48 protein-coding genes (2 of these 48 only partly in view) are annotated in these 57,671 nt (G+C 64.4%); 10 read left to right on the top strand and 38 right to left on the bottom strand.

From position 1 onward, the window contains the following. Nucleotides 1-1,248 carry the 5' portion of a hypothetical protein gene (locus E3374_RS12035; RefSeq protein ID WP_136689309.1) on the bottom strand. The gene continues 522 nt to the left of window position 1, outside the view, so 1,248 of the gene's 1,770 nt are visible here — the first part of the coding sequence; its start codon is at nt 1,246-1,248; the stop codon falls past the left edge of the window. Between the two features lie 139 nt (nt 1,249-1,387). On the opposite strand from E3374_RS12035, the gene E3374_RS12030 reads away from it, so the two are divergent. After that, nucleotides 1,388-2,551 carry a 3-dehydroquinate synthase II gene (locus E3374_RS12030; protein WP_136689308.1) on the top strand — a complete coding sequence of 388 codons (1,164 nt, stop codon included), beginning with the start codon at nt 1,388-1,390 and terminating at the stop codon, nt 2,549-2,551. A 111-nt stretch (nt 2,552-2,662) separates the two neighbouring features. Here the strand turns inward: E3374_RS12030 and E3374_RS12025 are convergent, their stop codons facing one another. The 7 genes from E3374_RS12025 to E3374_RS11995 form a co-directional block, all read right to left on the bottom strand. After that, complete coding sequence (locus E3374_RS12025; RefSeq protein ID WP_136689307.1) at nt 2,663-3,097, bottom strand: DUF7575 domain-containing protein; 435 nt, start codon at nt 3,095-3,097, stop codon at nt 2,663-2,665. Nucleotides 3,098-3,195: 98 nt separating this feature from the next. Next, the gene (locus E3374_RS12020) at nt 3,196-3,870 is read right to left on the bottom strand and encodes a type I 3-dehydroquinate dehydratase (RefSeq protein ID WP_136689306.1); all 675 of its coding nucleotides are present in this window, start codon (nt 3,868-3,870) and stop codon (nt 3,196-3,198) included. A gap of 109 nt (nt 3,871-3,979) precedes the next feature. Then, nucleotides 3,980-5,014, bottom strand: a complete 1,035-nt coding sequence (locus tag E3374_RS12015) for a DNA-methyltransferase (protein WP_136689305.1) — start codon at nt 5,012-5,014, stop codon at nt 3,980-3,982. A gap of 154 nt (nt 5,015-5,168) precedes the next feature. Then, nucleotides 5,169-6,053 carry a methyl-accepting chemotaxis protein gene (locus E3374_RS12010; protein ID WP_136689304.1) on the bottom strand — a complete coding sequence of 295 codons (885 nt, stop codon included), beginning with the start codon at nt 6,051-6,053 and terminating at the stop codon, nt 5,169-5,171. Nucleotides 6,054-6,155: 102 nt separating this feature from the next. Then, nucleotides 6,156-7,127, bottom strand: coding sequence for a transcription initiation factor IIB (locus E3374_RS12005; protein ID WP_136689303.1), 972 nt, complete (start codon nt 7,125-7,127; stop codon nt 6,156-6,158). Nucleotides 7,128-7,477: 350 nt separating this feature from the next. After that, nucleotides 7,478-9,295 carry a flippase-like domain-containing protein gene (locus E3374_RS12000; RefSeq protein WP_136689302.1) on the bottom strand — a complete coding sequence of 606 codons (1,818 nt, stop codon included), beginning with the start codon at nt 9,293-9,295 and terminating at the stop codon, nt 7,478-7,480. A 240-nt stretch (nt 9,296-9,535) separates the two neighbouring features. After that, nucleotides 9,536-11,308, bottom strand: coding sequence for a radical SAM protein (locus E3374_RS11995; RefSeq protein ID WP_136689301.1), 1,773 nt, complete (start codon nt 11,306-11,308; stop codon nt 9,536-9,538). A 107-nt stretch (nt 11,309-11,415) separates the two neighbouring features. Between E3374_RS11995 and E3374_RS17205 the strand changes: the two genes are divergently transcribed. Further along, entirely contained in the window at nt 11,416-11,571 is a 156-nt protein-coding gene (locus tag E3374_RS17205; RefSeq protein ID WP_169051843.1) for a DUF7559 family protein, read from the top strand. A 107-nt stretch (nt 11,572-11,678) separates the two neighbouring features. On the opposite strand, the gene E3374_RS11990 is transcribed toward E3374_RS17205, so the two are convergent. From E3374_RS11990 to E3374_RS11970, 5 genes are all read right to left on the bottom strand, one after another. After that, complete coding sequence (locus E3374_RS11990) at nt 11,679-12,509, bottom strand: energy-coupling factor transporter transmembrane component T family protein (protein WP_136689300.1); 831 nt, start codon at nt 12,507-12,509, stop codon at nt 11,679-11,681. After that, nucleotides 12,506-14,203 carry an ABC transporter ATP-binding protein gene (locus E3374_RS11985; protein WP_136689299.1) on the bottom strand — a complete coding sequence of 566 codons (1,698 nt, stop codon included), beginning with the start codon at nt 14,201-14,203 and terminating at the stop codon, nt 12,506-12,508. The genes E3374_RS11990 and E3374_RS11985 overlap by 4 nt, the downstream gene beginning before the upstream one ends. A 3-nt stretch (nt 14,204-14,206) precedes the next feature. Further along, the gene (locus tag E3374_RS11980; RefSeq protein ID WP_211194966.1) at nt 14,207-15,121 is read right to left on the bottom strand and encodes a hypothetical protein; all 915 of its coding nucleotides are present in this window, start codon (nt 15,119-15,121) and stop codon (nt 14,207-14,209) included. A gap of 196 nt (nt 15,122-15,317) precedes the next feature. Then, complete coding sequence (locus E3374_RS11975) at nt 15,318-16,094, bottom strand: inositol monophosphatase family protein (RefSeq protein WP_136689298.1); 777 nt, start codon at nt 16,092-16,094, stop codon at nt 15,318-15,320. Nucleotides 16,095-16,186: 92 nt separating this feature from the next. Then, the gene (locus E3374_RS11970) at nt 16,187-17,299 is read right to left on the bottom strand and encodes a CehA/McbA family metallohydrolase domain-containing protein (protein ID WP_136689297.1); all 1,113 of its coding nucleotides are present in this window, start codon (nt 17,297-17,299) and stop codon (nt 16,187-16,189) included. A gap of 323 nt (nt 17,300-17,622) precedes the next feature. On the opposite strand from E3374_RS11970, the gene E3374_RS11965 reads away from it, so the two are divergent. After that, complete coding sequence (locus E3374_RS11965; protein WP_136689296.1) at nt 17,623-18,066, top strand: Hsp20/alpha crystallin family protein; 444 nt, start codon at nt 17,623-17,625, stop codon at nt 18,064-18,066. A gap of 48 nt (nt 18,067-18,114) precedes the next feature. Here the strand turns inward: E3374_RS11965 and E3374_RS11960 are convergent, their stop codons facing one another. The 4 genes from E3374_RS11960 to E3374_RS11945 all read right to left on the bottom strand — a co-directional run bounded on the left by E3374_RS11960 (nt 18,115) and on the right by E3374_RS11945 (nt 21,675). Beyond that, nucleotides 18,115-18,705, bottom strand: coding sequence for an NUDIX hydrolase (locus E3374_RS11960; protein ID WP_136689295.1), 591 nt, complete (start codon nt 18,703-18,705; stop codon nt 18,115-18,117). A 42-nt stretch (nt 18,706-18,747) separates the two neighbouring features. Then, nucleotides 18,748-19,227, bottom strand: a complete 480-nt coding sequence (locus tag E3374_RS11955) for a DUF7109 family protein (RefSeq protein WP_136689294.1) — start codon at nt 19,225-19,227, stop codon at nt 18,748-18,750. 80 nt (nt 19,228-19,307) lie between these two features. Next, nucleotides 19,308-20,405: a glycosyltransferase family protein gene (locus E3374_RS11950; RefSeq protein WP_136689293.1), complete on the bottom strand. Its 1,098-nt coding sequence runs from the start codon at nt 20,403-20,405 to the stop codon at nt 19,308-19,310. Nucleotides 20,406-20,538: 133 nt separating this feature from the next. Next, nucleotides 20,539-21,675: an MFS transporter gene (locus E3374_RS11945; RefSeq protein WP_136689343.1), complete on the bottom strand. Its 1,137-nt coding sequence runs from the start codon at nt 21,673-21,675 to the stop codon at nt 20,539-20,541. Between the two features lie 116 nt (nt 21,676-21,791). Between E3374_RS11945 and E3374_RS17200 the strand changes: the two genes are divergently transcribed. Continuing rightward, nucleotides 21,792-21,962 (top strand): HVO_0758 family zinc finger protein, encoded by a 171-nt coding sequence (locus E3374_RS17200; RefSeq protein WP_169051842.1) that lies wholly within the window; start codon nt 21,792-21,794, stop codon nt 21,960-21,962. A 97-nt stretch (nt 21,963-22,059) separates the two neighbouring features. Here E3374_RS17200 and E3374_RS11940 read toward each other — a convergent pair whose 3' ends face one another. The 3 genes from E3374_RS11940 to E3374_RS11930 form a co-directional block, all read right to left on the bottom strand. After that, nucleotides 22,060-23,247, bottom strand: coding sequence for a DHH family phosphoesterase (locus E3374_RS11940; RefSeq protein WP_136689292.1), 1,188 nt, complete (start codon nt 23,245-23,247; stop codon nt 22,060-22,062). 64 nt (nt 23,248-23,311) lie between these two features. Further along, nucleotides 23,312-24,199: an SDR family oxidoreductase gene (locus E3374_RS11935; protein ID WP_394347458.1), complete on the bottom strand. Its 888-nt coding sequence runs from the start codon at nt 24,197-24,199 to the stop codon at nt 23,312-23,314. Next, a complete protein-coding gene (locus E3374_RS11930) occupies nt 24,196-24,612 on the bottom strand; it encodes a DUF5791 family protein (RefSeq protein ID WP_136689291.1) in 417 nt (138 codons plus the stop codon). The genes E3374_RS11935 and E3374_RS11930 overlap by 4 nt, the downstream gene beginning before the upstream one ends. Before the next feature lie 144 nt (nt 24,613-24,756). On the opposite strand from E3374_RS11930, the gene E3374_RS11925 reads away from it, so the two are divergent. Then, nucleotides 24,757-25,899, top strand: a complete 1,143-nt coding sequence (locus E3374_RS11925; RefSeq protein WP_136689290.1) for a CBS domain-containing protein — start codon at nt 24,757-24,759, stop codon at nt 25,897-25,899. A gap of 112 nt (nt 25,900-26,011) precedes the next feature. Further along, complete coding sequence (locus E3374_RS11920) at nt 26,012-28,333, top strand: PAS domain S-box protein (protein ID WP_136689289.1); 2,322 nt, start codon at nt 26,012-26,014, stop codon at nt 28,331-28,333. A gap of 171 nt (nt 28,334-28,504) precedes the next feature. Here the strand turns inward: E3374_RS11920 and E3374_RS11915 are convergent, their stop codons facing one another. The 3 genes from E3374_RS11915 to E3374_RS11905 form a co-directional block, all read right to left on the bottom strand. Continuing rightward, nucleotides 28,505-29,221, bottom strand: a complete 717-nt coding sequence (locus E3374_RS11915; protein ID WP_136689288.1) for a type 1 glutamine amidotransferase — start codon at nt 29,219-29,221, stop codon at nt 28,505-28,507. A 71-nt stretch (nt 29,222-29,292) separates the two neighbouring features. After that, entirely contained in the window at nt 29,293-30,456 is a 1,164-nt protein-coding gene (locus E3374_RS11910) for a glutamate-cysteine ligase family protein (RefSeq protein ID WP_136689287.1), read from the bottom strand. Nucleotides 30,457-31,050: 594 nt separating this feature from the next. Next, nucleotides 31,051-33,279, bottom strand: coding sequence for a CDC48 family AAA ATPase (locus tag E3374_RS11905; protein ID WP_136689286.1), 2,229 nt, complete (start codon nt 33,277-33,279; stop codon nt 31,051-31,053). 145 nt (nt 33,280-33,424) lie between these two features. Here E3374_RS11905 and larC point away from each other — a divergent pair, with 145 nt between their 5' ends. After that, nucleotides 33,425-34,888 carry a nickel pincer cofactor biosynthesis protein LarC gene (larC, locus tag E3374_RS11900; protein ID WP_136689285.1) on the top strand — a complete coding sequence of 488 codons (1,464 nt, stop codon included), beginning with the start codon at nt 33,425-33,427 and terminating at the stop codon, nt 34,886-34,888. Nucleotides 34,889-34,902: 14 nt separating this feature from the next. Here larC and E3374_RS11895 read toward each other — a convergent pair whose 3' ends face one another. The 4 genes from E3374_RS11895 to E3374_RS17890 all read right to left on the bottom strand — a co-directional run bounded on the left by E3374_RS11895 (nt 34,903) and on the right by E3374_RS17890 (nt 38,338). After that, nucleotides 34,903-36,513, bottom strand: coding sequence for a hypothetical protein (locus E3374_RS11895; protein ID WP_136689284.1), 1,611 nt, complete (start codon nt 36,511-36,513; stop codon nt 34,903-34,905). Continuing rightward, complete coding sequence (locus tag E3374_RS11890) at nt 36,510-37,262, bottom strand: ABC transporter ATP-binding protein (protein WP_136689283.1); 753 nt, start codon at nt 37,260-37,262, stop codon at nt 36,510-36,512. Before E3374_RS11890 ends, E3374_RS11895 begins: the two co-directional genes overlap by 4 nt. A gap of 84 nt (nt 37,263-37,346) precedes the next feature. Then, nucleotides 37,347-38,084: a hypothetical protein gene (locus tag E3374_RS11885; RefSeq protein WP_136689282.1), complete on the bottom strand. Its 738-nt coding sequence runs from the start codon at nt 38,082-38,084 to the stop codon at nt 37,347-37,349. 119 nt (nt 38,085-38,203) lie between these two features. Continuing rightward, nucleotides 38,204-38,338, bottom strand: coding sequence for a hypothetical protein (locus tag E3374_RS17890; RefSeq protein WP_282568468.1), 135 nt, complete (start codon nt 38,336-38,338; stop codon nt 38,204-38,206). Between the two features lie 779 nt (nt 38,339-39,117). Between E3374_RS17890 and E3374_RS11875 the strand changes: the two genes are divergently transcribed. Further along, nucleotides 39,118-39,963 (top strand): TrmB family transcriptional regulator, encoded by an 846-nt coding sequence (locus tag E3374_RS11875; RefSeq protein ID WP_136689280.1) that lies wholly within the window; start codon nt 39,118-39,120, stop codon nt 39,961-39,963. A gap of 20 nt (nt 39,964-39,983) precedes the next feature. On the opposite strand, the gene E3374_RS11870 is transcribed toward E3374_RS11875, so the two are convergent. From E3374_RS11870 to E3374_RS11840, 7 genes are all read right to left on the bottom strand, one after another. Next, nucleotides 39,984-40,982, bottom strand: a complete 999-nt coding sequence (locus E3374_RS11870; RefSeq protein WP_136689279.1) for an NAD-dependent epimerase/dehydratase family protein — start codon at nt 40,980-40,982, stop codon at nt 39,984-39,986. After that, nucleotides 40,979-41,926, bottom strand: coding sequence for an NAD-dependent epimerase/dehydratase family protein (locus E3374_RS11865; protein WP_136689278.1), 948 nt, complete (start codon nt 41,924-41,926; stop codon nt 40,979-40,981). Before E3374_RS11865 ends, E3374_RS11870 begins: the two co-directional genes overlap by 4 nt. 6 nt (nt 41,927-41,932) lie before the next feature. Beyond that, nucleotides 41,933-43,108, bottom strand: a complete 1,176-nt coding sequence (locus E3374_RS11860; protein WP_136689277.1) for an NAD-dependent epimerase/dehydratase family protein — start codon at nt 43,106-43,108, stop codon at nt 41,933-41,935. A gap of 206 nt (nt 43,109-43,314) precedes the next feature. Then, on the bottom strand, nt 43,315-45,120 hold the full coding sequence (glmS, locus tag E3374_RS11855) for a glutamine--fructose-6-phosphate transaminase (isomerizing) (RefSeq protein ID WP_136689276.1): 1,806 nt from the start codon (nt 45,118-45,120) through the stop codon (nt 43,315-43,317). Continuing rightward, nucleotides 45,120-46,313, bottom strand: coding sequence for a bifunctional sugar-1-phosphate nucleotidylyltransferase/acetyltransferase (gene glmU / locus E3374_RS11850; protein WP_136689275.1), 1,194 nt, complete (start codon nt 46,311-46,313; stop codon nt 45,120-45,122). Before glmU ends, glmS begins: the two co-directional genes overlap by 1 nt. Nucleotides 46,314-46,383: 70 nt before the next feature. Continuing rightward, nucleotides 46,384-47,250 carry a CheF family chemotaxis protein gene (locus E3374_RS11845; RefSeq protein WP_136689274.1) on the bottom strand — a complete coding sequence of 289 codons (867 nt, stop codon included), beginning with the start codon at nt 47,248-47,250 and terminating at the stop codon, nt 46,384-46,386. A 163-nt stretch (nt 47,251-47,413) separates the two neighbouring features. Next, nucleotides 47,414-49,792 (bottom strand): surface glycoprotein, encoded by a 2,379-nt coding sequence (locus tag E3374_RS11840; protein WP_136689273.1) that lies wholly within the window; start codon nt 49,790-49,792, stop codon nt 47,414-47,416. Between the two features lie 395 nt (nt 49,793-50,187). Here E3374_RS11840 and E3374_RS17450 point away from each other — a divergent pair, with 395 nt between their 5' ends. After that, the gene (locus E3374_RS17450) at nt 50,188-51,705 is read left to right on the top strand and encodes a DUF7827 domain-containing protein (RefSeq protein WP_211194965.1); all 1,518 of its coding nucleotides are present in this window, start codon (nt 50,188-50,190) and stop codon (nt 51,703-51,705) included. Here the strand turns inward: E3374_RS17450 and E3374_RS11830 are convergent. The 3 genes from E3374_RS11830 to E3374_RS11820 all read right to left on the bottom strand — a co-directional run bounded on the left by E3374_RS11830 (nt 51,675) and on the right by E3374_RS11820 (nt 56,539). After that, a complete protein-coding gene (locus tag E3374_RS11830) occupies nt 51,675-52,100 on the bottom strand; it encodes a DUF7475 family protein (RefSeq protein ID WP_136689272.1) in 426 nt (141 codons plus the stop codon). The genes E3374_RS17450 and E3374_RS11830 overlap by 31 nt on opposite strands. Nucleotides 52,101-52,387: 287 nt before the next feature. After that, on the bottom strand, nt 52,388-54,874 hold the full coding sequence (locus tag E3374_RS11825; protein WP_136689271.1) for an efflux RND transporter permease subunit: 2,487 nt from the start codon (nt 54,872-54,874) through the stop codon (nt 52,388-52,390). Continuing rightward, on the bottom strand, nt 54,875-56,539 hold the full coding sequence (locus E3374_RS11820) for a COG1361 S-layer family protein (RefSeq protein WP_136689270.1): 1,665 nt from the start codon (nt 56,537-56,539) through the stop codon (nt 54,875-54,877). 304 nt (nt 56,540-56,843) lie between these two features. Here E3374_RS11820 and E3374_RS11815 point away from each other — a divergent pair, with 304 nt between their 5' ends. Next, nucleotides 56,844-57,557: a helix-turn-helix domain-containing protein gene (locus E3374_RS11815; protein ID WP_136689269.1), complete on the top strand. Its 714-nt coding sequence runs from the start codon at nt 56,844-56,846 to the stop codon at nt 57,555-57,557. A 14-nt stretch (nt 57,558-57,571) separates the two neighbouring features. On the opposite strand, the gene E3374_RS11810 is transcribed toward E3374_RS11815, so the two are convergent. Continuing rightward, nucleotides 57,572-57,671 carry the final stretch of a CheF family chemotaxis protein gene (locus tag E3374_RS11810; RefSeq protein ID WP_136689268.1) on the bottom strand. The gene runs 761 nt beyond the window's last position, so 100 of the gene's 861 nt are visible here — the last part of the coding sequence; its start codon lies off the right edge, out of view; the stop codon is at nt 57,572-57,574.

Genomic DNA, 57,671 nt, shown 5'->3' with positions numbered 1-57,671 from the left:
CTCGAAGTCGCGTTCGGTCGCGACAGTCGCGGGATCGAGGTCGCCGTCGTTGAGTCGGCTACTGGCGACCAGGGCGGCCCCGGCGAACTCGGCTCCGTCCTCGACGGGAACGTCCTCGACGGCGTCGCTGACCAGACCACGGGCGAACAGCCGCAGGGACGCGTCGACCCCGAGGGTTTCCGCCAGCGCGTCGACCTCGCCCTGGACGGCGTCGATCGTCAGGTTCGCATCGAGTTCCTCCCGGTCGCCCGGGATCCAGGCGACGGTTTCGCCGGCTCGTCTGGCCGCTAGCTCGCCGTCGTCCGCGAGCGTCTCCAGTCGATTCCCGACGGGTTCCTCGGGTGCGTCGAGTGCCTCAGCGACGGTCGCCGTCGTCGGGAGTTCGTCCGGAAACATCTCGTGGACGGCGTCCATACACTCCCCAGCCGAGACAGCGGAATCAGCCTCGCCGTCACCGTTCGCCTCCGCGGCGTCGGAAGTGTCCGTTTCGGCCCCGTCAGTCGCGGTCGCGTCACCCGACTCGCCGTCCGCGTCGACGTCCGTGGCCGGCGGTTGCGCATCAGGTTCCCTGGCATCCGCGTCGGAGGTCGCCTCGACGGCAGCCGCCTGATACCGCTCAGCGTTCAGGGCCTCTTCGCCCAGCTCGTCCCGGAAGGCGTTGTACCGGTTCTTGATCGTGACGCCACCGGCCGCGCTGACGTCGGCGACGTCACTCGGACCGAACCCCTCGGCGCCGTTGGCCTCCGCCGCGAGGACGAGCGCCGCGCCGGCGGTCTCCCCCGGCGAAGAAGCCTCGGCGACGATCTTCGGCGCCTTCTGGAACGTGTCCCGGAGAATCCGTCCCGCGACCGTTCCGACTGCGTCGGGCATGTCCAGTGCGTCGGCGTAGCGCCCGACCAGGACATCGGGTCGCTCAGGGGGATGATCAATGTCCAGTCGGTCCGCGACTGCCTCGATCTGCTCCGGCAGGTGTCCGGGGTCGAGACCCGAATTCTCGGGATCCGCGAGCAGTGCTACCCACGGCTCGACGATGTCCCGATCGGTGATCGGGAGGCCGTCCTCCCGACAGGACAGCGCCAGGACCGCGGGCGCGATCCGATCGAGTTGGGCCGTGTCGACCTCCGACTCGCCACTGAGACGATCGAGGCGAACACGGGTGATCTGGAGTGTACTGTCCGGAATCTGTAACCGCTCGGCTACGTCGTAGAGGCGACTCTCGTAGGACTCGTTGGACTCTTTTCCTGCCATGCAGGGGAGTTCTACGTCCACGCTCTTAATTGTTGGATGAACGGAACGGAAAACCGACGGCACGGATCGTTGGTTCGGACGTGGTAACTCGATCGCGTGATCCGCCACGTTCAAGCCGGCCCCCCGCAAGTGTCGAGACATGACACGCTCCGTGTGGCTCAAGGCCGACGACGCCGTCGGCGACTGGGAGGCGCGCAAGCGACGAATCACCGCGGGACTAGAGGCCGGCGTCGACTGGGTGCTGGTCGACGAACGCGACGTCGAACGCGTCCGGGAGCTCGGCGAGGTCAACGTCGCCGCCTTCGTCGGCGACGACGTCCACGTCATGGAAGCCGAGGCCAACGACGCGCCGGCGGCCGATGCGATGATCGTCGGCAAGGACGGCGAGGGCGACGGCACGGTCGACCTGCCATCGGATTTCTCGGGTTCGGCTGATCTCTCGGCGCTCCGGAGCGACGGTGCCGACGGCGGATACGTCCGCATCTTCGATCAGTCCTACGAGGCCTTCGCCGAGGCGGTCGCCACAGAGGCCGAATACACGCTCGTGGTCGCCGAGGACTGGCAGATTATCCCTCTGGAGAACCTGATCGCTCGCGTCGGCGAGGAGACGACGCTGATCGCCGGGGTCCAGACGGCCGAAGACGCCCGCACGGCCTACGAAACCCTGGAAATCGGTGCTGACGCCGTTCTGCTGGACACTGACGACCCCGACGAGATCCGCGAGACGTGCGAAGTCAGAGATGCCGTAGGACGGGAGACCCTCGATCTGCAGTACGCCGAGATCACGGCGATCGAACAGACCGGCTCGGCCGACCGCGTCTGCGTCGACACGGGGTCGATCATGAACCACGACGAAGGGATGCTGGTAGGATCGATGGCCCGCGGTCTGTTCTTCGTCCACGCCGAGACCGCCGAGTCGCCGTACGTCGCCTCACGACCGTTCCGAGTCAACGCCGGCGCAGTCCACGCCTACGTCCGCACGCCCGGCGGCGAGACGAAGTACCTCTCGGAACTGGCGAGCGGCGACGAGGTTCAGGTCGTCGACACCGACGGCAACACTCGCGAGGCGATCGTCGGCCGCGCGAAGATCGAACAGCGACCCATGTTCCGAGTCCAGGCCGAGACAGAGGACGGGGATACGATCGAGACACTACTACAGAACGCCGAGACGATCAAGGTTGCCACACCCGACGGGCGGACGGCGGTGACAGATCTGGACGTCGGCGACGAGATCTTGATCTATCACGAAGCGACCGCCCGGCACTTCGGCGAGGCCGTCGAAGAGTCCATCATCGAGAAGTGATCCGTCGAACCGCTGCCGAGTACCCATCGGACCGCTGCTGAGCAACCCGTCGAACCGCTGCCGAGTATCCATCCGGACCGCTGCTGAGCAACCCATCGAACCGTCTCTTGCTCACAGTTCGAACCGGGGATCGTTCTCCTCGACGGTCGCGGCCTCAAGTTCGGCGGCACACCACGGACAGAAGGAGAGATCCGGATCTTGGAGTTCGTGTCCGCAGTTCGGGCACTGTCGGCCAGCGTCGACCGCCTCCTGATGTTGGGTCCGGCGGGCGACGATGTAGGCGTCGATGACGTTCAGCGTCCGGAGCGCGAGAATGAGAAGCGAGAGGTCCGTCGGCAAACTCCGGCTGGCTTCCATCACCGCGTCGAACGTGAGTTCCTGGGGAAGGATGTCCGGCGGGACCAGAAAAGAGACGGTCGCGAACATGAGCACGAGCCACGTCGCCATGCGGAGCCACTCTCGAAGGTAGGCGTGGCCAAGCCCCGGGAAGAGCACCGAAAGCGCAGCCGCAACCCACGGTCGTCGACTCTTGTGTGTCTCACTCACTGTCCGACTAGGCGCCGTCCGTGGACGTTAACCTTTCCAAGTCCTGCCAGACTCCCGGGCGGTCGATCCGGACCCACAATCGACCGTCTCGACTGCGATCAGGCGCCGTCCAGCTGTGTGAGGAGTTCGGCGAGAGTCGCGAGATCGTACTGCCCGGGTGCTGTCGCCTCGGCAGGATCGACTGGCGCGTAGCCGATCCGCGAGCCGTACAGCGGCGCGACCGCCCGGGAGTGCCGGCCAGCCTCGCCCATCGCCATCGTCGCGACAGTCTCACCCTCGACGGTCGCTGCCCGCGTCGCCACCAGGAGGTCCAGCACGTCGTCTGGCGTCTCGGCCGTGACAGCTAATTTTCCCACGTCACCGTACTGGGCGGCCGACCGCAGGGTTTCCTGTAGCTCGCCCATCGGCGGCGTCGCCTCGAAGTCGTGTGTGGAGACTATCACGCTGGCGTCGTGGTCGTGGGCCGTTTCGATCACGCCGTCGGCGTCACCGTCGCGTGCGCTAGGGAGTTCCACGTCGACGGCAGCGACGGCGTCGTCGGTGACAGCCGCTTCCAGAGCCGCCAACCGGCCGTCGTCGTCGGCCTCGCCGCCCTCCCAGCTCGGACGGTTGGTCACCAACAGCGGCAACTCGCCGTCGTAGGCCGACAGCTGGGAAAGCGGCTCCTCGGCCATATCCATCCGCAACTCGACCAGATCGGCGTGCTCGCGGGCCGCTGGCTCGTCATCCAGATCCGCCGTGGCGGCCACCAGTCGGAACGACTCGAAGTCCATACCGGCTCTGGGGGAGCGCGGGACAAAAGCGCCCCGCCGGCAGACGGCGGTTGGGGAACCGCACCCGTCCGGGACCGTCCCGACAGGCCCTCGACCGGAATGTACGCATTCACGAGAGGGTCTCGACCGGCGCGTGCGTCGCCGCGTAGCCCTCGTCGGTCTCCCGCACCGACTCGACGGCGTACAGCCGCAACTGTCGTTCCTGTTTCGTCCGAACCGGCGTCCCGTAGTGCTCGTTCTCGTAGGCCAGGTCTGGCCCATCGGCCGCCTGCTCTCTGACCCACTCGCGGTGGCGTTCCAGGCGGTCACGAGCCCGCTCACGGGAGCGTGCGGGCAGCCCCTCGAGACGGTCGTCGAACGTCGCCAGGAGATCCGAATCTCGTTCGTAGCCGACCGAGTTCCGCCCGGCCAGCATTGCGGCCAGCGAGGTCGTCCCAGTCCCCCAGAAAGGATCGATTACGGTGTCGCCGTGGACGGAGAACATCCGGATCAGTCGAAGCGGGATCTCGACCGGGAACGCCCCCGAGCGGTCGCGGACGCTCTCGGCGAGGTCCTGATCGGTGCCCCGAACGTCCCACAGGTCCGAGAACCAGCGGTTGCGTTCCTCCCAGAAGTACGCGCTCTCGTAGCGGGCCTCGTCGCCGGGCGGGAACGAGCGACGCCCTCCGTTGCGAAAAAGCAGGATCGACTCGTGTTCGAGCGTGGGATAGGCGTTCGGCGGAACCATGCCCGAGCCCATGAACTTCGCGGCGCTGTTGGCGGGTTTCCGCCAGATGATGTCCGGCAACACGTCGAACCCCTGGTTACGCATCCGACTCGTGATCTCGGCGGCGTTTGGGTACTGCCGGAAGCGATCCAGCGAGCGGGTGGCGTCGCCGACGTTGATCGCGGCGATACCGCCCTCGACGAGGACGCGTCGCAGTTCGGTCCAGACCGTTTCGAGAAGGTCGTGCATCAACTCGAAGGCCCGATCGCCGTCCTCGGCGGCGAGCGCGTCGCCGATCGCAGAGTCCTGGGCGGCGAAGGCGTCGTCCCACATCTCGATCATCGGATAGGGCGGGGACGTGACGACGAGTTCGACCGCATCCGACGGGAGGTCCAGATCGCGGGCGTCCCCCGTGACGACCGCGTGGGTGGATTCCATAGCCGGATGTCGTCCCGGGGAGTGACGTGGTTTGTGGTCCGAACCGACGGCGGGATCGACAGTGACTGGGATCGACGACAAGGTGACGTGATCGCACGGGGTCGAGTCCAGAAGAGAATGTAGTCAACGGGGTACGATCGGTAGATGGCGACGTTCACCGGTTCAGCATCGACTGCAGTTCGTTGACCTTGGCGGACTGTTGCTGGTTGGCGGCGGCGATCTCCTCGATCTCGTCGGCGACCTCCTCGGCGGTCTCGGCGGTCCGATCGACCATACTGGCGACCTCCTCGGTGGAAGCGGCCTGGTCGTCAGTGGCCTCGGCGACTTCCTGGGCCCCCTCGGCGGCTTCAGTGACGGCCTGGTCGATCTTCCGGAGGATGTCGACAGTCTCACCGACCTGATCGATGCCCGACTCGACCTGATCGTTGGCCTCCTGAATGCTCCCGACAGTGCTCTCGGTGTCGGCCTTGATGTCCGCAACCATCGCCTCGATCTCGGTGGCGTTCTGTTGGGACTCCTCGGCGAGACTCTTGACCTCGTCGGCGACGACGGCGAACCCCTCGCCGGCCTCCCCGGCGCGGGCGGCCTCGATCGAGGCGTTCAACGCCAGCATGTTCGTCTGGTCGGCGATGTCGTTGATCACCTCGACGATCTCGTCGATCTCGTCGATGCGCTCGCGGAGCTGCTCGACATCTGCCGAGACGTCCTCGTTGGCGTCGTCGACGGCTTCCATGGCGTCGATCGCGTCGTCGGCGACCTCCCGGCCCTGATCGGCCAACTGACTGGCCTGCTGGCTGACGGCCTTGACCTCGTTGGCGCTGGAAGCGACCTCCTCGACCGTCGCCGAGAGGTTCGACACCTCGCCGGCGACCTCCTGCATGTTCGAGGACTGTTCGTTCGCGAGTTCAGTGATCTGCTGGGAACTCCGCGAGACGTTCTCCGAGGTCCGCAACAGCTCGTCGATCGCGCTCCCCAGTTCCGAAGAGGAGGCCGCGACGCCGTCCATATCCACGCCCACGTTACCCGAGTCTGATGCCATATATCTAGTGGGGCTCGCGCGGGCGGATTAAACGTGACTCCCCGGTTATCAGGTCTGATAGGATCGTTCGGTGTCCGTCGGGCGGACGGTCGACGGCCGGGATCAGGCGGCAGGGATCGACTGCTCGGCTTCCAGGAGTTCGTGATAGCGGTTGCGGATGGTGACCTCGGAGATGTCAGCGACCTCGCTGACCGCGGCCTGCGTGGTCTTCTCGTTGGTCAAAAGCGAGGCAGCGTAGATGGCCGCTGCAGCGAGGCCGACGGGACTCTTTCCGGAGTGGACGCCCTCCTCTTTGGCGTTCTGGAGAAGCTCGCGGGCGCGACGCTCGGCCTCCTCGCTGAGTTCGAGATCAGAGGTAAACCGTGGGACGTAGCTCTCGGGGTCGGCGGGCTTGACCTCGAGGCCGAGTTCCCGGACCACGTACCGATACGTCCGGGCGATCTCGTCTTTCTCGACGCGGGAGACTTCGGTCAACTCGTCGAGACTCCGGGGGACGCCTGCCTGGCGGGCGGCAGCGTACACAGAGGCCGTCGAGACGCCCTCGATGGAGCGGCCGGGAAGGAGATCTTCGTCCAGCGCCCGGCGATAGATGACGGAGGCGGTTTCACGGACGCTCTCGGGGAGGCCCAAGGCGCTCGCCATGCGGTCGATCTCGCCCAACGCCTGCTTGAGGTTGCGTTCCTTGCTGTCGCGAGTGCGGAAGCGCTCGTTCCACTTCCGGAGACGCTGCATCTTCTCGCGCTGGCGGGCACCCAGGGAGTTGCCGTATGCGTCCTTGTCCCGCCAATCGATGTTGGTCGAGAGCCCCTTATCGTGCATCATGTTGGTGGTCGGGGCGCCGACGCGGGACTTCTGGTCTTTCTCCTTGGCGTCGAAGGCACGCCACTCCGGACCGGGGTCGATCTCGTCCTCTTCGACGACCAAGCCACAGTCGACACAGACGGTCTCGCCACGCTCGGTGTCAGAGACGAGGTTGCCATCACATTCCGGACAGGTCACGTCCGTCGATTCCTCTTCCTCTTCGGTCACTGCCGACGATTTGTCGAGTCGCGTTCGCGTGTTTGTTTCGCTCATGAGTGTGAAGACGAATGCTAACCGGGTGGGGCGACGGAAAACCCGGGCGTTCGATCGGTGAACAATAGGTTATTCCGAAAACTGTAAAAGTGTTTTGGTACCCCATGAAGTCCCGGCGTTCTGGCGCTCCTGCACACTGTTTGGCAACTATTAACACTCCCATTAAAGTGCGTGACAGTCCAACTGGTGAGCGACGAGAGCAGACGAACGTCACTTCAGATCGAGGAAGCATTCTTCCCCTTCTCGAACGGGAGTGCCGTCGAGCGTTCTACAGGAACGCGTCCTGCTCCGAGCTCGAAAACGGGACTGTCGAATAGAGTGCCGACGAGCGTTCAACAGGAACGGGAGATTCACTCCTGGACCGTGGCGGGCTCGACGTTCTCTTCGGCCTCGACGCTCTCCTCGACGGCGGTCGTCAGCGAGACGTTGAGCCAGGCCATCGAGGCGAGGCCGCCGGCGATCGTGACGGCGTTTTTCACCGCGTGGTCGACGATGGCGACGCCCAGCGCGACGGCTGCCCCAATGGGCGTGAGTCCAACGACAATGAGAGTGAACGCCCCTTCGTAGAGTCCGACGCCACCCGGCGACAGCGGGAGCACCTTCGCGAGATTACCGACGCTGACGGCGAAGAAACAGACGACGCCGAGCGTGACCAGCGACAGCGAGACGTTGAAGGCGGCGAAGACGACGATCGCCGTCAGTACGTCGATGGTCCAGATCAGGACGCTGGAGACCGCGACGCGGGCGAAGGCTCGCGAGTCGCTCGCGACCCGCTGGACATCCCCCGCGAAGCGCCCGACGACGCCCGCCACGTACTCGGCGTAGGCGTCGTCGCTGAGACGCGTGACGACCTCCCGAACGTAATTGCGCTCCGAACGCGCTGTCAGGACGATCAGGACGGTCACGCCGATAGCAGCCACGCCGACCGCCGCGGCGACCAACAGGGCTATTCGCCCACTCTCTCGGCCGTTGGTCAACTCGGCGCCCAATCCCGCCAGACGGGCGGGATCGCCGACGGCGAGTCCGACGAGGACGACGCCCGCGAGGATGGCGATCGTCAGCAGGTCGAAGACACGCTCGACCGCAAGAGAGGCGAACCCGGACGGATAGGGGACCGACCGACGAGCCTTCATCACGTACGCCCGGATGCCGTCGCCCAGCCTGGCCGGGAACACTAGATTGCCCGTCTGGCTGATGAAGATCGCTCCCGTCAGGAAGCCCACGTCCGTAGAAAACCCGAGTTCCTCGAAGATGTCCCGATACCGATACCCCCGAAGCGGCCAGGAGATCAGATAGACGAGTCCGGACAGCACGATCAACAGGGGATCGGCCTCACGCATCTCCTCGAGAACCGTCGAAGGATCGAGGTACAGCGTCATCAGCGCCAGCGCGACGAGGACCAGGGCCGTCCCCGCAGCCATGCTCCGGGTGCGCGTGATCCGCGAACTGACTGACAGTTGCCAGAACGTCCGCAGGATCTGGCTACCCATCCCGAAGACGTCCCGGACCAGGTCGACCTTCGAGTCTCCCTTGGGCGTCCATGAGACGGGAAACTCCGTGACGGCGAATCCGCGACGCTGGGCGCGCACGAGCAGTTCCGTGTCCCAGAACCAGTGATCGTCTTCGACCTCGTCGGCCAGCGCCTCGAAGGCTTCGCGGTCGATCGCCTTGAACCCGCACTGGTGGTCGGCCAGATCCGATCGGAGGAACACACGGACCAGGGTGTTGTATCCCAGACTGGGGATCCCACGCTTTTTCGGTCGGTCGGCGTCGCTGTCGGGCAGCCACCGCGAGCCTGTCGCCACGTCGTATCCCTCCGTGCGGACGCTCTCGATGAGTTCTTCGAGATGGGCCATGTCCGTGGCGAGGTCAGTGTCGAAGTAGACGAGTGTCTCGCCCTCGGCCCGGCGAAATGCGTACTCTAAGGCGGCACCACGGCCGAGACGTTCGTCGCTGTGGACGTGTCTGACGCGGTCGTCTTCCGCCGCAAGGCGGGAGGCGATCTCCGGCGTGCGATCCTCACAGCCGTCCTCGGCGACGATCACCTCGAAGCTTCCCGCAGGAAGGAACGTTTCGAGGCGTTCGAGCGTCTCGGCGACGGTCCGCTCGATGGTGTCCTCCTCGTTGTACGCCGGGAGGACGACGCTGACCGCGACGTCCGACTCCATCGATAGTTCGTCGGCCAGCACGGCCCAAGAACCTTCTGATACGATAGGTCGGCCAGCACTCCAATACCCCGGAACCGGTCGAGGATGTTCCCACCGGAGCATGACTGGCAATCCCTAACCCGATCACAGCTCCACCAACCGGCAAATGTGGTGCCGAGCGGGATGCTCGCAGTCGGCGTTCTTCGACGAGGAGTGTCTTCGCCACAGTCTTCGTGGCGTGAACGTGCTCGTTCGCTGCGCTCAACTTGGCGATTCCCGTTCGACTGTCGTGAACGCGTCGAGGTCGACGCCTTCGACGTTCGGCAGTGACTCGTAAGGTTGCTCGACGACAATGTTTCCCGCGGTCTGGGAGCCGATACCGGGAATAGCTTGCAGTTCGTCCATCGACGCCGCGTTGAGATCCAGCGGATACGGCACGCCCGTCACGGAGCGATAGCCGTGGTCGGTGATCGCCACGTCGATCGTCTTCCCGAGTGACCGTTCTCCCGGAATGCCCACGAGCAAGGGGTAGGTCCCCAGTTGTCGCCCGAAAGTCTTGCCGTCCTGGTGGTACTCCAGATGAACATCCGGCAGGATTGTCCCCGGCGGGGCGACGCGCTTTAACATCGGGTTGTCGATGGTCTCCCTGACCTCCCGCTTGTACTCCTTGAACTGCCGCTTGTGATCGTGGGCGATCTCCGCGCCAGTCTCGTCCATCTCGGTCCCGGGGAAGGCCATGACCTGGCGGATGTTCACCCGCCGGATCATCAGTCCCTCGTCGAGGATGCGTTGGAGGAACCGCTTGTTGTGCTCGAACGTCTCCGCGGTCTCGCCTTTCAGCCCGTGGACGAGATTGATCCCGGGCAAGAGCTTCGGCAGGCGACGGGCGGCGTCCTCGCCGAAATTCGGGGCGTTCTCCCTGTCTCCGCCTGGCTCGCGGCAATCGCCGCTCGCTCGTTTGGAGCCCGTCACTTCGCTCCGGGCCCCCGGACGGAATCCACCCTCCTCGTTGACGATCCGGACCGCCTCGATGGCCTCCTCGGCGGTGACGTTGAGGTTGTTATCGCTCTGGACGGCGGGGTCGGCCGACTCGACGCCGAAGGCGGCGGTGTCGCCGGGCGTGTTGTGCTCGGCGATGATCCGGATGCCCTCCCGGGCCTTTTCGGGCCACTTTACGACCGTGATCGGGTTCATATTGTCGAGGTGCAGCGTCTCCAGATCGGGCGCGACCTCGCGGATCCCGCCGTACAGTTCCCGGAGAGCAGCGGGGTTCGGGGCCTCGCCGTCCCCGCCGTAAGCGAGGATGTCGGCCTGTCGGCCCAGTCGGAAGTTGGCGACGCCATGGTCGGCCAGTGCGTCGACCTCGCCGACGACGGCCTCGGGTTCCCGGAACGAGGCATCGCCGTACAGCGGTTCGGTGCAAAAGGAACACCGGTAGGCACAGCCACGCCCGGTCTCGATCTCGCAGATGAGATACTCGGGGTGGTTGGGGTGCTGTTCGACGATGAACGCGCCCTCTCTGGCCCACCGTGAGGATTCTTCCATCGTGCGATAGCGGGGGTCGAATCCCTCCAGGCCGTTCTCGACGAGATCGAAAGTGGCGGCCTCGACGTCCGCGCCAGCCAGGAAGTCGAAGTCCAGATCGTCGCGTTCGGGTTCACTCGCACCCTCGTTCTCGTCGCCGACGCCGAAGCGGACGGGCCCGCCCATGAGGCTCGTGCCGTCGGCCGTCCAGGCGATGCGCCGGACTTCGTCGGGTTCGGCCGGGGTCCCGCCGACGTAGTTGCCGGGGACGGTCATCCCGCCGACGTAGATCGTCAGATCGGCGTCCTCGACCACTTGCCAGCGGCGCTTCTCCTCGCGAAGGCTGTCGATCGTGTGGTACGTGATCGCGTCGTGAGGGACACCCGCGTCGACCAGTGCCCCGGCGACGTACCGGGGGTACGTAGAGATGTAGGGGGGGACCCCGAAGTGGGCCGGCTCGTCGACGTACCCGTCGACGATCGTCACCGAGAGATCCGCAGGGTGAGTCATCAGAATCAGATAGTCGCCCGAGGCCTAAAACCGTGTCTCCACGCGTTCGCCGCCGTTCAGATCCCGGCGGCGTAACCGGTATCCGTCGCCCGCGCCAACGGTCGACCATGCCCGCGACCGAAGAAGTCCGCTGCACGGCCGATGAGTGTTTCCTCGACATGTTCGAAGTCCACTACACCTACGATCTACCCGACGATCACGGCGTCGAGGACCTCCAATGTCCGGTCTGTGGCGGGTCGGCGCTGGAAGCGATCGAGTTGTAGTCCCCTCGCAACTCGCCCAGTCCGAGCAGGTCGACCGCTCTCCAGTTCGCTCGATATCCGTCTACAGCACTCATCGGATACAACAACGGCGAGAATTTCCGCCCAGCTCAGCGTAGACCCGGGAGAAATGTCGTGGCTCGGAGCCAGAAGAGACCGAGCAGGAAGACAGCCGAAAGACCGAGGAACGCCCAGTCCCGCGTTCCTGTCCCGAGCGTCTCGAAACGGAGTCGACGACTCGACGGATCTCCCAGCGAACGGGAGAATCCTCTCGTCTCCATCGCTTCGACGGTCACCCGACTCCGTTTTGCGACGTCAAAGATGAGCGGGTAGAACGCTCGCACACCGATCCAAAGGAGATGCCACCAGTGGCGCCACCGCAACACGCCATCGCGGGCGGGGCCACGGCTGCGGAGTCGGATCGCGTGAACGATGTCCCGGTATTCCTCTAAGAGCACCGGTAGCATGCGATACCCGTACGCGAGTGAGAACGTGAATTTACGGGGCACACCGAGGCTCAACAGCCCTTTACTCAGACGCGAGGGGGTCATCGTGGTGAAGACAGCGACACTTGCCAGCGAGATACTCGCGAGTTTGAGGTTGTAGGGCACCAGGGCCCGGACGGCACCGACCGCGTCGCCGCCCGTCGCCCAGACGACGACGCCGAAGAACGCGAGGTTCGAGACCATGCCGAAGACGAGCACTGCGAGCAGAATACGATTCACGCGAGAGACGACGACGAGTACCCCCATGAACGCGAGGAGCGCGCCCAGGACGAGCGTGTCGTAGAACATCCATGGGACGGAGACGAAGACCACGTACCACCCGAGGAGGACTCGCGGGTCGAGGGTGTTGAGGAACGCGTCGTCGTCGCTGTGGGCGATCCGCATCAGTTCGACGCGGACGCGATCGATCGAGAGCCAGCCGTTCTGTGTACTCATCGTTGGCCTCCGAGTCGGGCGGCGAGTTCCGAGACAGTCGTCGCGGGCGGGTCGATATCGAGGCGGCGACTCACTGACACTGGCTGGGGTGGCCGCAACGCCGTCGTGTCTGACAGTGATTGATCTGTTAGGACGTCGCCGGGACGCCCGTCGGCGACGATGGCACCCTGATCGAGGACGACGACGCGGTCGGCCCAGGAGGCGACGAACTGGAGGTCGTGCGTGGCGACGACGACAGCCTCGACGCGGCCGTCGACGCGGTCGAGCATCCGTGTCACCTCGCGACGACTCTCCATGTCGAGACAGCCCGTCGGCTCGTCGAGCAGCACGAGGGATGGCTGCATCGCGAGTGCGATCGCGAGCGACGCCCGGCGCTGTTGACCGATCGAGAGCAGCCGACCGTCCCGTTTCCGGAGGTGATCGAGGTCGAGGTAGGTCAATACGTCGTCGACGATCGCATCGGCATCCGGGGCGTCACGCTGACGGAGGTAGTAGGCAACGTCGCCCTCGATCGAGTCCTCGATGAACATCTGTTCGGGCTGCTGGTGGACGTAGACGACCTCGTCGGCGAGCGTCTCGGGCGACGTCTCGGCGGTGTCACGGCCCACGACCGAGACCGTCCCGCTATCCGGACGAATGAGTCCGGTGAGGAGCTTCAGCAGCGTCGACTTCCCGGAGCCGTTTGCGCCCACGAGCGCGACGTTCTCGCCCGCGTTGACCGAGAGCGAGAACCCATCAAAGACCGGCCCTCCCCCGGTATCCATCGTCTGATACCGGTAGGTCACGGCTTCGACCGAGACGATCGACTCGCCCGAGCACGCCGAATCGTCCCGACCGCCATCGGAGACCGTCGGACGCGGTGTATCACAGGCAGCGACGAACTCCTCGACGGTCACCGGTCGCTGTGAGTGGTCGGGCGTTCGCAGATCCAGCCGATCGGCGAGTTCGGTCACCTGGGGCGGGTGGATGTCGCGCTCACGGAGATCGTCGAGACGATTCAGTGCCGCCGCTGTCGGCTTCGACCAGCGGACCCGGCCGTCCTCGACGAGAACGACGCGGTCGGCGTACTCAGCGACGAGTTCCGTGTCGTGTTCGATGACGACGACAGTGTGCCCGTCTGCAACGAGCCCGGCGAGTTGCTCATAGACGTGCGCGGCGTTGTGTGGGTCGAGTTGTGCCGCCGGCTCGTCGACGACGAGGGCGTCCGGGTCGAGCGCGAGCACGCCCGCGATCGCGGCGAGATGCTTCTGGCCACCACTCAACTCCCAGATGAGATCGTCGGCAATGTGTCCGATGTCGAGTCGTTCGATCGCTCGCTGGGCGCGTTCGTGGTAGTCCTCGAACCCGTAGTTCAGCGGGCCGAACTCGACGTCGCGCCTGACGGTCGGCTGGACGAGTTGGTTCTCGAAATCCTGGTAGACGTACCCGACGTGGGCCGCAAGTGTCCCGACGTCGACTGTTTCCGTATCCGTGCCCTTGACGCGGACACTGCCATCGCGTTTGCCCTCGAAGAAGTGCGGGATCAGGCCGTTGAACGTCTTGCAGAGAGTCGTTTTCCCGCTGCCGTTCCCGCCGAGGACGGCGAGGAACTCGTCGGTTTCGACGGTCAGGCTGGCACCGTCGAGGACGGACTCGTCGCTTCCGGGATACCGAAAGGAGTAGTCCTCGACGCGGATGAGAGGCTCGTCTGCCATCGGTCACTCGCGACTCGTCAGTGTTTCAGGTTCGTGTTCGGTCGCCCCATCCGAGCGTCCCAACGCGATGACCGCCAGTAGGAGGAGGAATGCGACGATGATCGAGACGAAGATGCCGGAACCGCCGTCTTCGGCGCTGAGGCCCACCAGTGCCCCGAAGTTCGGGAGTGTCTCGGTCTCCATCATCGGGATCCCGAGGAAGAAGCCGGCGGTCGCCAGGAAGAATGCGAGGACGGACGCACCGACGAGGACGAGAAGGTGTGCGAGACCGACATCGGCGAGCATACTCGCATCCGATCGTGGCCGCGGATTGATTCCGAGGAGTGGTTCGATCTTTCCGTAGAGTGCGGGAGCGAGGTACATCACGGGGATCGCGCCGAAGATGAGGCCAGTGATGATCGCCTCGGGGATCATGTCGACGACTTCGATGATGACGACGCTCTCCGGGAGACCGGCGACTGCCTCAAACTCCCCCGCACCGACCCAGATAACACCCATGTCGAGCAGCGCAGCAGGGATCTGGGAGCCAATCTTCGCGAAGACGGCCGCGAGGAACACTTGCCGGGTGTTGGTGAGGTCGTGGACCATCTGGGCAGCGACGAAGACGAATGCCGTGATGATGAGGACCTCACTGAATTCACTGAGTCCGCCGAACTCGCCGAGGAGGAATTCGGTGAACACGATTTCACCGAGCGGGACGGCGAGTGCGGCCTCGATATAAGGAAAGAGGAAGACGAGCGCGAGGGGGAGGAAAATGAAACTCGAAATCCCGAGTTCGATCGGGCCGAGCGTCGGTTCAGGAATGAGTTCAGCGATGGTGTTCTCGAGCCCGGAGAGGGTCAACACGAGAATGAAGACCATCATCCGCTTGTTCGACGAGGCTGTCACGTTCGATGTGAGTGACGTGGTGATGTTCATTGGCGGATCGGTGATAGCGACTTCCCGAAACGGGGTAAAAGGCTCTTATAATAGCCCTCTTGTGGGATACCGGGAGATGAATTCGGATATATAGGGGCAATTGGGGCCCTTATAAAGGCGAAGACGAGACGCAAACGGTGGAATCTTGCTCTTGGTCCGATACCGACGGTTCTGGCACCGCCGGAAACGATGCAGCTTACCCACTCACGGAGCCGCCAGAGACGAGCGAGACGAGTTCCTGGTGGATGTGTGGATTGGAAGCCAGGACCATCTCGCTGTTGTCCCCGTCCAGCCGCTCGATCCGGGTCACTTCGCCGCCGGCCTCCTCGACGAGCAACGTTCCCGCAGCGGTGTCCCAGACGCGAAGCATCCGTTCGAAGAAGACGTCGAAGTAGCCGGCGGCGACCATCGACAGTTCGGCCGCGGCCGATCCGAACCGTCTGACCCCCTGGGTTCGGTCGATGAAGGTCCGGAACTGCGCCAGATCCTGTGCTGCCATGGTCATCGGATCGAACCCGGTCGCGACCAGCGCGTTCGAGACCGACCGCGTCTCCGAGACCGACAGCGCTGTCCCGTCCGCGAACGCCCCCTCGCCTTCGACTGCCGTGAACACCGTATCAGTGGGTCCGTAATAGACGACGCCGACGTCTCGGGCCTGCCGACCCTCGAAGGCGATGGAGATCGAGTAATGCGGGACGCCGTTGCGGTAGTTGACGGCCCCGTCAAGCGGGTCGACGATCCATCGCGGTTCGGTGGCGAACTCGGGGGACAGCCCCTCGGAAATGATCGTCTGTTCGGGGAAGTGTCGGTCGAGTTCCGTCAGGATCGCCTCCTCGATGGGGCGTTCGTACTCGGCTGTGGTCGTCGACCTCGACGAATCGGAAGTTGCCGCCTGCGGGGGCCGGGCCGCAAGCACTTCTGTCCCGCGACGCACGGCCAACAACGCCGCCCACAGATGCGGGTATCGTTCCATAGGTCGTCATCCGTATCCGACAACAACGACATTGCTATGAGGTCTATAGACCACTGTGGAGGACTCGATAGCCGTTTTCGGTGACCGGTAAATCACTCCACATAGAACGGTTGCGTACAGGTGAGGGCGTCGCCGTCGCCGTGTATCGCCGCCCTGACGTAGGGCTCGTCAGCGACGTGTTCGTACTCGACGTTATCGCCAGTTTTGATGGTCTCGCCGGCCGCGATCCACTCGATCCGGGTCGCCGCGGGAGCGTCGACCGTGATTGCTCGCTCCGTGACCTGGATGGACTCGACGAACGGCGCGTGGGCGTCACCGTTGTACTGGACGTAACTTCGGCCGTGACGCAGTGCGTCGCTGACGGCTTCTCTCGTGAGGGCCGGGAGTAACAACACCAGCCGGGAGCGATCGAACCGTTTGCCGTCGGACGGCCGGGCGCGTCCGTGATAATCATCGCCGGCGACCGCCCATATCGGTCGGTCGGCACCCAGTTCCGTCAGCAGTCGATCCCAGAGCGTTCGACCCGGATAGCGGTCGTGTGCGTTGAATATTTCGAGTCCTCGAAGCACGTCGAAGGACTCGAACAACGATCGGTAATCTCCGACGCTCACCGTGTCGCGATATTTGCTCGGATGGGGAAGCAGGGCGATGCCGTCCTGGGCAGCGATCCGTTCGAGGAGGGTCCCCATCGACTCCTGACGCCCGTGTCCGATGTCCGTGTCGAGACCGATGAGGTCCTGTAGCGTCCCCTGAAAGCGGCCGCGTAGTTCGGTTCCCTGGAGTGCGAGCATGTCTCGTTGTGCCGGGTCGAACTCCGTCCCGTCTAATGGTTCGGTGCCGGGTTGTTCCGTTGGATCGCCATCCCGGTCGCCCCATGGCCAACTGGTTTCGGCCAGTACGTCCGGCATCTCCTCGTAGGGCACGTCCTTGTGCTTCGTGCGATCGACGTAGTACTCGTGTTCCGTCAACGCGAAGACAGTGTATCCGGCATTGCGGTACTTCCTGGCGAGGACTTCGGGACGTGATGCCGGAGAGAGATTGTTCTTCCCGAGGTCGTCGATCGGGACCCGTTCGACGTCGATAGCGGGTTCGTGGTCGTTCGTATCGGCCCGAATCGTGTTCCGCGGCTCGTGGGTATGGAGTTGGGCCAGATGCCTACTGTGTTCGGCCCACTCTACCGCTTCGTACGGATGAACGAATCCCATGGGACTGGCAACCTGCAGTCCCACAAAAAGGCTTGTGGTCGGATACCATCGATCAGTCGAGAACTTCATAGAGGCGGATATCGGTACGCGCAGGACCGCTATCGCAACTCTCACAGAGGACGCAGTTTCTTCGGCCGGCGAGCCACATCGGGGGGTGTCGCACAGAAAGACCCCGGGGGCACGTACCACACAGAGGGATACCGAGCGCTATATAGAGATCTCGGATCGATGAAAGTGAGTCGACTCGGGTGCCAGTAGGCGATCGTTTCTGTCGGCTCGCCGCGGGCACAACGGCTAAGGTCGCGCCGACCGAACCGGGGCACATGAATCAACTCCGGGAGTTCACCGAGACGATCGGCGAGAGTGTCCTTGAGAACGTCGGTCGGGCGGTCGGCCGCGCCCAGGAACACACGCCGTTGCCGGTCGACCTGCTCGAGAGCGAGGAGGCCTACCTGGCGGTGTTCGATACGCCGGGCGCACAGGGCAGCGATGTCCAGGTACGTCTTGACGGCCGGACCGTCGAGGTCCGTATCGACCGCTTCCGGGAGTACCGGGAGGGCTTCGAAATGCGGTTCCCGGGGCGCGGCCAGAGTCTCGACGGCCGCGTGACGTTGCCCGCGGAGGCGACCGTCGAGGGCGACGCTGCGAGCGCAACCCTGCAGGAGAACGGGACACTACACGTCCGGATCCCCAAGAGCGACGACGACACGACTGTCGACGTCGCTGAGAGCGTAGACGACGAGGTCGGCGGTGACGAGGACGACTAGACCGGCAGTGACGAGGACGACTAGACCGGCGGTGACGAGTGAGTCGTCTCAGGCCGGCGAGTTCGTCCCTGCCTGACATTCCGGCCCAGGCGGTCGTTCCCAGTCGGTCGCGAGTTCCAGCAACTGGACGAGCATCCGGGCGGTCGCCCCCCAGACGGTGTACCCACCGACGTGAAAGTAGTGCAAGCGGACGGATCCGTGGGCTGGATGCTCACGACACTCCGTCTCGTAGTTCTCGAGGTCAATTAACCCCGCAACCGGGAGGACAGCAACCTCCGCCACTTCGCCATCCGTCGGTTCGTAGAGACGATCCGGGACCCGGCCGACGAACGGTCGGATCGAGTAGTCGGTGACTGTCCGGATGTCGTCAAGCCGACCGACGACGGTCGTCTCAAGCGGAGAGAGTCCGACCTCTTCGCGGGCCTCTCGTAGTGCCGTCTCGCACAGATCGGCGTCGATCGGCTCGCGCCCGCCGCCCGGGAAACTCATCTGGCCCGGGTGATCCTCGAGGTCCTCCGAGCGCTTCGTGAACAGGATGTGCGGACCGGACGGTCGATCGACGACGCCCGCCAGCACCGCTGCTTCCCGCTCGCCGGTCACGGTCACTGGGTCGTACTCGGCGACCGGCCCGAGATCCATGTTCAAAGCCAGGCCGCCCCGACCCTTAACTCACTCGGGACCTCACCCCGAAGTGGTGCCTTCGAGGGCATCGTCGAGTCGTTCGCGCGTCTCCGCGAGTTCGACCGGCGCCCAGGCCTCGAGTTCGTAGCTGACGTCGAGGAGGCGCTCGATCCGTTCGCGATCGTCGGCGGCGACGGCTCGACCGGCATCTCGACGGAACCGGCGTTCGGCGGCGGTCGCCAGTCGCTCGCGATCGACCGAGCGCTCCTCGACGTCGAGGATGTGCGGCAGATCGCGGGCACCCTCAGGGGTCGACGGGAAGGCGACCGGTCCCACGACGAGGAGGGACTCCCCATCCCCCGGAAGTTCGATCAGGTGATACGAGTCGATCGCGTCATCGATTGCGTCCGCGAACGACGCCGGATCACGGTCTTCGCCGCGTTTGTAGGCGAGTTCGGCGAGCGCCTGCCGGTGCGTGACCGGCGGAAGCGCGCCAAAGAGGTCTACGACGCCGGCGAGTTCGTCGGGAGTGAAGTTCATACGTCACCGTCCACGTCCACGCCCCTTTAACCGTCGACCCTCCAACAGACGGCTCCGTTTCGCCCGTCGGACTCGACGGATTACTCCAGGGCCGTCTCGAGGGCGTCGGTTGCGACCGATGCGATCCGTTCGGGATCCAGGTCGACCCGGTCCCAGGACGGCAACCGGTTGTCGGACTCCGGCGGTTCCACGGCCTGGGCGTAGGTCCCGATCTGGTCGTGTTCGTCTGCCCGGTCGTAGTCGAGACCGTTGAACGCCGCGTCGGCGGCGTATCGATCGACGAACGACGACGCTGTCTGCCGGTAGCGGTCCGCGAGCGTGTCGTACGCCGGCGTGACCCCCTCGCTCTCGACTGCACGACAGACGGCCGCTGAGACCTCCCTGGCCATCTCCCCCAGCCCTGCGGGCCCACCGACCGCCCGGTGGTCGTGTTCGTGGACACCGAGATCGACCTGAGCCGACCCCTCGAAGCCAGCGGCGTAGTAGGCATCTCCGAGCGTCCCGATTTCGAGGCCCCAACCGCGGGGAGCGGCCAACTGTCGGGCGACCCCCGCCGTCGCGGCGAACTCGCCGGCCAGGGCGTACCGGAACGCCCCCAGGTACTCGAGGATCGGGACGTCGTGAGCGTCTGCGAACGTCCGGATCAGCGGAGCATAAAGCAGCCGGAAGAGCCGGCCGTACAGCCGCTCGTTCTCGACGCGTGCGTAGTAGCCCTTCGTGAAGGAGTAGCCGTTTTCGAGCGGGAACAGCAGTCGCGGGACGTGCGTCTCGGCGTAACTCCGCGCGTCGGCGTCGTGGACGACGACGTACTCCGCGCGGGAAGCGGCCAGTCCCAGGGCGAGCCAGACGTCCCGACCCTTCCCGCCCGGGCCGTCGAGACCCGCCTCGCCGAGAACGGACTCGACTTCGGGTGTCGAACACCACAACGTCGAGAGGGGCAGGTCGAACGTCGACAGCCAGTCCGTAACCGCCGGGAGTCGGTCGGGCGTGGCTCGCAGGGCGACGATCACCTCGCGAGGGTCGACCGCAGCCAGTTTCGAGAACACACGCTCGGCCGCCAGACTGGCCCCGTCGCGTTCCGTCATGGGCACGATCACAGCCGCACGATCGGTCGGGGCCGGCGGATCGGCGTCGCCGAAGTCGTGGAGGGTCGCGATCCGCTCTTGAACGTACTCCATTCGCTCGTTCTCCGGACGGGACAGCCAGAAAGGTTACGCCCCCGGTCATCCTGTCGACTGTCCGTAAACCGAAGGCGCGTGGACATCATCGTTCCCGCAGTTTCGAGGGTGGCGTGACGCTCTCGCATCGGGATCAGGCTCGGGCGCCAGCGGGCAGTCGCCCCAGTCGATACAGCACCACCAACACGGTGGTGAGGACGAGCAACGCGGCCGCGAATGAGCGGTAGATGATCACGAAGTCGATCCCGCCGTGTCGCAAGAGACCGACGACCCAACTGCCGGCCGCCTGGACGATCATCATCGTGGCGCTGTAGGCTGCGTAGGCACTCGCCCGGTGACGATCCGGTAGCGACCCGAGGAGATAGGTGTCGGCCGCGGGGAACAACGAGTGGATCACGTAGCCCGTGAGGACGCTCGTCCCGACGAGCCAGGCCGGCCCGAGGGGTGCGGTCAGCGCGAGGAGACTGACCCCGAAGGCACCGACGATGCCCACCACCAGCCGGAGCGGGGAGATACGGTCGGCCAGCCAGCCTGTAAACGTGAACGCCGGGAGCCCGGCCGCGAAGACGACGGTCAACAGCAACCGTGCGGTGTCGCCGCTGTATCCCTGGGCCTTCAGGAAGGTCACGTAGAAGTTGAACACGCCCTGCCAGACGAAGCCGGCGAGTCCGACCACGACGACGCCCACGAGGACGATCCGCCACTGATGGACGACAGCGTTCGGCAGATCCCGATCGTCCGTTCCGGCGGCCGGGAGTTCGTTGCGGCGGGCCGCAATCACGAACGCGATCGTCGCGATCACGGCAGCCACCGCCAGCAACTGGAAGGTCCGCCGCCAACGGCCCAGCGCGAGCGTGGCCGTCACGAGCAGGGGTGCGCCCACGGCCGCCAGCTGGCTCGCAGTCCCGTGGACGCCGAGCGCGAGCCCGACCCGGTCGGGGAACAGCTCGCTGACCAGCGGGTTGGCCGCGATGAAATACGTCCCGCTCGCGAGGCCGAGCAGGAACGCCCCGACCATGAGCATCCCCACGTCGACGGCAGTGGCAGCGACCGTCGCGGCGCCGGCGAGCAACACGCCCGTCCCCAGGATGACCCGCTCCCGTGAGTACCGCGTCAGTAGATACCCCGTCGGCAGTCGCGAGAGGGCGCTACCCAGCCAGGCAAGCGTCGCCAGGAGGCCCACGGCAGCCGTCGAGGTGCCGAAGGTCCCCTGCAGCGGATCGAGCAGCGGCGCGAACACGACGCGTGCCAGGTTGACCAGCAACACCATCCCACAGAGGGATCCGAACACCGATCGGCGGGACACGGTGGGGATTCGCCCGGGGGAACCGAGACGATTGCGGATCGGGCGCGGGCTTTTTGTCAGATGGTCGCATATCACCAGGTATGCAATCCGTCAGGAAGGGGCTCCGGTCGGGCGACCTGGAGAAGGACACCTACGAGCGGCTTCGCTGTACCGCCTGCGGTGAGGAGTTGCGGACCGAGAACGACCCCGACGAAGTGGGGTCGGTGCGCGTCTGTCCGGAGTGTGGGGGCAAGTGGAAACAGGTCGGGTGATCGGGACGACACTCGATCGAGAACAGCACGCGACACGGTTCAAGGAGGAAGACGGATCGTCGTCGATTCGGGAGATCTCTTCTCGCTGTGAGGGTGGTCACTGTCTGTCGCCAGTCATCGCGTCGAACAGGCGTTCGCGTAGCTGCTCGCGGCTGACGCCCTCCCCCGGACCCAGCCCCTCCATGTGGTCTTTCTGTACCTGTCCCCCACCCATCCGGGCGTGACCGCCCGCCTCGGCCATCGGGATGTCCCCGACGGCCGCCTGCAACGCCTTTCCCATGTGAACCCGGTCGTCACGCGATCGCCCCGAGAGGTGCAAGGTACCGTCTGTCTCCCCCAGGACGACGACCGCCGTCACGCCTTCCAGCCGGAGGAGTTCGTCGGCCGCCTGCGGGACGGCGTCGACGTTCGAGATGGTGCCGACGTCGCTGTAAACGAACGCGCCGCGAACGTCCCGATCGGTGATCGCGCGCGCTTTGACCTCCAGTACCTCGGTGTCGACCTCCGGGTTGGCGATCCGATCGAGAGCCTCCTCGTCGATGCCACAATAGAGGTACTCGGCGGCGTCGAACTCGGCCGGCGAACACCCCTTCGTCAGGTGTTTCGTGTCAGCCTGTATCCCGTAGAGCAATCCCGTCGAAACGTCGGGCGGAAGGGTCTCATCGGCCCCGTTCGAGTCCTCGCCCTCCGGACCGACCGGATCGAGGCCGATGTCCTCGACATACTCCGCGACGATCGTCGCACAGGCCCCGTAATCGGGTCGGACGTCGGTGAACGACGATCCGGTCCCGTCGCCCGGGTGATGGTCGACGACCGCGACGGGCGAGACTTGCTCGTGGCCCGTGAACCCGCGTGGCTCGTTGTGATCGACGAGCACAACGGCCTCGCCGTCAAGTCCGGCCGCGGCCCCGATCCGATCGAGATTCAGGTCGAGAACAGTCTCGAACGCGCGGTTCTCCTGATGGCGAACAAGCCCGGGATGCTGGAGATTCGCCTCCGTGTCCACCGTCGCGGCGAGTTCGGCCACCCCCTGGGCGGCCGCCATCGCGTCGGGATCAGGATTCGGATGCATCAGGACACTAATGCGGTCGTACTCCGCCAGAACGCGCCGGAGTCGCTCCCCGGACGATCGACTGGCCCGGCGGATGACGAAGACGAGTGTGACGAACACGACGAGAACAGCGGCGACCACGCCCGCAACGAGCAGCGGGTTGGCGGCGAGGCGATCGACGAGTCCCCCTACACCCGCCTGCGCCACGCCGCCAGCGGGGCCCGGTACCGACATAGGGATGACTGTCTCCCCGATCTGTTAAGAAGGTTCGGCAAGCGAAACGGCAGACGCTGCCACCTCAATCCGCCCGCTCGCCCGATCTGTGTTCGTCGATCGCCGATCGGTATCCCTCGCGATAGGTCGGATACGCGAACTCATAGCCTAGCCGCCGAAGCCGGTCGTTGCTGACGCGCTTGTTCGCCTGGACGCGGCGGTTCGATTCGCCGTCCTCGTCCGCGAGGCGTTCCTCGATGGTTCGTTTCGGCGGGAACGGCTCGTCGCATTGCTCGGCCAGCCAGTCGGCAAACCCCCACTTCTCGACCGGTTCGTCGTCGACGACGTTGACGACGGCGTTCCGTCCCGCGTCCGACGCCAGCAGGAACGCGATCGCGCCCGCGGCGTCGTCCCGGTGAACCATGTTCAGGTACCCCGCAGTGACGGGCCCCTCGAGATAGCGCTTCAATCGATAGCGGTCCGGGCCGTAAAGTCCGCCGAAGCGCGCGACTGTGCCGTCAATCCCGCTCGGGGCGTCCAGAGCGATCCGTTCGGCCTCGGCCAGCACCTGTGCCTTCTCGGTGGCGGGCGAGAGGGGCGTCTCCTCGTCGACCCACGCGCCGTCGTGGTCACCGTAGACGCCCGTACTGGAGGTGTAGACGAGCCGTTCGGGTGTAGAGCCACGTCCGGCGAAGTGCTCGATCGCCGTCCGGAGCCCCTCGACGTACGTCTCGCGGGCGGCCGCTACGTCCCGCCCACCGGCGCTGGCCGCGAAGACGAGCCAGTCGGCGTCCGGCACGCTTTCCAGTGAATCCGGGTCCGTCACGTCGGCCCGGACGGCCTCGGCACCTGCTGCCTCGACGGCCGCCAGTCCGTCCTCGGAGCGACGCACGCCGACGACGTGGTGGTCCTCGAGCTGTCGGACCAGCTCACAGCCCACGTATCCACAGCCGAGGACGACGACGCGGGTCACGATTCCTCCGCGATCGCCGTCTGTACGCGGGCGTACTCCGCGACTGTCATGGGGTGGCGCCCCTCGATCTTCGCCTGGAGTTCCTTGGCCAGATAGTCCCCGTCGAGACGCCTGGCGAGTGCGTCGACATCCAGAACGGCGTTCGACATCGAGAGCAACAGTCGATCGCGGGCGTCGGCGGAAATGGCATCGGCATCCTGATCCTCGACGGTGGCGAGGATCGCTGTCGCCTCGGTCAACGTGATCGCGTCTCTCCCACCGGTGGCGATCGCGTCGACAGTCTCTCGGTCGATGCCACTTGACGTCGCCACGTCGGCACAACCGACGGTCTCGATCGCCTCACGAAGCGTCTCTAGGTAGGCTCGCCGTAACGACTCGACAGTGTGATCAGCCGGGTCGATGTCTCCGAGCATGGTATCTCTTTGGCGCCACCTCACAAGGGCGCGTCGCCTCCGGAACCCATTGTCTGGGGCGGTGTGTGCGGGCCGGGCCACACGTCGATCGATCGAAAACAAACCAAGTTTGATAACCCTTCCCATCCAACTACCACTGGTACGATGGATATTGCCGATATAGCTACCCGCGAGTACGTGGAAGTCGACGCCGACGAACGCCTGGGGAAAGTCCGGTCCATCTTCGAGCGCAAGAACCCCAAGGGGGTAATCGTCACCGAAGACGGGAGCTACGCTGGCGTGATTACGCAGAAACAACTGGTCCAGTCCCACGTCGAGGACCGAGCGAAGGCGTCTGCCTTGATGCAACACGCCCCCAAAGTCGAGCGGACGGCTGACGTTCGTGAGACCGCCCGCGTCCTCGTCGAGAGCGGGACCAAGATCGCACCCGTCTTCGAGGCCAACAAGCTCTGGGGGGTCATCACCGACGACGACATCCTCCGGGCTGTTTTGGACAACCTCGATGCCCTCTCCGTCGGCGACATCTACACGGCCGACGTGATCAGCGCGACCGAGGACACCGAAGTCGGCCAGACGATCAACCAGTTGCGCGAACATGGCATCTCCAGGCTGCCCGTCCTCGACGAGGACGGTAACCTCACTGGCATGGTGACCCGCCACGATATCGTCGACGTTGTCGTCCGGGACATGAACAAGGCGACGCGGGGTGAGCGGGCCGGGGACGTCGACCGCATCCTCGACCTCCCTGTCTACGACGTGATGTCCAGTCCCGTCGAGACCACGACCGTCGAGGAGAGCGTCGAGTCGGCTGTCCGACGCATGCTGGAGAACGACTACGCCGGCCTCGTGGTCACGCCCGAACGGGACGACTCGCTGGTGGCCGGCATCGTCACCAAGACGGACGTCCTCCGGGCACTCACTTTCACCGAGGAGGAGCACATGGACGTCCAGATCACCAACATCAACCTGCTGGACACGATCTCCCGCCAGGACGTCCGCGTCGAGATCGAGGGGGCCGCCGACAAGTACCAGGCGATGCAGGTCCAGCACGCCCACGTCCGCTTCCAGGAACACAAGGAGAAACTCCGCGGGACGCCCCTGATCAGTTGCAAGATCCGCCTCCGGACGAACAAAGGCCAGGTCGCCGGCAGCGGCGAGGGCTACGGCGCCAAGACCGCGTTCAACGTCGCCCTGGACAAGCTCCAGCGTAACGTCCTCGAACTGAAAGGCGTCGAAAGCGACGAGGAGTACCGCGGACAGTTGCTCCGGAAACTCGGCGAGCTCTAGACCCCTTCTGTTTCGTTTGGGCATCGCGCGAGAGACGGACAGCCAGGGCGCGAACAGTGAGCCCGCCGAGGAAGACACTCAAATATAAACATCGGCACCGACAGAGCTACGTATGGTTCGGAGAGAGCGAGACGGGATCTCCGTCCTCCACGTTGACGACGACCCGGCCCTGACTGAGTTAGTCGGTGAGTACCTGGAACGTGAGGACGAGCGCCTCTCCGTCCGGTCCGCGAGGAGTGCAAGCGAGGCGCAGGAGGTGCTCGACGACGCCGACATCGACTGTATCGTCTCCGACTACGCGCTGCCTGGACAGGACGGCATCGCGTTTCTCGAGACGGTACGGGAGGAGTACCCCGATCTCCCGTTCGTTCTTTTCACAGGGAAGGGCTCCGAGAAGGTTGCCAGCGAGGCGATCGAAGCGGGCGTGACCACCTACCTCCGGAAGGAGGCCGGGACCGAGCAGTACGCCGTACTGGCCAACCACATCACGAACGCCGTCGAGTCACATCGATCGCAGCAGACACTGGGAGAACGTACCGAGACGTTGCGACGCTACGAGCACGTCATCGACTCGATGCTGGAGGGTGCGTGTATCTACGACGAGAACGGCCACTTCGACGTCGTCAACGACCGCGTGGCCGAATGGTATGGGACGACGACAAACGAACTCGAGGGAGAACCGAGCACGCTCGTTTCGCTCGTCCGTGGGCAGCACGACGGCGACCCGTATCAGGCGTTGCTCGACGGCGAACGGGAGACGATACACGGCGAGATCGAGGCCGAGTTTCCGGACCACGGCCACGCAGTCCTGGAATATCGTCTCACTCCCGTGGCGATCGATGGATCCGTCCACGGGGTTGTCGGCGTCACACGGGATATCACCGAACGCAGAGAACACGAACGGCGGCTGCAACGCCTCTCCGAACGACTCGAACTCGCGGTCGAGGGAGCGAACCTGGGGGTGTGGGACTGGAACCTTCGGACGGACGAGGTGGAGTTCAACGAACAGTGGGCTGAGATGATCGGTCATCCGCTCGACGAGATCGACCAGCGCTACGAAGCGTGGAAGCGACGCGTCCATCCCGACGACCGCCAGAAAGTCAGGGCAGAGTTCGAAACGCAGGTCAGGGACAACGCCGGGTACCAGGATGTCGAATATCGGTTGCGGACCGCCGACGGGAGCTACAAGTGGATGCGGAGTATCGGGCGGGTCGTCGAACGTGACGAAGACCAGGAGCCAATCCGTGCGGCGGGTATCCATATCGACATCGACGAACGCAAGCGACGTGAGCGGGCACTCGAAGAGAGCGAACAACGATATCGCTCGCTCTTCGAATCGAACCCGGCGGTCATCTGGGTCGAGGACTTCTCCGCCGTCACGGCGCACATCAAATCGTTCCCGGTCGGTGACGAGGACGTCGAGACGTACCTCAAAGAACACCCGGAGGAAATGCAGACGATCCTGGAGAAGATCGAAGTGATCGACGTCTCGAAGGAGAGTCTCGAACGGTACGGGGCGGCGTCAAAGGCGGAACTGATAGACAACCTCGACGGGATCTTCACGGCGGAAGCCTACGAGGCGAACGCGGAAATCTGGGCTCGACTCGCGAACGGCGAGACTCACTTTCGAGTCCAGACCGTCGCCGAAACGCTCGATGGCGATCGGATAGACGAGATTCTCGACGTGAAAGTGCCCGAGATATACGCGGAGAACCATTCGAGAGTATATCTGACGGCGATAGACATCACCGCACGCAAGGAGTACGAGCGCCGACTCGAGTCCCAGCGGGACAACCTGACGGTGCTCAATCAGATCGTCCGCCACGACATCCGCAACGAATTGCAGGTCGTGACTAGATACGCGGAATCATTGCAGGCAGGCAACAACCACGGACGGGACGCCGAACGGATCCTCGACGCTACCCGGGACGCTGTCGAGATAACCGACATGGCGAGAGAAGTGACCGAGATCATGCTCCAGTCCGACACTGATCTCCATCCGGTAGGGCTCCGTCGCGTACTCGAAGCCGAAATCTCGGATGTCGGATCCAAACACGAGCACGCGCGAGTGACGACGGACGGCCCGATCCCCACCGTCGACGTATTGGCCGACGATATGCTGGAAGCGGTATTTCGGAACCTCCTAAACAATGCGGTCCGCCACAACGACAACGACCGTCCCGAGGTGAGTGTCTCGGCGACCGTCGAAGACGGCGACGCCGTGATCCGCGTCGCCGACGACGGCCCCGGTATCCCCGACGCACACAAGGCCAGGATCTTCGAACAGGGAGAGACCAGACTCGACAACGATGGGACGGGTCTCGGGCTGTACCTCGTCGAAACGCTCCTCGACCGGTATAACGGCCAGGTTCACGTCGAAGATAACGAACCCAGGGGGGCGGTCTTCGTCGTCAAGATTCCCGTCACAGAGTGACGGAGGGGCATCGTCCGTCGATACCGCTCGCGGAACGGTCGCCGACGCCCGGCGAAAACGCCGAGAGACTCCGCCCCCCGATTCGCCCTCTGTCTCGGGACTTCGACGTGTCTGGCTGGTCTCGTGTTTTGCTTGACTCTCGATCCCGTCACTTTCAGACAGTAGAAGACGTTAGGGCTGTGATTCCGCTCGTTCGAGCCGGTCGTGCTGTATCGCTTCGACGAACCCGGTGAAATTATCGAACAGCGTCTTTGCCTGCCGGGCCTCGTCGTAGTTGCCCTCATGGATCCCGTCGAAGACGCTGTCGATTCGCTCCGAAGGGAGTTCATCCGACTTCCCCCGTGTGATCATCTCAGCCGTCTCCATATCGTACTCCGGGTGGAACTGGACAGCGAACACACGGCCTTTCTGGAAGCTCTGAATCCCGTACTCGTTTTTCGCGGCCACCGTCGCTCCGGGGGGTGCCTCAGTGACGTGATCGGAATGGCTCATGAACACCGTCATCGTCTCGTCGATCCCCTCGAACAGGCGACTGTTGTCGTCGTGTTCGACCGTCCGGTACCCGAGTTCGTACTCGCCCATGCTCTTGACGCTCCCGCCCATGACGTCAGCCAGTAACTGATGGCCGAAACAGACCCCCAGCGCGGGCAGCCCCGCCCGGATCGCGTCACCGACCCAGACCTTCAACTCGCCGATCCACTCCCGGTCCCAGTACACTGACGCGCTCGACCCGGTGATCACGAACCCGTCGTACTGGAACCCCGACGGAAGCTCCCCCGACGGAGAGTGAAAGACCTCCAGATCGGCGTCCAGTTCCCGCTCGAAGTTCCGCCGGGTATCCGCCGCTTCGTGGGCTGCGTTCAACAAAGCGAGACGTGGACAGTCCATTTGTGCACATCTATCCGCCCAAAGAGAAATACGGTTTCGTCTCGTCATCTTTTGCCACCACTCGTCGATAGTCAGTCGGCAGTGAGCGAACTGACGCGACGGACGTCAGCTTCGAGGCGATCCGCGTACCTCAGACGGCGTTCACGAGCTTCAGATTCGGTGATCTCCGCGGTCACGTCCATTTCGTGAGTCAGTGGTTCGTAGGCGTCGACGTCGAACCCCATCCGGCCAAGGTACTCCCGGACGGCTTCCGAGGAGAGTCCCTCACGGATCGCAGCGTCGACGTACTGCCCGACGACGTCGAACTCCGGGAGGACGATTTCCTCCGCGGTGAGTTGTCCCGTCTCACCCTCGATCCGGACCGGGACCTCCGTCAGGAGATCGACGATCGCGACGAGTTCGTCGGCCAGCCGGAGGACCTGGCTCGGGAGCGCAGTGTCCGGGGATCGCCATTCGACAGTCGAGAACCGCTCGCGGAGTTGCACCGGCGTCCAAACGGCACTCTCCGGGCCGAAATAGGACTCGACGCGCTCCCGATCGAACCCGGTGATGATCGATTGCGTGACGAACTCGCCGTAGCGGTGTTCGAGCCGCTTGGCCCACTCCTCGCGATCCTCGGCGTACGACCACAATCGACCCTGGTGTGGCAGCGTTTCGTAGGCCATCCGACGGTAGAGCTGTGACCGCGCGCCGGTCGTCAACCGCTCATGGCCGAAGTACGGCGAGGAGTTGACCAGCGCCAGGGCAGGATCGAGGGCGATCAGCGTGTTCAACTGGTCGATGACGTGCCCCGGCTGTTGTTCGACGTGGATGTGCGTCCCCGCACAGTGACGGACGTACTCGAAATTCGATCCGACGACCCGATCCTGGATTCTCGTCCGTTCGCCAGGACGGTCTTCGATCGTGCCGTCGTACATCGGCGTTCCGAGCGGAACGAGGCGCTTGTCCAGGCCCGCTGCCCGCTGGAGCACCCGATTCAGCCGTTCGTAGAACTCCGATCGAAGTTCCGCCGTGGACTCACACGGTGTCGTCTTGATCTCCAGCAGTGGCTCGACGAACTCCCGTTCGACCCCTTCGCCCGCGTCGGTAAGGGATCCTGGATCTGTCAAGCGGCCCTGTCCGTCGATCACCCAGTACTCCACCTCGATGCTACGACGGAGCGGGACTGAATCCGCTCCACTGTTGCCCAGTGCGTCTCGATCCGAGGACTCCCCGGGATCGATCCGGTCAGACATTCTCGGAGGCTCTCCCACGACGACTCACTTGCCGATCGAGAGAGCCCCTCCTCTCTCGACCCGATGAACGCTTTAGGAGACCCCTCTCACGACTCAGACGATGCCCGCCTTCGAGTCGAGCCGCTCGATTACTGGCCCGGACAGCCGACCGAACCGCGATTATCGTGTGCATTGTTCACATACACTCGCTATCGAATAGCATCGGTATATTAACGCTTGTGGACATATCTGTCGATAGTCCTAATACAATATTATTAAACGAACTCTACACGACACGATCGCGCGACGTGCAGACATCTAACCGTATGTTCGTCAAGATAGAGGATCGACAGCGTCCGGCGCGCGGAGCGAGATCGCCTCGCGATCTCGATACGGCGAGCGGTGATAGCGCGGAACGAAGTTCCGCGGACCATTCAAGCGGGCGCGTAGCCCCCGCGAGAAGAAACCGCGAGCCAGCGCGCCGGTTCCCCGCCGGAGCGAAGCGAGACGCGACCGACGGGAGCGTCTCGAAAACGCGACGGCGGCTTTTTTGGTCGAGATTTTTTGGCCGAGCGGTTCGCCGAAGGCGAACCCGAGGCGAAAAAAGGTCGTCTCCTACTGGAAGCCGATACGGCCCGAGCCCCGGCGGCGATCAGGTTCGGGGGCGCCGCCTTTGAACTCGTCTTCCATCTGTTCGAAGTACTCGCGGATGTCTTCGTCGATGGTCGGGCGGACGTCCTCGAGGGCGGTCCGGAAGTGACTCATGCCGATCTCCTCGGCGTCCTCGTTCTCCCGGAGCGCGCGGATCGCCGCCTCCCGGCTGATCGACTCCAGGTCGCTACCGACGTAGCCCTCGGTCACCTCGGCGAGTTCGCGCAACGAGACATCCGGTGAGAGCGGCGAGTCGCCGGTGTGGATCTTCAGGATCTCCTCACGGCCCTCGACGTCGGGTTCGCCGATGTAGACGAGCCGATCGAACCGACCTGAGCGGATCAAGGCGGGGTCGATCATGTCCGGTCGGTTAGTCGCGCCGATGATCATGACGTCCTCCATGTCCTCTAGACCGTCCATCTCGGTCAGCAACTGGTTGACGACGCGTTCGGAGACGTTCGAGCCTGTCCCCTGCCCGCCACGGCCGGGGGCCAGGGAGTCGAGTTCGTCGAAGAACACGACCGTCGGGGCGACCTGCTTGGCCTTCCGGAAGGTCTGGCGGATGGCCTTTTCGCTCTCCCCGACCCACTTGCTGAGCAGCTGGGGGCCGCGCACGGAGATGAAGTTGGCGTCGGTCTCGTTGGCGACGGCCTTGGCCATCAGCGTCTTACCCGTGCCCGGCGGCCCGTACAGGAGGACGCCACTCGGTGGGGTGACACCCATGCGCGTGAACTTCTCGGGGCTGGACATGGGCCACTCGACGGACTCCTGGACTTCGCTTTTGGCCGTCTGGAGGCCGCCGACATCGTCCCAGGAGACTTTCGGCAGTTCGACGAGGACCTCCCGCATCGCCGACGGGGAGACCTCGTTCAGCGCCCCCTTGAAGTCCTCACGCTTGATGATCATCCGGTCGATCAGGCTCGGCGGGACTTCCTTCTCGTCTAAATCGATCTCGGGGAGGTACCGCCGAAGGGCCTTCATCGCTGCCTCCTTGGTGAGGCTCTCGATGTCGGCGCCGACGAAACCGTGAGTGTCCTCGGCCATCCGACCGAGGTCGACATCGTCGGAGAGGGGCATCCCGCGAGTGTGGATCTGGAGGATCTCCTCGCGACCAGTCTCGTCCGGGACACCGATCTCGATCTCGCGATCGAATCGACCCGGGCGACGGAGAGCGGGGTCGACGCTGTCGACGCGGTTAGTCGCGGCGATGACGACCACCTGTCCGCGCGACTCCAGGCCGTCCATCATGGTCAGTAACTGGGCGACGACCCGGCGCTCGACCTCGCCAGTGACGTCCTCCCGTTTGGGTGCGATCGAGTCGAGTTCGTCGATGAAGATGATCGAGGGTGCCTCCTCGGTGGCATCCTCGAAGATCTCCCGCAGTTGCTGTTCGGACTCGCCGTAGTACTTCGAGATGATCTCCGGGCCGGCGATCGAGAAGAAACTCGCAGAAGTCTCGTTGGCGACGGCTTTCGCCAGTAACGTCTTGCCCGTCCCCGGCGGGCCGTGTAGCAGGACGCCGGAGGGTGGTTCGATCCCCAGTTTCTTGAAGATCTGGGGATGTTTCATCGGCAACTCGACCATCTCGCGGACGCGCTGGATCTCCTTCTCTAAGCCGCCGATGTCCTCGTAGGTGATGCCGCCGCCGGTCTTCTCGTAGCCCGAGATGGGTTCCTCGCGCAACTCGACATCCGTGTCTTCGGTGACGAGGACGACGCCCTCGGGTTCGGTCTCGACGGCGATCAGCGGGATCGCCTGTCCGGGCGAGCGCATGAAGGGGTGGTTCGTCGAGGACATCACGGGGACGATGTCACGCTCGACGACCGGTCGTTTCAGGATCTGTCGTTTGACCATGCCGGCAGCGTCAGAGCCGAACTGCACCGAGGCTTCCTCGGGCGGTGCCAGCACCAGCGAGTCGGCCTTCTCGGCCTCAGCCTTGCGTATCTCGACGCGCTCGCCGATTCCCACGTCGGCGTTCTGTCGCGTGAACCCGTCGATACGGACGGTATCGGTGTTCCAGTCCTGCCGGTCGGCCCGCCAGACCTTCGCGGCGGTCGTCTCGGCACCCTCGATCTCGATGATGTCGCCTGGAGAGAGCTTCAGGTGCAACAGCGTGTCGGGGTCGAGGCGCGCGATGCCCCGGCCCGAGTCGTTCGGGTAGGCCTTCGCGACCTCTAGCTGGACTTCGTTCATGAGGGGAGTATGTCACTCTGGGGCATCCCCGGAGATATGCTTTTTGCTACCGGGAACGGGACGTCTCCGGCCAGGTTCCGGCGCCGTCAGAGATGTCACCGGAGAAAACCGGCCGTTTTTGTCCCCATAACGTCTCTGTGGGGGCATGCAGACGCTCGCCTTCGACGGCCGGATGGGCGCCAGCGGGGACATGATCCTTGCGGCCCTGCTCGACGCCGGGGCCGATCCGACTGTCCTGGACCCCGTCGAGGACGCACTGGACGTCGAGTACGTCCTCGAACGGACGACAACGGGCGGCATTGAGGCGGCGACCGTCGACGTCCGCTACATCCCCGAGACGGACGACGACGTCACCGAACCCACGGACGAACACGACTATCACGGTCACGGAAACGCACGCTCCAAGGAGAGTGGTGACGAACGTGGACACGACCACGGGGACGCACACTCCCACGAACCTGACGAGGAGCAGTCCCACCGCCACGACGTCGATCACACTCACGAACACGAAGAGGAGCAGTCCCACCGCCACGACGTCGACCGCGCTATCGCCCACAACGAGGAAAGCTCCCACGGCCACGACGACGATAGGCTCTCCGACGGACATCCGGTCGAAGAGCACGGTCCGACACGGACCTACGCCGAGGTTCTCAGCATCGTCGAGGGGATGGGATTGCCCGAGGCAGTGGAAAGACGGGCACTCTCGATCTTCAAGCGCCTCGGCGAGGCAGAGGCGACCGTCCACGGGACCGACCTCGAAGAGACGCACTTCCACGAAGTAGGGGCCGACGACGCCATCGCGGACGTGGTCGGCGCCGCGCTCCTCCTCGCGGACCTCGATCCGGACCGGATCGTCACGACGCCGCTGTCGACCGGCGACGGCGAGGTTCAAATGGCTCACGGCACCACGAGCGTTCCCGCACCAGCCGTCGTCGAGATCGCGGCCGACGCCGACTATTCGATCCAGGGTGGGCCGGTCGAGCGGGAACTCCTGACGCCGACCGGCGCGGCGATTCTCGCCGAAGTCGCCGAGGGCGTCGAGACGCTTCCGGCGATGGACGTGGCGGATTCCGGCTACGGGGCGGGCGATCACGACACCGGCGGCCGGGCCAATGCGCTCCGGGTGCTGGCTGGCGAGACGGCCGGAAACCTCCGCAAAGAGGCGATCACCGTCTTGGAAACGAACGTCGACGACGCGACGCCCGAAGTACTGGGTGGACTTCAGGAAACGCTCGTCGATGTGGGTGCCCGGGACGTGTCGATCGTCCCGGCGACGATGAAGAAGACCCGGCCGGGTAATCTCATCAAGGTGATTGTCAAGCCGGAAGACGCCGATCGCGTGGCGCGGAAACTCGCCGAGGAGACGGGGACACTCGGCGTCCGCGAGCACGGTGCCGGACACCGATGGGTCGCCGATCGTGAGACATGCACGGTCGAGATCGAGATCGACAGCGAGGCCTACACTGTCGACGTGAAGGTCGCCACTGACCGCGACGGAACCTGGCTTGATGCGAGTGCCGAGTACGACGACGCCCTCGCTGTTGCCCGCGAGACCGACCGGCCGGTCAGGGAAATCCTCGATCGTGCCGAGCGGGCGATCAGTGACTGAGTGCTCCTGAGCGTTCACAGCAGGTCGGGGTCCGGCACGTACCCGTCGAACTGCCGCTTGGCGTAACGAAATCCGACCCAGCCGAACAACCAGGCCAGCCCGACGCTTGCGGTGGCGGTTCCAAGGCGTTCGATCGGACCTGTTCCCATCACCCAGGCGGCCAGCACCGGCAGGGACGCGATCGCGAGGACGATCACGAACAGCCCGAAGGCGAACGTACTTGGTTCGACTGTCTCCGATGCGCCGGGGATCGACTGCGTTTCGACCGACGGGAAGACGATGCCGGCGGCCAGGGCGATCCCCGGCGCGCCAAGTGCCATCCCGCTGCCGACGATCGCCAGGGCGAGGATCGTCACCGGGGGCGTCCCAAGCAGTGCGCCGAGGACGATTGTCCCGCCGATAGTTGCCGGGAGCCCGACTAGCCAGCCGGCGATGACGAGGCCGGCGAGGAACGAACGCGTGTCGACGCCGGCCGTCACCGTGATCGGGAGCAGTCCCTCCTCGCCGCCGATCGGATTCAGCGCGAAGGCCGTCCCCGTTGTGACGACGCCGGCGGCCGCGGCCCCGTGGGGGAGCCACGACGGGATCGACCCGTCCTGGATGGCGAACTGCACACCGAACATTGCCAGCACGAAGTACGGCAGCAGTCCGTACTGGACCATAAACGGCGACCGTCTGGCGCGGAGGACGGATTTTCGGGCGACGGCTCGCGCCGCCATCGATAGGCGTGCCTCGGGGAGCCAGCCCAGGATATCCGTTCCCGCGACCGTCGTGTCCGCTCGCTCCGCGGGCCGGACGCGCTCGCCGAACCAGACCCGCCGCGCCAGCCCCACCCCCATACTTGTGACGAGCGGCATACCGAGGCAGAGAACGCCGAGCGCACCCAGCAGGTGGATCGACTGCGGGGAGACGTTCGGCGTCCCGGCGAGGGTGAGATCACCAAGCCAGGCGGGCGGCAGCGCGAGCAGTGGCTCGACGATCGCTTGAGACAGTGCGTGGCCCTCCAGAAAGAACATGTAGCCCCCGAACGCCAGGAATGTCCCGACAACCCCCAGCTTCCCCCGGTTGCGCGTGACGAACGTCGATCGCATCGAGACGTATTTGAACGCCATCCCGACTGCGAACCCGACGACTACCACCAGCGCGAGGACACAGAGCGCGACTGCGGCCAGGACCGCCGCCGCTACTGGGTCACCGGTCCCGATACCGAACCCCAGGACCGTCAACGCGGCCGGTAGGCCGACAAACAGGAGCCCGCGGACGGCTTCCGCACCCATCACGCCCACCGCGACGGCGGCCGGCGAGGTCGCGGTCAGCACTGCCCCAGGGGCGTCGAGCGATCCGCTTCGCTTGACGGTTCGCTGGGCGACGAGAAAGGTCCCGAACACCAGCACTGCCAGCGCGCCGAGGCGGGGCTGAGTCATCGTCGCCAGCCCGTCCTCGGCCACGACCGAGCCCATGAAGAACCCCGTAACACCGCCGATGAGGCCGTAGAATAATCCCACAGCTACCCCGGCGACCAGCTTGTTGGACTCGCTCGTCCGCAGTCGCCGCCAGGTCCGTCTCACCTCCGTCCGGGCGACCAGCATCGCCGCGGCCGCCAGCTGTCTACGCTCGCGAGTCATTGGTCGGTTGGCGCGGCGACGCTGGAACGCGAGCGGGTCACGTTCAGGAAGACATCTTCGAGGTTTGCGTCCTCACCGGCCGTCTCCTCCAGTTCGTCCGGTGGTCCCTCGGCGACGAGACGGCCGTCCTGTAGCACGCCGACCCGATCGCCCAGTTCCTCGACGACGGGTAGAATGTGCGTCGAGAGAAACACTGTCACGCCGCGATCGGATACGTCGGCGATCGTGTCTTTGACCGCCCGCGCCGCTCGCGGGTCCAGGCCGGCGGTCGGTTCGTCCAGGAACAGGACCTCGGGCTCGTGCAGCAGTGCGCCGATCAGCCCGAGCTTCTGTTTCATCCCCTTCGAGTAGCCCGAGACGGCACGGTCGGCCCCATTCGTGAGTCCAAATCGGTCGAGAAATGACTCGATACGCTCGTCGGCCTCGATGCCGCGCAATCCGGCGACGTATTCGAGGTTCTCTCGCCCGGTCAGTTCCGGATAGACCGGCGGTTCCTCGGGCAGATACCCGATATGTGGCGTGACGCGCTCTCGACGGCCGATCGACTCGTCCGCGACGGTCGCCGTGCCGGCGGTCGGCTTCTGGAGCGTCGTCAGTATCTGGATCGTCGAGGTCTTGCCGGCACCGTTGGGGCCGAGAAAGCCATAGACGGCACCCTGTGGGACGGTCAGATCCAGGTCCCGGACGGCGATTGCCTCGCCGTACACTTTCCGGAGGGAGTCGGTCTCGATGGCGGGGGCGTCGCTCATATGTGACTGTCCAGACAGGGCCGGCAAACGGATTTCGGTATCGGCTGGCGTGCACGCTCCGTCCGACGATGTTCGCCACGCACGTCACTCGGTACGCTCGCGGTGTTCGGCCAGCGCCTCCTCGACCGTCAACTCGCCGGCCGCAACCCGACGGGCCAGTCGTTCGTCGATCGCCCGGTTGTCATCGCCGGCCTCGCGCGAGCGGTCCTTGATCCGCTGGAGTTCACCCGCGGTCGGATCGACATCGATCGAATCGACGCGCTCGCCCTCGATCCGGGCGATGTTGACCGCCGCGAGCACGTCGCCCATCCCCCGCGCACCGGTGCCGAGGTACGGTGTCGTCCCGGTCTCGTCGACCACTTCGACGGGCACGTCCTCCAGATCGTCGACGATCCGTGAACCGACCAGGCGGGCGCCGTCCCCGATCCGCACCAGCGGGTCCGCGGCGTCGGCGACCTCCCGGCGGACCACCTCGCCTACCTTCGCGGCCGGGACCTGGAAGGCGCCGATCACCACGTCGCCGGCGAGCACTGCGATCCCCGGCTTCTCGCCAGGGTCGACCCCGACGATCACCCGTCCGTCCTCTCCCCGCAGGATCGCAAGCAGGTTCTCGACGGCACGACGGGGTTCGGCGGGATCGGCCTCGACGATCGTCACGTCCTCGGGGCCCTCGATCGAATCGTCGGGACCCACGACGACCACCTCGGTCCGCTTGGGGAACGGATCGTCGGGTTCGATCGTGGTGAACGCCACGCCGCGGTCGCGTAACTCCGTGACTACACCGTGATACAGCTCGAAGTTCTCGGTGGCGACGACGATCACTGTCTATGGATACGTAGCCAGGGAGAAATAAAGCCGCGGCCACTCGTGCTCTGGATTGTCACCGCTCTCCTGTTTCGAGGTCTCCCGCTGGTCGACCTCGCTGCTCGCGGTTCCGTTCGTCACCGCTCTCCTGTTTCGAGGTCTCCCGCTGGTCGACCTCGCTGCTCACTCATCGCCTCCCAGATCTCCGCACACCCACAGCCGTCCTCGACATCTTCGAGATGCTCGTAGTCGTCGTCCGGCGTTTCACTCATGTTACTCAGATCCTTAGTAACTACACCATCCGCGGCCAGTAAATATCTTTCGGGACCGTGTCGACCATCTGGACGGAGCGGGAGTCGACGTGGCGTATCCGTCAACCACCCCACCCTACTCGCTCACGGCCTTCGCGGTTCGCTCCTTGAGGGTAGCATGAGACCGGTGACATCCTCCGCGCCGTGAACGGAGAGGGAGCGTAGCTCCCTCAAGCAGTCGGGCGTAGCCCGACGACGGCGGGATTCTCTCGCTGTTTCAAGATAGTTCACGCACTCGATGATCCAATTGCTGGTACACAGCTTGAAGAGTGCCCATACCCGTAATTACCGTAGACGGTGGGATGTGTCTTTTCGGTAGGAAAGGAGAACGACGAACCGTTCACGGTGTCGAATGTCCGCCACAGCGATAGACGCTGAGGATCGACTATCGTTGCCTAACGGATGCTGCGAGAAAGTATAGGCCAGTGAAAGCCACTGCACTGAGGGAGACGAATAGCAGGCCAAGCGGATTGAGGTCTCCCCGACTACTAAGCCAGACAACGACGAAAACGGTGAATATCACCCCTGCCTCTTTTCCCAGTGTTAGTCGCCAAATTGGGAGCGATTGGAGAGCCATAGGTACCGTAATGGGTTAGACGATTATGATTTTTATTGATCGTATATTCGCATGCTCTATCGAACAACTGCTTCGCTGAATGTCATATGAAAATAATTCCTTGTGGGAAGTTCTATGACACGCTTTGTAAGAGTTAATGCACCGGCGCCGTGAAGGAGCGACAATGACCGACGACAGTGCGGCAGAGCTACTCGAACACCTCGATCTCGGGGAATACGAGTCGACGGCGCTGACACAGTTACTCACGCTCGGGCGGACAACGGCGCCGAACCTCGCTGAGGTGACGGGGATCCCGCGAGCCCGGATCTACGACGTCCTCGGGACGCTCGCGAACGCGGGCTACATCAAGGAGATTCCGGGCCGACCCAAGGAGTACGAGGCCAAACACCCGGAAGAGATCCTCGACCGGGCGATCGAGAACCGCCGACAGTCCTTCGAGTCGTTCCAGGCCGATGTCGAGTCGGTCCGGGAAGAGTTCCTCTCGCAGTTCGGCCCACTCTACGAGCGCGCCAGCGAGGACGTCACGCCGGCCGAAGACCTCTTTCACGTCGTGGACGTCGGTGATCCAAGCGAGACGGAGACCCGCGCTCTCTACCGTAATGCCGACCGGGAGATCGCCGTCCTCACCAAGTCCTTGGAGTACTTCGAGTCGGTCCGACCGGCCTTCGCCGACGCCTACGAGCGTGACGTCGCGATCCGCGTCCTGCTGCTTGACCCCTCACACCTCTCGGCGGACAACCGTCGGGTACAGGCCGACCGAATCGAAACCCTCCGAGAGGCGTTCCCGCAGGTCGACCTCCGGTTCAGCAACGAGCGCCTCCCCTGGCGTGGAACGATCGCCGATCCCAGCATGGACTACGAGACCGGAAAGGCGATCGTCCTCGTCGAAGAGACGGACATCCCACTGTCGATGCGCCAGGCCGCAGTCACCGAAAACGGCTCGTTCGTCGCCGGACTCGGTCGGTACTTCGAGTTGATCTGGGACCACGACAGCACTTCCGTCGAGTGACGCGGTAGTGGTCCGGACGATCAACCTAGCCGTCGTTCGAGGCGCTCGCGGACCGTCCCCTCGATGGAGTGTCGGACCTCCCACCCGAGCGTCTCCCGGGCAGACGAGGTGTCGACCGCGAACTCGGAAACGAGCGTTTCCCCGCCAGCACGCGGGTTCTCGACGAGTTCCACGTCGACGTCGACGTCGAACTCGCCGGCGATCGACTGGATCCGGTCGGCGACGGTCCGAACGCTCGGGTCCTCGTCGCTGGCAAGCTCGTAACGTTCGACGCCGGTCTCGCCTGCGGCGAGTTGTCCCGCGAGGCGTTCCGCGCTCCGAACGTACGCCCGCGCGATATCCTTGACGTGGACGTAATTGCGGGCCTGCGTCCCTGGTTCGTAGACGGTCAGCGTCTCGCCCGCGAACACCCGATCGAGGAAGAAGTTGATGACTGTCCCTTTCGAGACGACCCGATCGCCGATACGATGGTCCCCGTAGAGGTTCGACTTCAAGAAGAGGTGGGCCGGGAACGCGCCGTCGGCGTATGTCTCGATCGCGCGCTCGTTGAGCAGTTTCGTCCGACCGTACCAGTTCATGGGGTCCCGGGGCTGGTCGGCAGTGATCGGGAAGGACGACGGATCGCCGAGGACAGCCATGCTGAACGGGAAGATCATCGCCGCACCGGTCTTCCGGCAGAACCACGCGACGTTCTCGGTCCCGTAGACGTTCGTCTCGTAGGTCAGATCCGGTTGTTCCTCGCAGTCGTCGACGCCACTGATCGCCGCCAGATGCATCACCACGTCGCTGCCGGACAGTGCGTCCTCCAGACGACGGCGATCCCGCACGTCGACGTGCTGGACGGTCACGTCGCCGATCTCCCGGACGTCGCCCAGGTAGAAGTTGTCGATCGCCGTGAGTTCCCAGTCGGGATGGGTCGCCTGCAGGCGGTCGACGACGCGGGAGCCGATATACCCGGCCGCGCCGGTGACGGCGATCGAGAGCGGTTCTTCGGAGTCGAAGGATTCGTCTCCAGTCATACGTTGATCTCCCGTGGATCGCGGAGAGTCCCGGCGAGGTCACGGACGCCCTCCCGGAGGGTCCACTCGGTCTCGAAACCAGTCTCTTCGAGACGATCGAAGTTCACGTGGTAGGAGGGGCCGGGGTGTTCGTCTTCGAGGTAGGTCACGTCGACGGGGGCGACCTCCTCGCTGACGATCTCGGCGATCTCGCTGATCCGGTAGTTGCCGGCGTCGCTGCCGACGTTGTAGACGCCCTGGGGCCACGATTCGGGATTGCGGGCGGCGTGAGCGAACGCCCGGGCGGCGTCCCGAACGTGGATGAACGGCCGCCAGTTCGACCCGTCGCCGTATACCGTCAGCGGTCGGCCGGTCAGTGCCCGGAAGACGAAATGATTGACCACGAGGTTGAACCGTACCCCCGGAGCGTAACCGTAGTTCGTACTCATCCGGAGTGCGGTCGCGTTCGCCCCGGTCGCCTCGGCAAACTCGGCGACGACCGTCTCGGCCTGCACTTTCGCTTCGGCGTAGGGATTCAACGGGTCCGGCTCGGTATCCTCGTCAATATCGGTCGTCGCTGCGCGACCGTAATTGTTACACGAAGAGGCGAACACGAGGTTCTCGACATCGAGTTTTCGGGCCGCGTTGACGACGTTCTCCGTTCCCTCTCGGTTGACTGCCATCGTCTCCTCGCGACGATCGTGGGTACTCGCCGCGCCGGTGATCGCCGCCAGGTGGATCACGCTATCGACGCCACGGGTTGCGTTTTCGACGTCGCCGTACTCCCGGACGTCACCCCGTCGGAAGTCCAGATCGTCGTCGACGCGAGTCTCCAGCAGGTTGCGTGGCGATCCACTCGCGAGCGAGTCGAGCACTACGATCCGGTCGACGTCGTCGGCCGCATCGAGCAGGGCCAATAGGGCGCTGCCGATATAGCCCATTCCGCCAGTGACCAGTACGTCCATGGGAGGTCACTCGCCGTCAGTCAGCACGCCGGGGAGGAACCGATCCTCGTGGGCCGTGATCCGGTCCTGATACTCGACCAGCGTGCCCAGGATCGACCGGACACCCTCCTCGAAGGTCGTGTCCTGACCGTCGATGAGATCGGCGTAGCGGTCGTTCTCGATCTCCATCTTGTGGGTCTCGTCCTCGTCGCGAGGGTTCTCGAAGTGCTCGACCGCGACGTCGAGATCGTACTCGCCGGCGACGTCGGCGATGGTCTCTGCGACCTCGACGATGGAGATCGCACGAGTAACCTGGTTGTAGACGACGTGCTCAGCCGGCCGGTCGTCGGGATCGTTGAGGGCCAGACGGGCCAGCCCCTCGACGGCGTCCTCCAGCGCGATGAAGGGTTTGCGCTGCTCGCCCTTGCCGTAGACCGTCATCGGATAGCCAGCAACCGCCTGGGCGGCGAAGCGGTGAGCGACGACGCCGAAGTAGTAGTCGAAATCGAAGCGCGTCGTGAGTCGCGGGTCGGCGGCCGTCTCCTCGGTTCCCGTCCCGTAGGTGATCGCCGTCCGTACGTCCGAGATGGGGATGTCGAACTGCGAGTGGGCCAGGCGCATGTTCGCCGCGTCGTGGCTCTTGGTGAGGTGATACCAGCTCCCTGCCATCGCCGGGAACGGGACCTCGTCTTCCTCGCCCTGATTCTCCATGGTCGCACCGCCCTCCGGAATCGGGAACTCGGGGGCGCCGTAAACGCCGGTCGTGGTCGTCTCGATGAAGTGGGCGTCCGTCAGGTCGTGTGCCTCCAGGCCCCACAGCAGGTTCCGCGTGGCCTGCATGTTGTTGTGCTGGGTGTAGTTGGCCCGCTCACCATTGATCTGGGAATACGGCGCGGAGGGCTGGGCGGCCGTGTGGACGATCGTGTCGGGTTCGTGAACGGCAAGCAGTTCGTCGACGAAGGACTTCTCGACGAGATCCCCTTCGACAAACGAGAGGTTCGTCACGCCGTGGACCTCCTCGGCAGCCTCGATCCGCTCGTCGATCGAGGCGATCGGGACGCCGCTGACCGAACCGACCTCCTCGACCCACTCCCGCCGGGCGAAGTTGTCCACGAGAATTACGCGGTCGTCGGTGCGAGTTGCGATGCGGAGCGCGGTCGGCCACCCGATGTGACCGTCGCCGCCGGTGACGATGATCGTCATGTGTTACTCACTACGTGAGTAACTAACTGCATAAGTCTTCCGTTCGGGACAGTTCGCCCGTGATCGCTCGCCGAGAGACGAACAGGACGGAAAGCTGGCTGACGTCAGCGGAAAAAGAGGTCTCGATCGGGAGACTGTCAACTACTTCGATCGGTCGACAGCGTGGACGTCATCGCAGGACGGTGTACTGATCGGCGGAAACTCCGTTACTCCACGGTGACGCTCTTTGCGAGGTTCCGTGGTTTGTCGATCGGTCGACCGAGTTTCGCGGCGGTATGGTAGGCTGCCAGCTGGAGTTGGACGTTCGCCAGTACCGCGGCCGTTCGGGGCGAACTCTCGGGGATCGAGAGCACGTGATCGGCGTACCGCTCGACGTCGCTTTGCCCGTCGGTCACGGCCACGACCGGGGCGTCCCGGGCCTCGACCTCCTTGACGTTGCCGATGGTCTTTCTGGCCTGCTCGTCATCACCGGTCACCATCGCGAAGACGGGCGTTCGCTCGGTCACCAGGGCGAGCGGGCCGTGTTTCAACTCGCCGGCGGCGAAGCCCTCGGCGTGTTTGTACGTGATCTCCTTCATCTTCAGTGCCCCCTCCAGGGCGACGGGATACTGCAGGCCACGACCGATGAAGAAGTAGGCGTCGCTGTCGAGGTACGCCTCAGCGATCTCCTCGGCCGCCGAGTCATCGAGCACCTGCTGGACGTCCGCAGGGAGGTCACGCAACGAAGCGATAGCCTCCCGGTCGTCCTTGCTCGGCGCCATCCCGATCGAGAGCAGATTCAGCGATGCCAGTTGGGAAGCGAAGGTCTTGGTCGCTGCGACGCCGATCTCCGGGCCCGCTTTGATGTAGAAGGCATCGTCGCACTCGCGGGCCACCGTCGAACCGACGACGTTGGTCACGGCGAGCGTCCGAGCGCCCCGCGAGCGCGCCTCTCGCAGCGCCGAGAGTGTGTCGGCGGTCTCGCCGCTCTGAGTGACCCCGATGACGAGTTCATCGCCGATCGGTGGCGGCGCACTGGCGTACTCGCTCGCCAGGAACGCCTGGGCAGGGACCCCGGCCAAGCGGAACAGCTGTGCGCCATACAGCGCCGCGTGATAACTCGTCCCGCAGGCGACGAACTGGACGCCACGCGGGTTGAGGTATGCCAGATCACCGACGTTGACTTCGCCTCCGAGTTCGTCGACCCGTTCGGAGAGACACTGCCGCAACGCCCGGGGCTGTTCGTTGATCTCCTTCTCCATGAAGTGATCGTAGCCGGCCTTCCCTGTCTCCTCGGGGTCCCACTCGACAGTGTCGACTGCGGGAGCGGCTGGCTCGCCCGCGAGGTCAGTGACGGCCCAGCCGCTTGCCGACACTCTGACGAACTGGCCGTCCTCCAGATAGACCACGCGGTCGGTGTGTTCACGGAACGCCGGAACGTCACTCGCCAGGTAATACTGTCCGACGCCGTCGCGTTCGTCGCCGATCCCGAGCACCAGCGGCGAATCGTTGCGGGCGGCGAAGATCGCGTCACACCCGGCGATCACGGCGGCAACGGCGAAACTCCCGTCCAGCCGGGAGACCGCCTCCCGGACCGCCGCTTCGGGCTCCGCCCCCGCCGACAGCGCCGCCTCGATCAGGTGCGGGACGACCTCCGTATCGGTGTCGCTCCGGAAGGTGTGGCCCGCTTCGCGGAGTTCGTCCCGCAGCGTCTGGTAGTTCTCTATGATACCGTTGTGGACGACCGCGACCTCGCCGGTACAGTCCACGTGGGGATGAGCGTTCTCGTCGGTCGGCGGGCCGTGGGTACTCCAGCGCGTGTGTCCGATGCCGAGGTGCCCCTCCGGACCGGCCGCTGCGACTGTATCCCTGAGATCGTCGATCTTTCCCGACTGTTTGACTACTTCGAGGTCGCCGTTACCCAGCGCGACCCCAGCCGAGTCGTATCCGCGGTACTCCAGGGTGGACAGTCCCTCGACGAGGACGTCCGTCGTCTCGCCCTCGTGGCCGACGCAGCCGATGATACCACACATCAGCGCCGCACCTCCGCGTCTTCCGGGACGTACCCGCTCGCGTGGACGCCCGTGGCGAGCCTGGCGTTCGGACCGACCAGCGTTCCGGGGGCGAACGTCACGTTCCCCACGGCACGCACCCGATCGGCCAGCAACGCACCCAGCGGCCGCCCCTCGAGGATCTCGTTGCCGACCCGAACCTCGGCCGGCCCGCCGGGAACGACGCTGCCCGCACCCACGCGAACGTGCTGTCCGGTGACGGCGTCGACGAGCGTCGATCCCGGCCCGATCCGCGTGTCGTCGTCCAGGACTGCGGTGGTGACTGTCGCGTTCGCACCGACGGTCACGTTCCGTCCGAGCGCGACGTCCGGACCGACGACCGCTCCCGGCCCCACCTCGCTGTCCGGGCCGACGACGGCCGGCCGCTGGACGGTCGCCGTCTCGTGAACGCGGGCGCTCTCGGCGACCCAGACACCCCGCTCGCGCTCCGGGACGGTCGGGACGCCGTCAGCGAGGACTTCGCGAGTTAACTCGACAAGGTCCCAGGGATAGGTCGCATCGACCCACGTACCGTCGGTCTCGACAGCCCCCACCCGACGATCGGCGATCAATCCGTCCAGGGCGTCTGTCAGGCCGAGTTCGCCGCGTTCTCGCGGCGTCGCCTCGATCGTCTCGAAGATGGACTCCTCGAAGGCGTAGACACCAGCGTTGATCAACCGATAGTCGTCGGCGTCCGGCTTCTCGACGAGGTCGGTGACGACGCCCGCTTCGACGTCGACGACCCCGTAATCCTGGGGATCCGGCCCGTCCAGGACTGCCAGCGTGGCCGCCACGTCACCCTCTGCGAACCGGTCGGCGACGTCGCCGACGATCGTCGGGTCGATCAGCGTATCACCGTTGACGACAAGCATCGGTCCGTCGACGGCGTCGCGGGCTTCGAACAGGGCGTGACCCGTCCCCAGTTGCTTGTCCTGGCGGACGTACGTGATCGGCCGGTCCCGATAGGACGGGCCGAAGTAGTTCTGTACCCGATCGCGCTCGTATCCCACGACGAGGACGAGTTCCTCGACACCGGTGTCGACGAGTGCGTCCAGAACGTGCTCCAAGATCGGCCGGTTGGCCGCCGGAAGCATGGGCTTGGGCCGGTTGCGCGTCAGCGGGCGCAGTCGGGTCCCCTCGCCCGCGGCGAGGACGACTGCCGTCTGAATGCTCATGCCGGAGCCAGGAACGGCGCCCGCTTGAACGTTCTGGGTTCCCCAAATTGACCTCCTCCTCCCGGCTGCGCTACTGGTTGCCCATCTCCTCGCTGGCGACCTGCCGACCGCGGGAGGTCATCTCGACCTCGGTCCGTTCCCTGATCGTCTCGATCACGTCGAGTTCGATCAACCGATCGAAGATCTCCTCGATCTCCTCGACGTCGCTGTCGACGAACTCCGGGAGATCGAACGGCGAGACGCCCGAGTGCAGCGCCATGACGATCTGCTGTTCGACGGGCGAAAGGTCCAGGTTCGCGCGGTTACGCTCGGCCCCCTCCTGGAGGACCTCCTCTAGGATCGTCACTTGCTCCTCCTCACCCGTCAGGTTTGTCTCGACGCTCGTTCCCTCCTCATCAGTATGTTCGACCTCGAAAACGCGCCGCTCGGATCCGTCGACGGTCTGTTCGTCCGTCTCGACGTCCCCGATGTCGTCCCGATCGATCGTCACGTACTGGCCGTCCGAAAGTGCCAGTTGCAGCGCCTCGTCGGTGAGTTTGATCTTCGCCCGCTGCCAGTCGGCGTTCTGGACGACGCCACCCTTCACCGCGGGATGCTGGACGTAGACGATCGTGTTGTCGACGAACGCCCGATAGAGATCCGTTTCGAACTCGTCCTGTTCGGGCGCCCGCAAAAGCAAGACGTCCTCCCCCTCGACGTGGATCGTGACGTAGCTGGCCACGCCCGCCGCGTTCTGGTTGACGTCGTAGCGGCCGCCGACGTCGGTGATCGAATCGAGGGGGATCGTCCGCTTTCCCTCGGCGACGAGGACGATCCGTACCGTCGTGAGGACGATCCGACACTGCGTCCAATCGGCGTCCTGGACCTCCCGGCCGCCACGCACGGCCTGGAGGAACTGCCCGCGATCGTCCATCAACTTGCGTTCGTCCTCGCTCATTCCGGCGATCCTCGACTCGCGGCTACTCGGGCCAGACGATTAGGCGTTACGGCCGGCTATGGACGGCACTGCCGCTGTTCGACGTGAAAGAAATAAAAACGCACGTCAGGACCGCTTTCGGCGGTCAGTCGTGGTTTTGGTTGACGGAGCGCGAATCAGTGCGTTACTGGTCGCGGCGGACCGCGAGCAGCGCAGCACCGATCAGCGCGAGCACAGCGAGCACGGCCGTGAAGCCGGGTCCGCTGGTCTCGGTGGTCTGGACTTCCGTTTCGGTTGCCGTCTCGGTTGCCGTTTCGGTCATCGTCGCCGTCTCGGTTGCCGTTTCGGTTGCCGTCTCGGTCATCGTCTCCGTCTCGGTCATCGTCTCCGTCGGCGTGGTCACGGACTCGACGAGTTCGAACTCGATCGAGTCGGTGGCCTCGTCATCGTCGGCACGCAGCGTGTAGGAACCGGTCTCAACATTGGACATGTCGATCGTGGTCTCCCACGAGCTGCTTGCGCCGTCGACTTCGGCTTCGGTGCTCGCGATGACGTTATCGCTGTCGTCGAGAACCTCGATGAAGACGACCGTCTCGTCTTCACGGTTGGACTCACCAGTGATGGTGACTTCACCCTGACCGACCTGACCGTTGGTCGTGAAGTCGTCGATACTCAGCTGCGGGTTCTGGGCCTGCAGCGAGAGCTCGACCATCGGGTTGTCGGATCCGGCCTGGTTGTACTGGTCTCGGATGACTTCCAGCGCCTGCTGCTGGGTCACGCCAGAGAGGCTGGTACCCGGGCTCTCGACGCCGTAATCACCGTCACGACCCTGACCGACGACGAAGAGGTTGTACGTGCCCCGGTTGTTGAAGCCGGAGATGTCCTCTTCGAACTGGTTCTCGTCGATGGAGACCTTGTCAGCACCGCCGACCGTCGTGATCGTTCCACCGTTGGCGTTCTGGACGCTTCCGCGCGGACCGATAACGTACAGCCGGACGTTGTCGCCCTGACCGAAGGCACCGCCGGACAGAGTCACTTCGTCACCAACGGACGCAGCGATGCGGTCGGTGGACAGCTGCGCCGAGAGGTCGCCCTCGACGGAGCGCACCGAGATGGATGTCTTGACATCGACTTCGCTGTAGGTGGACGTGTCGATGCTGTTCGTCGCTCCCTGGTTCGTGTCGGCGGTGATCGCGATCCGGTAGGAGTCCGGAAGGTCGATCACGTCACTGGAGTCGACGGTAATCTCGAACGTGCCATCCGATTCGACGTTGTCCTCGGCGAGGTCACCGTCTTGGGCATCCTCGTACAGCGGTTCGTACCGGTCGCCGATCTTGGCCCACGCCTTGACGTCATCGCTCTCGGACGCGGTACCGTTGATCGTGAAGTCCTCACCGATACGGACGCTGTTGGGCGACGAGTCGACCGAGATCGCCTTCTCGTTCACCGAGACGGAGGCACTGGCGACGTCGCCATCGCCCTGAAGGTCGGTGGCACTCTCGGAGCCAGCAGTCTCGGTCATTTCGATGTCAACCGTGCCGGTGTCGAGATACTCCGTGTTGATGCTGACCGTTCCGGAGCCAGCGTCACCGAGGTCGACGCTCGCACCGACGTAGTTGTCATTGCTGGTGCCCGTGATCGTCTCGTAGTCACCGGCGCGACGGAAGACCTGGTCAGCATTGACAGTCGTGCCGGACGGGACATCGAGGTCACCAGTGTCGATGCGAACCCAGGTCCACTCGCCGGGGGCGCCCTCGACGGTCGCCTGAACGTTCTCGCCGCGGGTGACTTCCTCCTTGTTCAGCGAGACGGTGTTCTCGTCGTCACGGATGGTGAACGTCTTCGTGTTGGAAGCGCCACTGTAGTCGTCGTTAGGGAGCGGGTTCTCGCCGTCGAACTCGTACCCTTCGACAGTCACCGTGACATCACCGGTGTCGATCGATGAGAGGTCAAGCTCGATCGTGTCGATGAGATCACTGCTGCTACCTGCGAAGACTGCATCTTCACCGCTGGCGAGGACTTCGTTCGTGACGTCGAGACCGTCCTGTTCGACGGTCAGTTCCGCGAACGGAGCGGTTCCGACGTTCTGGTATGCTTCTTCGAAGTTACCTTCGGCCTCAACCGTGACGGTGTTCTGCGTGGTCGGGATGGATTCACCCTGGATCTCGGCACCGCTTGTGCCGCTACCCGAGTAAATCGTCAGACCATCGATCTCGTGTTGCTGGACGCTGAGATCGATGTCTTCGTTAGGTCCATCGACATAGTATGCGCCGGTCATGAAGTCGTCGATATCGACGCTAGTGACGTCGCCGATAGTAACGACGTCACCATCAGCATCTCCGGAGTCACCGATGAATGTGACTGTACCTGAACTAGGCGCATCGGAAAGGCCACCTAGATCGACGTCTTCTTCGCCTAAATACACGATCTCCGTGCCGCCACTAGCGGCCCGATTTCCTGCGGCAGCGCCGCCCGAGAACGCGACGGTGGCTGCAAATACCGACAGCACCATCAGCGCTGCGAGCGTCACCGCACGCAGTTTTTCGTTTGTGTCTGTTGTCATGGTTTGTTAGTTGTGTTTGCTGCACCCAGCGCACCACCGACGACATCATCGACATCAGCGACGACGTGTCGACGGGAGTACCCGGTGGCCACACCAGGTGCAGACATACATGACGTATTCCCAATCCCTCCTGTAATAAGTCTTGTGTGATTCAGTCGGGCCTGACGGCCGCTACCACGGCTCCGTGTCCGGGTCTACGTTCGATACCGGATGGGATCGATCCACTGAGAAGTATATAAATGAACCTTCGTGTCCGAAGACAAGTGCAAGCAAATCCACCGTCATCCTGTTCATGGCCGACGGTCTGTGCCTCACGCGCGGGTGTCGAAGATGGTCCATCCGATTCTGGGACACCGGACACAAGACATATACCACCGTATAGAGGTATCTCAGGTATGAGCAGATACAGGGGAATCCTCGTCGTCGCGATCGCCGTCACGTGTGCCCTGGCGGGAGTGGCACCCGTACTGGCGGCGCCGGCCGACGGCGAGATCGGACAGAGCGTCTTCCGGGAGGAACTCGACGACGTCGTCGAGCTCCCGATCGATCTTCCCAAGGGGGCCGAGGCGACACTCTCAGTCACGGGCGGGACGTACGAACGGAAGATTTCCATCGTCGACACCGACGACGACGGGGAAGTCGTGGTTCGACTGGACACACACGCCGAACGGACCGGACACGGGGCCGGCTATACGGCCGCCCCGCCAGACAGGGTCCTCACCCGCAACGAGCGCATGGAGGGGATGACGACCGGCAACCACATGCTCGAACTCTCGATCGACGGCGTCCACCATGACACGTCCCTGCTCCGGATCGTCGAGGGGGAGATGCGGAGTGCCCGGACGATCGCCGCGCCGGGGGACTTGAACGTCACCGACGGAGCGCCCTTCGAGTCGCTCCCGGCCGTCGGGTCGGTTGCGGCCGGCGATCTGGGCGTCGTCGCCTTCGACGCCGACGGCCTGACCGGGCCGATGAACGTCGAGAACCCGCCGGGCGAGAATCTCGTGTATGCCGACCCGAGCACTCCCGGAGAACAGACACGACATACCGTCCAGATCGATGCCGGGGATCGGAACGTGACGTTCAACACGGCTCGGATCACCTACGCGACGGCGGACGGGGCGACGCCCGGGCGACTGACGGGTGTGAACGTCCAGCGCGTCAGTGTCGATAGCGACGGGGACGGACGCGCGGATCGGGAGCTGACGAGTTCAGTCGCCGGAACCGCCGTTCGCGAGGCGGGAACGATGACCGTCTCGTTCGACGATCGCCACACGCTCGGAGCCAACGAGACGCTGTACCTCGAATACGACGGACTCACCAACCCCACGACGGACGGGACGTACTCAGTCTCCGTGACGGTCGGTGACTACACGCAAACGGGTGAGGTCGCCTACGGGCCAGCCGGTGACGGCGTCTTCGGCAACGGCGTCGACGTGACCGTCGAGAACGACGCCGGAACGATCGTCGATCCGATGCCCTTCGAGTACGTTCTCGACGGCGAGGACGACACCCTCTACGTCACGCTTCCCACCGACGAACCGTCCACGATGGACGTGGGGCTGACGAAGCCGAACCCGATCGACGGCACGACCGACTCGCTGTCGACGACCGTCGAAGTCGTCGAGCGATCGGTCTCGTTCGACGATCACGACCTCGAGGACGGCGAGTTGACCGTCTTCGGATCGACCACGCTCGCACCCGGGAGCGACGTCGAACTGTACATCCACGCCGAGAACCAGTTCACGTCCACCCTCTACGACGTGCGGGCGGTCGTCGACGAACGCAGACAGTTCCGGACGACTGTCGATGTCAGCGACCTTCAGGACGGGACTGCCGTGCGGGTGACGCCACAGAGCGACGACCTCAGCGACTCGACGTATCAGTTCACGCTCTCTGCGGACGATTCCTGAGCGAACAGGGAGAGGACAGCCACCGCGAGGACGCCCTCGGCCACCTTCGATACGACTGCTATCGAGTCGAGAGCGCCGCGAACGTAGAACGCGTCGAGACTGAACCCCCGAAGGAGGAAGAACGCAAGGACGGTGATGAGGGCGTACCCTGCGGCGACGATATACAGTTCCTGGCGCCAGTAGTGACTCAGGTACAGACCGACGCCGCCGAGAAACCCGAGCCCGTTCAACACGAATAGTGCTCCCATCGTCTGACTGAACGCGAAGACGTTCTGCCCGAGAAACAGGTGAATGACACCTGTGAGGAGGGCGGAACCGATCGCGACGTATCCCACCGGGTGGGATGGCAGAGTGAGGAGCGGATAGTCGTTCGATCCGGACTGTCGACCACTCATACGATAGATGGTGACATACCACTCAAAACAATCTTCGGAATGAGGCAATCCGAGTGTGGAGCCGGCGGTTGCACCCCAGGTTAGACCTTGCTGGGGCCGACAGAGAGCCGGCAACGTGACAGTCGAATCCGCCGGGAGAATGGATCGTCGCGCCGTCACATCGTTTGTCGGGTATTGGACGGTCATCTTGGCTCGCATCCCGTGTCCGGAAATAACGGGGGCGCGGAAAAGAGTGGACGTCCAGAAAGAGGTCGAAGCGCCGAGAACAGGCGTCGGAGCGGAAGTCGCTACGGCAGGACGATCGCGACAGCTCGAGCGAGACCTGTCCGGTCGGTCGTGTTGAACCGCTCCCAGAGGAACAGACCGGGGGGCAACACGAGGATCGACGCGACGAACGAGTAGAGCACGCTCAGCGCGATCAACAGGCCGAAGTCCCCGAGGACGGGGGTGATCGCGAGCGCGAGCGCCCCGGTCCCGATCGACGTCGTCAGCATGCTGCCCGCCAGCGCCCCGCCAGTCCCCGACAGCGTCGGCCGGAGCGCCTCCAGGGCGTCGGTGCGATCGTCGTACTCGTCGGTGAACCGGTGGGTGATGTGTACCGAGTAGGCGACCCCGAGCCCGATGGCGATCGAGAGGATCATCGTCGTCAGTCCGTTCAGCGACATGCCGAGTGCACGCATCGTCCCGAGCAGGAACGCAACGGCGACGCCGATCGGGAGCACGTTGACGACGCCGAGCCCGGGTTTGCCCTCGAGAACGCCGTAGACGACGACGAGGAAGATCGCCGTGAGTACCAGCGCCAGAACCATCCCCTGGATGGCAGACTGAAAGAGGATGTCCGAGATCGCGGCGAAGATGACCGTCTGTCCGGTGGCGGTCGCGGTGTACCGGAAGCTCTCGGCGTGTTCGGCGCCGTCCGCGGAGATCTCTTGCTGGCTCGCGTCAGCTTTCACCGAGTACTCGATCTTGGCGCCCCGCCGGTCGTCGGCGAGGTACTGGCTGGCCCGGTCGCCCATCGGGGAGGCGAACAGTTCGTCGTAGATCCGATCGAGGTTGCGGTCGGGGACGCCGTCGCCGTTCCGGTCGTTGCGCTCGACCAGCGCGGCGAACTCGGGGTTGCGGTCGGCGTAGGACTGGATCACGGTGACGATGCTCTGGGCGTCAGCCTGGCCGCCTTCCCCGACGGCGAGGGAACTCGGCGGACTGTCGTCGGGCGCAGTCAGTGCTTCGAGTGCGTGGGCCTCCTCGAAGGGACCCTCGACGTATATCAGCAGGGACTGGCCGATGTTCGTCTCGAAGCGATCCTCCAGCAGATTGAGGGTCTCGGTGACAGTGTACTCTCCGGGCTGGAGCGCGGCCGGGAAGTACTCGACGTAGCCGGCCTCCTCCTCGGGTGGGAGGAAGCTCTCCTGATCGAAGGTGGTGTCGACGCCGGAGCCATAGGCCCCGGCCCCGGCACTGAGCAGGATGACGGCGACGACCAGCAGGAGCGGCGCGTGCCGTCCGACGGTCGCCGACATCGCGAGGACGCGTCCCAGCGCCGAATCCTCCGAGGAGATCGGGTCGGACCCGAACTCCGGGATACCGTAGTTCTCTCGGAGGCGATCGACCAGGAGCTTCGCGGCCGGCAGGAACCAGCCGAAGATGAAGTACGTGAACACGATCCCCACCGACAGAGCGATCCCGAGTTGGCGGATGGGCTGGAGGTCCGAGACCAGATTGGCCCCGAAACCGATCACCGCGGTCACGGTGACGATGAGGAACGCGATCGCGAGCTGGTTGGTCGCAGTCTCCATCGCCGGGACTGGGTTGACGCCCTCGACAGTCTCCTCACGGTAGCGGTTGACGACGTGGATACCGAAGTCGACACCGACCGCGAGCAACAACACTGGGACGATGATCATCTGTTGGCTGAACGGGATCCCGGAGTAGCCAAGGAACCCGAACGTCCAGATGATCGTCATAACGAGTCCGACCAGCCCGAGCATCAGGTCGAACGGATCCCGGTAGGCGACGACGAGGAAGGCCAACAACAGCAGGAGCACGACCGGCATGACCATCGTCATCGAGTCGCCGATAATGTTGTTCAGTTCGGCGTTCATGACGCCGGTCCCGTACGCCCGGATGTCCCCGTTCGCGTCCTCGGTGAGCGCGTCGATCGACAGCTGGATGTCCTGCAGTTCGTCGTCACCGAACGCCGGCGGGACGTCGTGTGAGACGAGGGTGATCGAGGCGGAGGCAGTGGCCTCCTGACTGTTGAAATCGTTCGAGAGTGTCCGGGAAAACTGGGGATTGTTCGCGAGTTTCCGGATGGTCCGTCTGACCTCTCGGTCGGTCGCCCCTTCGAGTGCGCGCCGCTGCTGGGCGATCGTCTCGGCCCCGGGGTCGAGTGCTTGAGCGACGCTGGTCGCGGGACCGTTCGCCGAGTCCATCCGGAGGTCGTCTCTGTCTTCGATGCGTTCCAGCAGCCGGAGTTCGTCGAGGAGTGCCTGGCGAGTGAGTACGTCCGAGCCCGTGTGGATGAGCTGAGTCGTTTCCTCGCCGTTGGTGAAGGGGTCCTCGAATTCCTCCTGGATCGAGTCGTAGGCCTGCTGTTCGGGAATCCCCTCGGTGAACGTATCCTCGACATCCGATGACGTCTGGATCAACGGCATGCCAGCGGCCAGCACGACCGTCATGACGAGGAAGGCTACCACGACCGGTCCAGGGTGGGAGACGATCCGCTCGTTTGTCCACCTGACCGACGTCTCGATCCACTCGCCGAGCCGAGTCATCTATCGATCACGCAGGTAGTAGTACCCGCCCCCGAGGGCGACCAGCAGGACGATACCGCCGCCGATCAGCGGGAGCGGCAGGCCGCCGCCGTCGTCGGCGGGCTCGACGACCGTCACCGCGACGCGGGTCGTATCCGAGAGTTTACTGTCGCCGTCGGCGTCGTCGTACCGGAAGTCAAAGGAGATCGGGTAGGTCTTCTCGGTCACCGCGGAACTCCCGGCAGTGAGTTCGAAGGTCATCGTCGCGGTCTCACCGGGCTCGATCGATTCGACGTAGCCCGTATCCGTACTCCCGGTGTCCAGCGGGTCGTCCGCGAACAGCCGTCCTTCGACGTCGCTGACCGTCTCGTCGAGGTTGTTCGTCACCTCGACCGACAGCATGGCCGATCCACCGGCTTCGACCGTCCGATCGGCCAGCGCGACCTCGAACTGATCGCGCTCTTGAGCCACGGCAGCCCGGACGTCGAGTTGCTCGTAGAGCCGTTTCTCGTCGTCCGTATTGCGATAGCTGACTGCTAGATCGATCGACTTCGGCCCAGCCTCGGCCTCGCTGTTGACCTCGATCGGCAGGGTGAACGACGCGGATTCACCAGAATCGAGCGGGCCGACGGCCGCGGATTGCTCGATCGGGATCAGCGTCGTGGCGTCGTCAGCGTACCGGACGACGACGCTACCGGCCGGCTGAGGGCCAGTATTCTCGATCGTGCCGGTGATCTCTCCGTCCTCACCGACGCGAAGCGTCGATTCGACGTTCGAGAGGGCGAACGATTGCTCGGGGAGGGTGTCGATGCCGGCGGTCAGCGAGCCGGATTGTTGTGGGATGCCGTCACTGTCTTCGTAGTTGACGGTGAGACCCACCGTGTACTCCCGGACACTGGCTTCGGGTGCCAGGCCCACGTCGTAGGTGACGGTGCGGGTCTCGTCGGGTGCCCACTCGCCGATATAGGCGCTGGCGCTTGGCGACCCGGCGTCGAAACTCATCGAGCCGCTCTGGGAGGAGGCGACGACAGTGGCGCTGTGTGCGGTCTGAGTGCCGGTGTTTTCGAGCGTGACTGAAACGTCGCTGGTGTCGCCGACCTGTGCGGTGCCGTTCGTTTCGATCACCTCGAAGCGGGCGTCTTCTTCGACTCTGACGGTGATCGAGCCAGTTTTGGTGCGGGTATACTCGGTCCGGTCGACGACGCCGTTAGCGTTGTATTCGACCTGGCGGGTGTAGAGGTACTCGTATTCGATGGGGATCTTGTACGTGCCGGGGTCGGTATTCTCGGCGATCGTGATCGGGACGGGTTGGGTCAGACTGCCGACCGGCACCGCGCCGGATTGGCCCGCAGTGACTTCACCCGACTTGACGTCGATCGGCACGTTGCCGTCCTTGAACCGGAGCGTCATCGCCCGTGCCGTGGTAACCTGGTCCTCGTAGCCCGGCGGGCCGGTTCGGTAGACTTCCCCGCGGTTGGTGATAGAGACGGCGAGTTCGCTGGCAGTTCCAGCGGTGACCGACCCACTAGCTGTGCTGAACGTGATATCGGGTTCTCCCACGACGCTTTGAGTGGCTTGCTGAGCGGAGACGGCGCCCGGGATCGCCGCGACGCTCGACCCTACCAGCAGGGCCACAACCAGGGCGATTTGGATGCGATTCGATCGTGAACGGATACTGCGTATCATTGCTTGTACGAAGTCTCGTCTGTGAATAAGGTTTGGTGGTGAATCGTGATCGGCCGACTGTTCGAAGGCGTTGACTGAACGTTTAGTGAGCACCGGTCGTAGGTTATGAATCTTTTGATCCGCCGATGCCACGGGAGGGCACTGCTTCGGACCGTCGGGTCGGTACAGAGAGCGGGTTCACGTCGACCCGCCGGGACACCCCGTGGTTGTAGTGCCATCGGGATGAGGTAGACGCCGGACAGTGGAGTGTTCCCTGCAGGATATAGTCGGGGGTTTTAAGGGGCACTGGCGTGCCCGCCACCCCATGAAACACACACGAGTCACGTTGCGGTTCGACGCCGAGTCGGCGCCGGAACTGTTCGTCCGACTCGGCGATCCGTCCGCAATAGAAGAAGTCAGACTGGTCGACTGGAACCGGGCGGCATCGGAGGTATCGACGTTCCTCTACGCGATCGAGGGAGACGCCGATGGGTTCGCTGAGGCGGCCGAGGCGACCAAAGCCGTCGAGTCGGTTCGGCTCGTTTCCGCCGAGGAGACAGTGTCGTACGCATTTCTGACCGCGCGTGAACACCTGATTCCGGTGATCGAGGAGGCCGTCGAGGCGATCGCCCGTGCCGGGTTGATCGTTCGCCGACCCATCGTCTGGCGGGACGACCGGAGTCACTGTCACGTCGTCGGCGATCCGACTGCGCTCCAGGGGGCACTCGAGGCGTTACCCGAGGAGATCGACTGCCGGATCGACGAGATCGGTCAGTTCCCATGCGGGCGGACGAACCCCGCCAGTGCGTTGAGCGATCGCCAGCGCGAGGCCGTCGCCGTCGCCCTCGATCTGGGGTATTACGAGCATCCCCGGGAGGCGACCCAGGAGGACATCGCCGCTGAACTCGGGTGTGCAACCAACACTGCGAGCGAACATCTCCAGAAAGCGGAGGCGAAACTCGTCCGGGCCGGGATGGGCCGCGTCGACCCAGGAGGCAAATACGATGACGGGGACGGTCCGAAGCCGAGCCGATGGTGAACGGACGGACTCCCTCACTGTTCGTTCATCGCCTCGCTTGCCATGTTCCGGCCCTGTGCGTTGAGTGAGACTTCCGTTCGCGTGCGGACCTCGTCGACGGCACCGACCTCGAGG

Source organism: Halorhabdus amylolytica (genome assembly GCF_004944975.1).
Lineage (GTDB): Archaea > Halobacteriota > Halobacteria > Halobacteriales > Haloarculaceae > Halorhabdus > Halorhabdus amylolytica.
This window is presented reverse-complemented; position numbering and strand designations above follow the sequence as displayed.

Excerpts from the sequence above, each read along its gene's own strand:
- E3374_RS12020 (WP_136689306.1), bottom strand. The coding sequence starts at position 3,870 with ATGGACTTCGAGTCGTTCCGACTGGTGGCCGCCACGGCGGATCTGGAT.
- larC (WP_136689285.1), top strand. The coding sequence starts at position 33,425 with ATGCAGACGCTCGCCTTCGACGGCCGGATGGGCGCCAGCGGGGACATG.
- E3374_RS11890 (WP_136689283.1), bottom strand. The coding sequence starts at position 37,262 with ATGAGCGACGCCCCCGCCATCGAGACCGACTCCCTCCGGAAAGTGTAC.
- E3374_RS11845 (WP_136689274.1), bottom strand. The coding sequence starts at position 47,250 with ATGAGCGAGGACGAACGCAAGTTGATGGACGATCGCGGGCAGTTCCTC.
- E3374_RS11915 (WP_136689288.1), bottom strand. The coding sequence starts at position 29,221 with ATGGACTGTCCACGTCTCGCTTTGTTGAACGCAGCCCACGAAGCGGCG.
- E3374_RS11815 (WP_136689269.1), top strand. The coding sequence starts at position 56,844 with ATGAAACACACACGAGTCACGTTGCGGTTCGACGCCGAGTCGGCGCCG.
- E3374_RS17205 (WP_169051843.1), top strand. The coding sequence starts at position 11,416 with ATGCCCGCGACCGAAGAAGTCCGCTGCACGGCCGATGAGTGTTTCCTC.
- E3374_RS11960 (WP_136689295.1), bottom strand. The coding sequence starts at position 18,705 with ATGGATCTCGGGCCGGTCGCCGAGTACGACCCAGTGACCGTGACCGGC.
- E3374_RS11895 (WP_136689284.1), bottom strand. The coding sequence starts at position 36,513 with ATGACTCGCGAGCGTAGACAGCTGGCGGCCGCGGCGATGCTGGTCGCC.
- E3374_RS12030 (WP_136689308.1), top strand. The coding sequence starts at position 1,388 with ATGACACGCTCCGTGTGGCTCAAGGCCGACGACGCCGTCGGCGACTGG.
- E3374_RS11975 (WP_136689298.1), bottom strand. The coding sequence starts at position 16,094 with ATGGAACGATACCCGCATCTGTGGGCGGCGTTGTTGGCCGTGCGTCGC.
- E3374_RS17890 (WP_282568468.1), bottom strand. The coding sequence starts at position 38,338 with ATGAGTGAAACGCCGGACGACGACTACGAGCATCTCGAAGATGTCGAG.
- E3374_RS11990 (WP_136689300.1), bottom strand. The coding sequence starts at position 12,509 with ATGAGTACACAGAACGGCTGGCTCTCGATCGATCGCGTCCGCGTCGAA.
- E3374_RS17200 (WP_169051842.1), top strand. The coding sequence starts at position 21,792 with ATGCAATCCGTCAGGAAGGGGCTCCGGTCGGGCGACCTGGAGAAGGAC.
- E3374_RS11930 (WP_136689291.1), bottom strand. The coding sequence starts at position 24,612 with ATGCTCGGAGACATCGACCCGGCTGATCACACTGTCGAGTCGTTACGG.
- E3374_RS11820 (WP_136689270.1), bottom strand. The coding sequence starts at position 56,539 with ATGATACGCAGTATCCGTTCACGATCGAATCGCATCCAAATCGCCCTG.
- glmS (WP_136689276.1), bottom strand. The coding sequence starts at position 45,120 with ATGTGTGGTATCATCGGCTGCGTCGGCCACGAGGGCGAGACGACGGAC.
- E3374_RS11905 (WP_136689286.1), bottom strand. The coding sequence starts at position 33,279 with ATGAACGAAGTCCAGCTAGAGGTCGCGAAGGCCTACCCGAACGACTCG.
- E3374_RS11970 (WP_136689297.1), bottom strand. The coding sequence starts at position 17,299 with ATGGGATTCGTTCATCCGTACGAAGCGGTAGAGTGGGCCGAACACAGT.
- E3374_RS11865 (WP_136689278.1), bottom strand. The coding sequence starts at position 41,926 with ATGGACGTACTGGTCACTGGCGGAATGGGCTATATCGGCAGCGCCCTA.
- E3374_RS11950 (WP_136689293.1), bottom strand. The coding sequence starts at position 20,405 with ATGGAGTACGTTCAAGAGCGGATCGCGACCCTCCACGACTTCGGCGAC.
- E3374_RS11945 (WP_136689343.1), bottom strand. The coding sequence starts at position 21,675 with ATGGTGTTGCTGGTCAACCTGGCACGCGTCGTGTTCGCGCCGCTGCTC.
- E3374_RS11940 (WP_136689292.1), bottom strand. The coding sequence starts at position 23,247 with ATGTCGGTACCGGGCCCCGCTGGCGGCGTGGCGCAGGCGGGTGTAGGG.
- E3374_RS12000 (WP_136689302.1), bottom strand. The coding sequence starts at position 9,295 with ATGGAGTCGGACGTCGCGGTCAGCGTCGTCCTCCCGGCGTACAACGAG.
- E3374_RS11965 (WP_136689296.1), top strand. The coding sequence starts at position 17,623 with ATGAATCAACTCCGGGAGTTCACCGAGACGATCGGCGAGAGTGTCCTT.
- E3374_RS11825 (WP_136689271.1), bottom strand. The coding sequence starts at position 54,874 with ATGACTCGGCTCGGCGAGTGGATCGAGACGTCGGTCAGGTGGACAAAC.
- E3374_RS11955 (WP_136689294.1), bottom strand. The coding sequence starts at position 19,227 with ATGAACTTCACTCCCGACGAACTCGCCGGCGTCGTAGACCTCTTTGGC.
- E3374_RS11925 (WP_136689290.1), top strand. The coding sequence starts at position 24,757 with ATGGATATTGCCGATATAGCTACCCGCGAGTACGTGGAAGTCGACGCC.
- E3374_RS11910 (WP_136689287.1), bottom strand. The coding sequence starts at position 30,456 with ATGTCTGACCGGATCGATCCCGGGGAGTCCTCGGATCGAGACGCACTG.
- E3374_RS11980 (WP_211194966.1), bottom strand. The coding sequence starts at position 15,121 with ATGAACATCACCACGTCACTCACATCGAACGTGACAGCCTCGTCGAAC.
- E3374_RS11840 (WP_136689273.1), bottom strand. The coding sequence starts at position 49,792 with ATGACAACAGACACAAACGAAAAACTGCGTGCGGTGACGCTCGCAGCG.
- E3374_RS17450 (WP_211194965.1), top strand. The coding sequence starts at position 50,188 with ATGAGCAGATACAGGGGAATCCTCGTCGTCGCGATCGCCGTCACGTGT.
- glmU (WP_136689275.1), bottom strand. The coding sequence starts at position 46,313 with ATGAGCATTCAGACGGCAGTCGTCCTCGCCGCGGGCGAGGGGACCCGA.
- E3374_RS12005 (WP_136689303.1), bottom strand. The coding sequence starts at position 7,127 with ATGAGCGAAACAAACACGCGAACGCGACTCGACAAATCGTCGGCAGTG.
- E3374_RS12010 (WP_136689304.1), bottom strand. The coding sequence starts at position 6,053 with ATGGCATCAGACTCGGGTAACGTGGGCGTGGATATGGACGGCGTCGCG.
- E3374_RS11875 (WP_136689280.1), top strand. The coding sequence starts at position 39,118 with ATGACCGACGACAGTGCGGCAGAGCTACTCGAACACCTCGATCTCGGG.
- E3374_RS11985 (WP_136689299.1), bottom strand. The coding sequence starts at position 14,203 with ATGGCAGACGAGCCTCTCATCCGCGTCGAGGACTACTCCTTTCGGTAT.
- E3374_RS11870 (WP_136689279.1), bottom strand. The coding sequence starts at position 40,982 with ATGACTGGAGACGAATCCTTCGACTCCGAAGAACCGCTCTCGATCGCC.
- E3374_RS11830 (WP_136689272.1), bottom strand. The coding sequence starts at position 52,100 with ATGAGTGGTCGACAGTCCGGATCGAACGACTATCCGCTCCTCACTCTG.
- E3374_RS12015 (WP_136689305.1), bottom strand. The coding sequence starts at position 5,014 with ATGGAATCCACCCACGCGGTCGTCACGGGGGACGCCCGCGATCTGGAC.
- E3374_RS11860 (WP_136689277.1), bottom strand. The coding sequence starts at position 43,108 with ATGACGATCATCGTCACCGGCGGCGACGGTCACATCGGGTGGCCGACC.
- E3374_RS11920 (WP_136689289.1), top strand. The coding sequence starts at position 26,012 with ATGGTTCGGAGAGAGCGAGACGGGATCTCCGTCCTCCACGTTGACGAC.
- E3374_RS11995 (WP_136689301.1), bottom strand. The coding sequence starts at position 11,308 with ATGACTCACCCTGCGGATCTCTCGGTGACGATCGTCGACGGGTACGTC.